Origin of the sequence: Nocardioides massiliensis (assembly GCF_030811215.1) — a bacterium.
Taxonomy (GTDB): Bacteria; Actinomycetota; Actinomycetes; order Propionibacteriales; family Nocardioidaceae; genus Nocardioides_A; species Nocardioides_A massiliensis.
The window spans coordinates 2,550,293-2,605,137 of the sequence record NZ_JAUSQM010000001.1 but is presented as its reverse complement, the minus strand read 5'-3'; the positions used below and the strand labels follow the sequence as shown (position 1 = coordinate 2,605,137).

The window sequence follows — 54,845 nt, the reverse complement described above, 5'->3', positions numbered from 1 at the left end:
GCGGACGGGATGCGCTCCGGCTTCATCGATACCCAGAGGCGTGCGCTCGGCACGTGTACGACCATCTCGGCGATGGTCCGACGAGACCTGCATGTGCAGGTCAGCGCCTGCTGCACTCGCCAGTGCTCGTCATCATTGGCGTACTCGATGACTGCCCTGGCGTACACGTCGACGCTCTCATGTCGACCGCTGTGGGCAGACAAATGCGCATATGGCCACGGATCGGCTAGCTCGTAGGTCGTCACCTCCTGGCCAGGGGTGGCCGGTTCGTCGGGGTCGACACCAGATCGCATGACTATGAAGGTCATTCGCCTGACCCCGCCATCTCCGACAGCCGGCGCGCGATCTCTTTGTCGCGCTCGGCGGCTGCGTGCTGGTATCGCAACGCCGCGGCCGGCGTCGAATGTCCGAGCCGGCCCATGAGTTCGGCCAAGGTGGCGCCGGTCTGAGCGGCGAGGACGGCCCCGGTGTGGCGGAGGTCGTGGAATCGGAGGTCATCGCGCCCAGCGACCCGGCGAGCCTCGTACCAGCCGCGACCGGAAACCTTGACCGACCCGTCCTTCGCCACCTTGGCTGGTCGGCCGTAGAAGGTGCTGGGCGCCAGGTGCCCGCCGGTTGCACTCGGGAACAGAAGGCCGTCGCGCCCCGCTTGTGCGTGCTCGAGCAGATGGGCACGGAGCATCGGCATCACGTGCGGCGGGACATACACGTCACGGATGCCCGCGTCGCTCTTCGGCTTCTTCGTGATGACGCCGGCGGACTTGGACCGCACCACTCCCCTGCGCACGTGCAGGATCCCGTTCTTCGTGTCGACGTCGTTGCGGCGCAGCTCGGCCAGTTCCCCGAATCGCAGGGCGCACCATGCGGCTAGCAGCGGCATCAACCTGTAGCGCTCGGGCATCGCCAGCACGATCGTCTCGAGCTCCTCGAGGCTGGCGGGCTTCACCTTCTTGACCCGCTCGGCCGACCCGCCACCGCGGACCTTGGCCGGGTTCGCCGTCTTGATGACACCGCGGTCGACTGCGGTCCCCAGGATGGTGCGCAGCAGCGAGTACGCGTGCGCCTGCGTCGTCGGGCGCCCCACGGCACACAGCTCGTACCAGTGGTCCACCATCTCCGGCGTGATCGAGGCGAGCGGGACGTCCTCGAAGGTCGGCAGAATGTGATCGTCGAGCAGCGCTTCGTAGTGGTCACGCGTGCGCGCAGCCAGAGGCCGACCCTTCACCTTCCTCCCCTCGAGCCAGGCCTTCGAGTACTTGCCGAAGGTGGCGCGGTTCTGGGCCTTCGCCAGACGCGCCTTGGGTGGCTCCCAGGTCTCAGGCGACTCGGCCAGGATCCGCTCGTTGCGCAGCCACACGACGGCGGCGTCCTTGTCCTCAAAGGTCGAGGGCGCGGTGTGCAGAGCTCCGTCCGGCCCCGTGTATCGGGCCTGGTAGCGGCCGCTCCGCATCTTGGTGATCTGACCGAACGCACGTCGATTCTTGGCCTGCGCCACGCCTGCCGCCTCTCCGATGCATCGGATTTGCATCGGTTCAGAGTCTAGCCGTGTCCTCTTGTGTCCACCACCGAGACACGCTAATGTCGCTCAACAGCGCAGGCCAGAGGCACAAACCGCAGGTAGATCCCAGTATCCGCCAGCGACTGGAGTACTGGTTCAAACCCAGTATCGCCCACCAGTAGCACTGCGGACCACGAGCCGGTTCCCGTCCTGGGAGCCGGCTTTGTGCTTGGCGCAAGATCTGCGCAAGTCACGGACGGGTCGCCGGGCGTGGTTGACGATCAAGTCATGACTCTCCGCACCCGCGCACCCCGTATGGCGACAGCGCTCGCCGGCATCGGCCTGGTGGTGTCCAGCCTGACGCTCGCCTCCCCCGCCGCGGCCAACCAGTACTACTCGAGCTGCGCGAACCTCACCAAGGACTTCCGCCACGGCGTCGCCAAGAACAAGAAGGCGGCGAACTACCAGGTGGCGCAGGGCAACCGGCGCCCGGCGTACGGCAAGAAGGCGCGCAAGGCCTACAGCATCAACGCCTCGCGTCTCGACCGCGACAAGGACGGCACCGCCTGCGAGCAGAGCTGACGCGAGGTCGGCCCTGCTACAGACGGTGCCGTCTGGTCGGGGTCAGCGGGCGAGTGCCTCCGCGCGGTCGTCGTACGCCGCGTTGGCGACGGCGTCCTCCTCGTCCATCGCGTCGCGCTTGTTGGCGCCGCGGTAGGTGGCGTGCAGCATCAGGATCGTGACGCCCGACAGGGCGAGGACCACGCCATACAGCTGGTAGAGCTCACCGGGCGTGAAGCCCTGTCCCTGCAAGAAGGTGGCGACGTTGGGCGCGAAGAACGCCACAGCGCGACCGAGGCCCATCATCAAGCCAACGGCGGCGGCTCGGATCGCCAGCGGGTAGATGGATGGGCTGATGGCGTAGTAGGCCGCAACCCCGCCGTTGACAGCCAATCCGATGAGGACGGCGAGGACCAGCACCATCGTCTCGTGGTTGAAGAACGCCGCGAAGGCCGCGAAGACGCCAAAGCCGACGAAGCCGATCCACGCCGTGACCACGCGCGGGTGGAACCGCCGGGCGGCGATCGAGAACAGCAGCGCACCGATCACGCCGCCGGCGGCGACGAGCGCCTGGGCCTTGATGCCGAAGTCGGCGCGCCCGGTGGTCTCGGTGACCAGCTTGGCGGTCAGGCCGTTGGCAAAGTAGAACGCGCCGATGACCAGGCCGTAGGAGACCCACAGCAGGATCGTGCGGCGCAGCATGATCCCGCGCAGCGCGCCCGCGCGCAGCGAACCCTTCGTGGCCGCGGGCCGGACCGGCACGGGCAGGACGTCGGCACGGGCGGCGCCGATCTTGGCCGCGATCTTGTTGTAGGCCTCGAGCGCCCCCGCGGGACGCTTCTGCACGAGGTAGTCGACCGACTCGGGCAGGGCGACGTACGCGACCACGAGCAGCACCGTGGTGATGATGGCGGAGAAGAAGTACGGGCCGCGCCAAGTGAACGCCTCGATCAGGCTGACCGACAGGAAGCCACCGAGCGCCGCGCCGAGCGGGAGGCCGATGCCGTAGATGCCCATGACCGCGCCGCGCCGCTTCTGGTTGGCGTACTCCGCGACGAGCACGTTGATGCTCGGCAGGATCGAGCCGAGGAACAGTCCGCCGAAGAACCGCGCCGCGAGGAAGGTCTCGAACGAGTTCGCGAGCCCGGCCAGCGTCATGCCGACCACGATCAGCACCAGCGAGATCAGGATGTGCTTGCGGCGCCCGATCCGGTCGGCGAAGGGGCTCAAGAAGACCGCACCGACGCCCATGCCCAGCGTGCCGAGCGAGGCGACGAGTCCCTGCTGACCCGTGCTGAGCCCGAAGTACTCCGTCATCGCCGGGAGGGTGAAGGCGGTCACGAGGATCTCGTAGCCGTCGACCATCGTCAGCAGGATGCAGATCGCGACGATGACCCACTGGAAGCGGGTCATCGGGTTGCGCCGGATGGCGTCGGTGAGTTCCACAGGCTCTTCCTGTCTGTGTGTGTAATTACCGCACGGCTATGTGTAGATACCGACGAGAGTGACCGCGCCCACAGACCCGTGTCAAGCCTTCCGCGCAAAAAACTTTGCGTGGTCTAGTCTCTGCGCGATGAGCGAGTCACGTCCCGCCCCCGGCGCCCAGACCCTGGCGCGGGGACTGCGTGCGCTCGAGCTGGTCGCGCACGCGCCGGACGGCGCCGCGATCCAGGAGATCGCCGCAGAGCTCGACGTCCACCGCTCCATCGCCTCGCGGATCCTCTCGACCCTCGCCGAGGCCCGCCTGGTCGTCCGCGGCGGCGACGGGCGCTACCGGACGGGCGCCGGGCTGGCGGCTCTCGGCGCGGGCATCCACTCCACCCTGCGCGCCGCCGCCGAGCCCGCGATGCGCGACCTCGCCGTTGAGCTCAACGCGACCGTCTCGCTCCTCGTGACCGAGGGACCCGAGGCCGTGGCCCTCGCCGTCATCGAGCCGCCCTCGTCGGGCTACGTCTTGTCCTTCCGCACCGGCAGCCGGCACCCCCTCGAGCGCGGCTCGGCCGGACTCGCCCTCCTGGCGGCCGGACCCGCCCGTGCCGGTGAGCCCGAGGCCGTGACCGCCGTACGCGAGCAGGGCTACGCCTCCACGTTCGGCGAGGTCGAGCCCGGGGCGTACGGCGTCGCGGTCCCCCTCGAGCCGAGCGACGGGATCCCGACCGCCTGCCTGAACCTGATCACCTACCGGCCCGAGATCGCCGAGTCGGCGCCGCCGCTGCTGGTGGACGCCGCCAAACGCGTCGCCGCCGCTCTGGCCTGAGCGCCTGTCCCCCCGCTTCATCCGGCCCCGGTGGGGCGCCATCTCACGCGGCAACCCTTGACACCCGGTCGCGCCGGGTGTTTCCATAACTGCCCTCACAGGTGTAACTATCGCCTGTCTCCGTGTATCTATCGCACATAGGAGCCGCGCACATGAGCCTCACTCGGAAATCGACCGCACGGGACGTCACCCTCCCCTCCGGGACGCACATCCGCTACTACGAAGCGGGCGATCCCGGCGCGACGCCGGTCGTCCTGCTGCACGGCTCCGGCCCCGGTGCGACCGGGTGGTCGAACTTCTCCGGCAACATCGGCCCGATCGCCGACGCCGGCTTCCGCGTGATCGCGCCCGACATGCCGGGCTGGGGCGACTCCGACCCGATCTCCTTCGCCGACACCGACCCCGACATCGACCTCGTCGCGCTCCTGGACGCTCTCGGCATCGAGCGTGCCGCATTGGTGGGCAACTCGATGGGCGCCCACACCGCGATCCGGTTCGCCACGCTGCACCCTGAGCGGGTCACCCACCTCGTCACGATGGGCGCTTCGCTGGGCCGCGGCACCGCCAGCCTGTTCGGCCCCGGCGACGGCCCGAGCGAGGGCCTCAAGGTGCTCGTCAAGGCCTACCGCGACCCGAGCCCGGAGAACATGAAAGCGCTCGTCGAGATCATGACCTTCGACAAGGAGCGGTTCGCCACCCCCGAGCTCGTGCAGGCGCGCTCCGAAGCGGCCTCGGCGCGTCCCGACCATCTGCGCAACTACGTCGAGGGCCTCGCCCACGGCGCTCCCATCCCCGTCAAGGTCGACCGCGAGAAGATCCCGGGCATCCAGGTCCCCACCCTGTTGATCCACGGCAAGGACGACCGGGTCCTGCACTTCGAGGTCACACTGTGGCTGCTGGCCAATATCCCGAACTCGCGTGCCGTCCTGCTCAACCGCTGCGGTCACTGGGCGATGATCGAGCACGCCGAGGAGTTCAACCGCCTCGTCGTCGACTTCCTCGCCCACGCCTGAGGAGGCCACGATGACGACCCCGCACCTCAGCTCCCAGCCCACCCAGTCCCGCCAGCGTCCCACCGAGCTCGACACCGACGTCGTGATCATCGGCGCCGGCCCGGTCGGACTCACCCTGGCCAACCTGCTCGGCGTCCGCGGGCAGCGCGCGATCGTGCTGGAGGCCCGCCACGAGCTCATCGACTACCCGCGTGGCGTCGGCCTCGACGACGAGGCGATCCGCACGCTGCGCACCGCCGGGCTGTGGGACCAGATCGAGCAGTTCACGGTCCCCCACCACGTCGCCCGGCTGGTGAACGGCAAGGGCCAGGTGCTGGCGACCAACGACCCCCACACCGAGGAGTTCGGGTTCGCCCGCAAGCACGGCTTCAACCAGCCGGTCGTCGACCGTGAGCTGGCCGCCGGGCTCGGTCGCTTCGCCGGCACCGAGCTGCGCTTCGGCCACCGGGTCGTCGGCCTGCAGGACCACGGCGACCACGTCGTCGTCACGGCCGAGCAGCTCGACGAGGCCGGCCAGGTCGTCGACATCGTCGAGGTCACCGGCCGGTTCGCGGTCGGTTGTGAGGGCGGCCGATCGTTCACCCGCGAGTGGATGGGTGTCGCCTTCGAGGGCAAGTCGCCCTCGACGCGCTGGATGGTCGTCGACATCGAGAACGACCCGATCGGCGCGCCCAACGTCTACCTCGGCGCCGACCCGCAGCGCCCGTACGTCTCCATCGGCCTGCCCCAGGGGATCCGGCGCTGGGAGTTCATGCTCCACGACCACGAGCCGACCGAGCTCGCCGAGAACCGCGACTTCCTCAACGGCCTGCTGAGCCGCTTCGTGCCCGACCCGGCCAGCCTGACGATCATCAACCAGCGCACGTTCACCCACCACGGCCGGATCGCCTCGTCGTTCCGCCAGGGCAACGTCTTCCTCGCCGGCGACGCCGCGCACCTCATGCCGGTCTGGCTGGGCCAGGGCTGGAACTCCGGCGTACGCGACGCCACCAACCTCGCCTGGAAGCTGACCGCGGTCCTGCGCGGGGACGCCGACGCCACGCTGCTGGACACCTACACCACCGAGCGCCACAAGCACGTCGCGGACATGATCGAGGTCAACATGGCGGCTGGCTCGATCATGAAGATGAAGCCGTTCGGCGGCTGGGTGCGTGACCGCGCCGCCTCCGCGCTCAACCTCGTCCCGAAGTGGAAGTCGTACTTCACGGAGCTGCGCTTCAAGCCGATGCCGCGGTACGCCGAGGGCGTCGTCGTCGACCAGGTGAGCCTCACCCCCGGCTCCGCCCGCGCCAGCTTCAAGGACGGCCGGCTCGTGCCGTTCGTCGACTCCGCCGGTGACGGCTCCCCCGTCGGCCTGCAGTTCATCCAGCCGCGGGTCAACACCGCCGAGGCCACCGGGGTGCTGCTCGACGACGTGACCGGCGACTGGTGGTCGCTGGCCACCTGGGGCACCGACCCGACGACCTTCCTCTCCGCCGAGGATCTCGCACTCGTGCAGCGCCACGGCATCCGGCTGCTGTCGTTCATGCCCGAGACCCAGCGCGTGTGGGCGCAGGAGCGGTACGCCGACTCCCCCGCCCCGGTCACCGTCGTGGGCGACACCTCAGGTGCGTTGAAGCGCTGGTTCGACGTCCGGGCCTGCGGCCTGGTCGTGCTGCGCCCCGACCGCTTCGTCGCCGCCGCCGGCTTCAACCAGCAGGCATCGCAGGTGCTGGCGGCCATCGCCCGCGCCGCGTCGCTCCACACGGCCCCCGACGGGCGCCATCGTGGAGCCGATGTCGCGCAGCTCTCCCAGCCCACCACCGCAACGCTGGAGGTCCCGGCATGAGCCTCGCCCTGGTCTGCATGTCCCACAGCCCGCTGCTGGAGTTCAACGACCCGCCCGCCGACGTCAAGGCCGAGGTCGAGGACGCCTTCGCGACCGCGCGGTCGTTCGTCCACGACTACGACCCCACGCTGGTGGTGTCCTTCGCGCCCGACCATTACAACGGCTTCTTCTACGACCTGATGCCGCCGTTCTGCATCGGCTATGAGGCCCTCGGGGTCGGTGACTACGGCACCACCGCGGGTCCCCTCGACGTACCCACCCCGATCGCCGAGCAGCTCGCCGCGTGGGTCGCCGACCACGACCTCGACGTCGCGATCTCACGCAAGATGGAGATCGACCACGGAGCGATCCAGCCGCTGGAGATCCTGTTCGGCGGCATCGACGAGGTCCCGACGATCCCGGTCTTCGTCAACGGCGTCGCCAAGCCGTTCGTCAAGATGTCTCGCGTACGCCGCCTGGGCGAGGCGATCGGTTCGTTCCTGGCCACACTGCACGGCGAGCGGGTGCTGGTGGTCGGGTCCGGTGGGCTCTCCCACGACCCGCCGGTCCCCCAGTGGGCCACGGCCGACGACGCGCAGCGCGCGCTGCTGCTCGACGGCCGGCACCCCACCGCGGCCGCTCGCGACGCCCGCCAGCAGCGGGTCATCGACACCGGCAAGGCCTTCGCCGCAGGCACCGCGACGATCCAGGACCTCAACCCCGTCTGGGACCGCGCCCTCATGCGCACCCTCGCCACCGGCGACCTCTCGCCCATCGATGCGATGACCCCGGAGCAGATGGCTCTCGACGCGGGCAACTCCGCGCACGAGGTCCGCACGTGGGTCGCCGCGTTCGCCGCGCTCGGACAGGCGGGTCCCTACGACGTCCTGTCGTCGTGCTACCGGCCCATCCGTGAATACATCGCCGGCTTCGGCGTGATGACGGCACGCACGTCCTGATCCTGCCCGTCGGCACGTGACCCGACGCAACGCTCGGCCCGGTTGCGTCTGGACCCGGGGCTGCCTGGGTACGAGCGGCGCATGGACACCACAGCATCCGAGACAGTCGTGCTCCGCGACGGCACGCACGACGGCGAGACGATGACGCTCGAGGCGGCCCCGGAGACGATCAGCCTCGACCGCGAGGGCAGCAGCATCGCCGAGGAGTACGTCCGCTCGGTCGAGTTCGAGGTCATCGACGACCGCGAGCTGCAGGTCTACCGCCTCCGCGCCCAGTAGCCGCGAAAAGGTGGTCAATCACCGCCACTGTGCTAGCGTCAAGAGTGTTGAAGGGTTCTCGCCCCCAGGGTGAGGCCACCTCCGGTTCCATCGGGACCGGCACATCTTGTTGATTCTTGGTCTTCGGTTCTGCTGGACATCAGGCGCAGTGCAGATGTCTTCAGCACCTCGCGATCGGCACAGTGTCGTCGCATCATCACCAGCAAGGAATCAGCATGACTGAAGGTACCGTGAAGTGGTTCAACGCCGAGAAGGGCTTCGGCTTCATCGAGCGCGCGGAGGGTGAGGACGTCTTCGTCCACTACTCCGCGATCCAGACTCAGGGCTACAAGAGCCTCGATGAGAACCAGAAGGTCGAGTTCGACGTCACGCAGGGCCCCAAGGGCCCGCAGGCGGAGAACGTTCGCGCCATCTGACGCACTCTTGCACGCCGCCCCCGCCGATCACCAAGCGTCGATCGCCGGGGGCGGTTCTGCGTCTCGGCACAGTACGGAATCGCCGGCACGCATGGCCGGGGCGGGCCTGGGCACCCTCACGGGTTGAACCCGACCGCCCCTGCCCGGAAGGATCCCCCATGACGAGCTCCCAGGCCGACGTCGTCGACCTCCTCGTGCAGCAGCACGGCCACATCCGTGGACTCTTCAACGCCGTCGACAGCGCCGACGATGTCGTCGCGCGCCAGCAGGCGTTCGAACAGCTGCGGCGCTACCTCGCGGTGCACGAGACCGCCGAGGAACTGATCACCCACCCCCGCGCCCGGATGGCCGACGGCGGCAACCCCGTCGTCGACGCCCGGCTCCACGAGGAGACCGAGGCGAAGAAGATGCTCGCCGACCTCGACGGGATGAAGGTCGACGACCCGGACTTCCCGGTGAAGTTCGAAGCGCTGCGCGACGCCGTCGTCGCCCACGCGGAGGCCGAGGAGCGCGAGGAGTTCCCGCTGCTGCGCGCCGACAACGACGCGAAGATGCTCGAGCGCATGGCCGCGGCCGTCCTGGCGGTGGAGAAGATCGCTCCGACGCACCCGCACCCCAGCGTCGGCAGCTCGGCGACCACGAACCTCATGGCCGGTCCGCTGGCCAGCGTGCTCGACCGGACCCGCGACGCCGTACGCGCGGCACTGGGCTGACACGACACCAGCTGACACGACGCGACACGACGCGAAGCGGCCGGTCCGGGAACTCCCGGACCGGCCGCTTCACTGTCTCTCCTGCTTCACGAGGTGCGTGGCGGAGCCTCGCCCCGCCCGCCCCGCTCAGCCGGGACCGTCGGCGCCGATGCTCTTGCGCTCGCGGCTGAGTGCCAGGCCGAGGCCGATCATCGCGACGGACAGGCCGAGGTGGAGCCAGTTGTCGGCGTCGTTGAGCGGCACGAAGTTCGCGTCGTGGTCGTGGCCGACGGCCATGCCGTAGATCCACAGGACGAAGTAGATCGCACCACCGCCGAGGAGGTAGATGCGCGCCGAGTCCCACCGGCCGGCCAGCGCCAGTCCGGCGACGCCGAAGAGCAGGTGGACGATGTTGTGGAGGATCGAGACCTGGAAGATGCCGAGCAGCATCGCTTCCGACTCGTGCCCGGCGAACTGGATGGTGTCGAAGTCGGTGGTGATCCCGGGGATGAAGCCGGCGATCCCGACGAGCAGGAACATCGCGCCGACGACGGTCGCGGTGGTCTGCATCTTGGTGGCGGTCATCGAGGAAGTAGCCACGTCTAACTCCTTCAGAGGTGGGAGGAGGGTCGCAAGCGACGTACCCGCGCACCGGCCGCCCAAGCGGGAACCGCACGGACGAGACCGACGAACTGCGCGGCGAAGAAGTTTCGCGCTCGCAGGTGTAATCCGGCGCACATCGGGAACCACCCCGTCAACAACCGGGCGCGCACGTCACTTACGCCGGGACGGCGCGCCCGGCGGCTTGTCCGGACGTCCTCACCGACACCGACCCATCCCTACTGGCGCAGCGAGATCGCGGCCGCCTCGATCCACTCCTGGCGCAGCACCGGTCCGCCGCCCTCGGGGTGGCCGGTCGCGGCGAAGACCACCCAGCCCTCCCAGCGCGAGGCACCGGAGCGGGTGCGGCCGGGACGCCACATCAGCAGCAGCCCGGGCAGCTGCTCCTCACCGTTGTAGCCGGGACGGCGCACCCAGACGTGCAGGGCCCTGCGCCCGTCGTCGGGCGTGGCCGGATTGGTGTGCCCGCCGTACGGAGGCTGCCTGCCCATGACCGGCAGGATAGAACATGTGTTCGAACGCCGACGTGTCGCCGTCTGTCCCGAGCGGGAGCCTCAGGCAGCGCTCACGACCGCGCCGTACTGCTCACGACGGCGCGCCTCGGCGATCATCGACGGGGTGGCGTCGCCGGGGACCAGCAACGCGGTGTCGGTGCGGAAGACCCGACCGTGCAGCCACGCGCGGACAGCCGCAGCGTAGGTGCGGGAGTCGACTCCCGCGCTCGCACAGGCCTTGACCTCGACCCGCTCCTCGTGCATCCGTTCACCCTCCACGACCACGTCCACATTCTCCCTCATCGGTCCAACGATCAACTACTTGAGGGAGAACGCGGCGTGGCGAGGGCGAGAACGCCTGCTGTCAGTCCTCGTCGTCGGCGGACGCCTCGTGGTGGGTGCCGGGGCGCGGCGCCCAGGGCAGCTCCTTGGAGGGGCGTACGACGATGAGCCGGTCCCCGCGGGCCAGCTGCGTCACGACCGGGTCGAAGTAGCGGTGCACGGTCTCGTCGCGGACCACGGCGATCACCTGGTCGGGCAGGGTCTGTGGCTGCTTGCCGACCTCGGAGACGAGCAGGTCGCGCTCGGCGACCTCGAGCCCCTCGCCGTAGGTCAGGAGGTCCTGCATCACCGACCCGAGCGTCGGGCTGAGTGACGACAGCCCCAGCAACCGACCGACCGCGTCGGACGACGTCACGACCGAGTCCGCGCCGCTCTGGCGGACCAGCGGCACGTTGCTCTGCTCACGCACCGAGGCGACGACGTGCGCAGTCGGGTTGAGCTGGCGCACCGTGAGCGTGGCGAGCACCGTGGAGTCGTCGCGATCGGCGGTGATCACCACCTGATCGGCGCGCTCCACCCCGGCTCGGCGCAGGACCTCGCGCCGGGTCGCGTCGCCGGTGACGATCGCGAGCCCGTCCTCGTGGGCGTCGCTGACCGCGGCCGACTTCGGGTCGACGATGACGATCGACTCCTTGGCGATCCCGTTGCTCAGCAGGGTGTCGACGGCGCTGCGGCCCTTGGTGCCGTACCCGATCACCACGACATGGTTGTCCACGCGCTTCCTCCATCGTGCGACTCGGAACATCTCCCGCCCCTGCGTGGCGAGGACCTCCAGGGTGGTGCCGATCAGCAGGACCAGGAACGCGATCCGGGCGGGCGTGATGACGAACGCGTTCACCATCCGCGCCGTGTCGCTGACCGGCGTGATGTCGCCGTACCCGGTCGTGCTCAGGGTGACGGTCGTGTAGTAGATCGCGTCGAGCAGCGAGATGACGCCGTCATGGTTGTCGGTGTAGCCACGCCGGTCGACATAGACCAGCAGCACGGTGCCGACGAGGATCACGAGCGCTGCGACCAGCCGGCGACCCAGCGCCCACCATGGGGAGCGCTGGTGCTCGGGGAGGCGGACCTTCGCGCTGGCGGACTCGCCGCTCTCGGGACTCATGACCGGGTGTCGCTCGTCAGTCCACGACGGAGCCGTAGATCACCACACCGGGTCCGACGGGTTCACCGCCCCCGCCAGCGTTGTCGACCTCGATCGAGACGAACCGGAACGCGTCGCCCTCGCTGGGCGCGCGCGACCCCGCCGTACGCCGCCAGGTGCCGCACAGCAGGTCGTCCTGGGCACCCTCGGCGTCATTGACGCTCTCCCCGCGCAGGCACAGCTCCGAGGTGCTGGCGGAGAAGCTCTCGACCTCTGCGGTCGTGCGCGCCGGGGTGTCGGGTCCGGCGACGACGCCGATCAGGTAGCCGCCGAGCAGGCACAGCGCGCCGCTGGCGACGAAGACCGGAGTAGGGAGATTGACGTTGCCCACGCCGCACAGGATGACACGCGGACTTCCACGGCGACGGGCGACTCCCCGGCGTCCGCCGAGAGGACGTCCTTCGCCCCTGCTGGCTCCTCAGCAGGCGCGCACGGCCTGGCGGGGACCGCCACCACCGCCGCGGCGCTCGACCGGCTCCATGGTCAGGAGGCCGCCCGGCCAGGTCCGCAGCAGCACGAGCTGACCGGGACGCACGCGCGCAGCGGGGTCGCGCGCGATCCGGGCGAGGTACGCGGCGCCGTACGTCGCCCGCACGAGACCGTCTCGCGTCCGCACCTCGGCGACGCCCTCGCTGATCCGGACGACGCGTCCGACCGCGCAGTCGCGCGGCAGCTCACCGTCGGGCGGCAGCGGACTGATCCGGGGCGTCATCCGAGCACTGTAGGCAGGCCGGTCTGCTCGTCGCACGGGAGTTTCCGCGCGGACGGGGCAGCGTTCCGGCGGGACGCCTACCGTAGAGCCATGGCATCGCTGACTCCGGAGACCGAGCACGAGACTCCTGCGCTGGACCTGACCGCCCTGCGGGAGTCCACGAACCAGGCGCCGCCGCTGGTGGGCCACAACGTGGTGACCGGCGACGCCGTACTCATGGCGGCGCTGGAGACCCACGGCTCCGCCGGGCTGGCCGACGACCTTGCGGCGCTCGGCGCCGAGGCCGGGTCGGCCGAGGCGCGCGAGCACGGGATGCTGGCCAACGAGTTCCACCCCGCGCTGGTCAACTACGACCGCTACGGCAACCGCGTGGACGACGTGCGGTTCCACCCCTCGTGGCACTGGCTGCTCGAGCGCGCCGTCGGCTACGGCCTGCAGGCCTCGCCCTGGACCTCCGATGCCCCCGATGCCCACCTGCGGCGCGCGGCCGGGTTCTATGCCTGGTCACAGGCCGAGCCGGGCCACATGTGCCCGATCTCCATGACGTACGCCGCCATCCCCGCGCTGCGGGTGGACGACGCGGTCGCGAAGGAATGGACGCCGCGGCTGGCCTCGACGACGTACGACCCCCGCACCCTGCCCGCCGGCGAGAAGCTCGGGGCGCTCGCCGGCATGGGGATGACGGAGAAGCAGGGCGGCTCGGACGTGCGCGCCAACGTCACCACGGCCACACCGACGTCGGTGGACGGCGAGTACGTCCTGCACGGGCACAAGTGGTTCACCTCCGCGCCGACCAACGACGTCTTCCTCGTCCTGGCCCAGACCGATGCCGGCGTGGGCTGCTTCCTCGTGCCGCGCGTGCTGCCTGACGGGCGCCGCAACGACCTCGACGTCGTACGCCTCAAGGACAAGCTGGGCAACCGCTCGAACGCCTCCTCGGAGCTGGAGTTCCGCGGCACGTGGGCCCAGCGGCTCGGCGACGAGGGGCGCGGAGTGCGCACCATCATCGAGATGGTCGCCGCCACCCGCCTGGACTGCGTGCTCGGGTCGTCGGCGCTGATGCGCCGCTCGCTGGCCGAGGCCGCCTGGCACGTCGAGCACCGCTCGGCGTTCGGCAGCCGGCTGGCCGACAAGCCGCTCATGCAGAACGTCGTGGCCGACCTCGCCGTCGAGTCCGCCGCCGCCACGACGCTGGCGATGCGGCTGGCCGCGGCCGTCGACCGCGCCGACGACCCGCACGAGGCCGCGCTGCGGCGCATCGGCCTGCCGCTGGCGAAGTTCTGGATCTGCAAGCGCACCCCGATGATGGTGGCCGAGGCGCTGGAGTGCCTCGGCGGCAACGGCTACGTCGAGGAGTCCGGCATGCCGCTGCTGTTCCGCGAGTCGCCGCTGAACTCCATCTGGGAGGGCTCGGGCAACGTCAACGCCCTCGACGTCCTGCGTGCCCTCGGCCGCGAGCCCGAGGTGCTCGAGGCCTGGATCACCGAGGTCGGCCACGCCCGCGGCGAGGACCCGCACCTCGACCGCGCCATCGAGGGCGTCCTCGAGCTCCTGGCCGACACCAGCGCCGCCGAGATGAACGCGCGCCGCTTGGCCGGGCGGATGGCCGCCTGCCTGCAGGGATCGCTGTTGGTGAGGTACGGGGACCCCGACATCGCCGACGCCTTCTGTGCCACCCGGCTGGGTCCGGCGTACGGCGGGACGCTGGGGACGCTGCCGCCCAGCGGTGCGGTCGCCCTCATCGCCGCCGGCGCCACGCCCCAGGTCGGCTGAGCTCTGCCGCGCGTGCGGCGGCTGTACGAGGTCCCAGGAGTCGCACCTCGTACACGTTCTTGCGCGACACGCCGACTGGAACGTCTACACGGTGGTGAGTTCGCTACACGTGTAGCGAATTTGCGCCCCTCAGAGCACCAGGCCGGGGTACAGCGGGTGCTTGTCGAGCATCTCGGCGGAGGCGGCCTTGGTGCGGTCGGCGATGCCGTCGGCGAGGGTGTACGACGCCTTGGAGGGGCCGCCGGCCTTGGTGGTGCCGGGCTGGGTGTTGCGCAGCACGTCGACGACCAGCTCGGCGACCTTGTCGAACTCGTCGCGCCCGAAACCGCGGCTGGTGAGGGCGGGGGTGCCGAAGCGGATGCCGGAGGTGTACCACGCGCCGTTCGGGTCGGCGGGGATCGAGTTGCGGTTGGTGACGACCCCGGCGTCGAGCAGCGCCGACTCGGCCTGGCGGCCGGTGAGGCCGAAGCCGGAGACGTCGAGCAGCACGATGTGGTTGTCGGTGCCGCCGGTGACCAGGCGCGCGCCGCGGGAGTTGAAGCCCTCGGCCAGGGCCTGGGCGTTGTCGGCCACCTGCTGGGCGTACGTCGCGAAGGCCGGCTGGCGAGCCTCGGCGAGCGCGACGGCCTTGGCCGCCATCACGTGGGAGAGCGGGCCGCCGAGCACCATCGGGCAGCCACGGTCGACCGAGGGGGCGTACTCCTCCGTGGCGAGCACCAGACCACCACGCGGGCCGCGCAGCGACTTGTGGGTGGTGGTGGTGACGACGTGGGCGTAGGGGACGGGGTCCTCCTCCCCGGTGAAGACCTTGCCCGCGACCAGACCGGCGAAGTGCGCCATGTCGACCATCAAGGTGGCGCCGACCTCGTCGGCGATCTCGCGCATCTTCGCGAAGTTCACCCGCCGGGGGTACGCCGAGTAGCCCGCCACCAGGATGAGCGGCTTGAACTCCTTGGCCTTCGCCCGCACCGCGTCGTAGTCGAGCAGCCCGGTCTCGGGGTCGGTGCCGTACTGCTGCTGGTGGAACATCTTGCCGCTGATGTTGGGACGGAAGCCGTGGGTGAGGTGGCCCCCGGCGTCGAGGCTCATGCCGAGCAGGCGCTGGTTGCCCAGCTCGCGGCGCAGCTCCTCCCAGTCGGCGTCGGTGAGCTCGGCGACGTTCTTCGACCCGGCCTTCTCCAGCCACGGGCCCTCCACCCGGTGGGCGAGGATCGACCAGAACGCGACGAGGTTGGCGTCGATGCCCGAGTGCGGCTGGGCGTAGGCGTACTCCGCGCCGAACAGCTCACGCGCGTGCTCGGCCGCGAGCGACTCGACGGTGTCGACGTTCTGGCAGCCGGCATAGAAGCGGTGCCCGACCGTGCCCTCGGCGTACTTGTCGCTGAACCAGCTGCCCATGGTGAGCAGCACGGCCGGCGAGGCGTAGTTCTCCGAGGCGATCAGCTTCAGCGATGCGCGCTGGTCGGCGAGCTCCGCGCGTGTGGCGTCGGCCACACGCGGCTCGACCGCCTCGATCACCGCGAGCGCCTCCCGGTACGCCGTACTGGCGCGCGCCGCGAGGGCGGCGGCAGCACCGGAATCCCCGGTCTCACGCGGGGAGGCGGAGGTGGACGGCACGTCGGCGGAGGTCATGGGGCCAGCGTAGTGACCCCGACTTCCGTGCCCGGCAGCGGAACCACCGTGTCCATATTTCGGACACACTGTCCACATCATGAGATTCCGGTTTGTGGAACCCCTGTCCACACGTCGAGACTCCTCGCCATGACCGCTGCAACGACGACCTGGCTCGTGGCTCGCCGCCACGTGGACCTCGGTCGTACCCGCAGCATGATGTGTCCGCCGGCCTGACCCCGCCCCTAGTCCCAGCAGCCTGGGCGCGCGTGGTCGCCGGCAACACGGCAGCCGCCTCCGACAACGTCGTCGGGCCCCGTTCAGCCGCGACTCGTGCGTCTTCTCCCGCGAAGGAACGCATTCGATGAGCACCCCGGTGCAGCCTCAGAGCCCCCGCCCCGCCCGCCCCCGCCCCAAGCGCGGTGAGGGCCAGTGGGCGCTGGGCTACCGCGAGCCGCTGAACAAGAACGAGCAGGCCAAGAAGGACGACAACCCGCTCAACGTGCGGGACCGCATCCTCAACATCTACTCCAAGCGCGGGTTCGACTCGATCGACCCCTCCGACCTGCGCGGCCGCTTCCGCTGGATGGGCCTCTACACCCAGCGCGCGCCCGGCTTCGACGGCGGCAAGACCGCGCTGCTCGAGGAGGAGGAGCTCGACGACCGCTACTTCATGATGCGGGTCCGCTCCGACGGCAAGCTGCTGCCGTCGGCGACCGTCCGCGCGCTCGGCGAGGTCGGGCGTGACTACGCCCGCGACACCGCCGACGTCACCGACCGGGCCAACATCCAGTACCACTGGATCCGCGTCGAGGACGTCCCCGCCATCTGGGACCGGCTCGAGGCCGGCGGCCTGTCGACGATCGAGGCCTGCGGCGACTCCCCCCGCCCGTTCCTGGGATCGCCCGTCGCGGGCGTCGCCACCGACGAGATCATCGACGGCTCCAGCGCGCTGGAGGAGATCGCCCGGCGCTACATCGGCGACCCGGCCTTCTCGAACCTTCCGCGCAAGTTCAAGACGGCGTTGACCGGACACCCGAGCCACGACGTCTCCCCCGAGACCAACGACGTGTCCTTCGTGGGCACCGTCCACCCCGAGCACGGCCCCGGCTTCGACCTGTGGGTCGGTGGCGGACTGTCCACCAACCCGATGCTCGCCCAGAAGCTCGGCGTGTGGATCCCGCTCGACGAGGTCGCCGACGCCTGGGCCGGCGTCGCCTCGGTCTTCCGCGACTACGGCTACCGCCGGCTGCGCTCGCGCGCCCGGCTGAAGTTCCTGGTCGCCGACTGGGGCGTGGAGAAGTTCCGCCAGGTGCTCGAGGACGAGTACCTCCACAAGAAGCTCGTCGACTGCCCCTCCCCCGCCTCGCCGGTCGGGCACCGCGACCACATCGGCGTCCACGACCAGAAGGACGGCAAGAAGTACGTCGGCCTCGCCCCGGTCGCCGGCCGGGTCTCGGGCACCATGCTCGTCCAGCTCGCCGACCTCATGGACACCTACGGCGTCGCCGGCGCCCGCCTCACGCCGTACCAGAAGATCGTGCTGATCGGCGTCGAGCCGACGGTTGTCGAGCAGCTGATCGACGAGCTCGACCTGATCGGGCTCGAGGCGCGGCCGTCGAACTGGCGCCGGCACACGATGGCCTGCACCGGCATCGAGTTCTGCAAGCTCGCGATCGTCGACACCAAGGAGCGCGCCCGCTCTCTCGTCGCCGAGCTCGAGCGCCGCTTCCCCGGCCTCGACACCCCGATCACCGTCAACGTCAACGGCTGCCCCAACGCCTGCGCCCGCACCCAGGTCGCCGACATCGGCCTCAAGGGCCAGCTGGTGACCGTCGACGGCAAGCAGGTCGAGGGCTTCCAGGTCCACCTCGGTGGTGCCACCGGTCTGCAGGCCAACTTCGGTCGCAAGCTGCGCGCCCACAAGGTGACCAGCGCCGACCTCGACGACTACGTCACCAACGTCGTCACGGCCTACCTGGAGGACCGCACCGAGGGCGAGAACTTCGCGTCCTGGGCCGCGCGCGCCGACGAGGAGCTGCTGCGCGGCGAACGCGTCCCCGCGGGGGCACCCGCGTGAGCCGCGCCGCGGCGGTCTTCGCCTGCCCCTACTGCAGCGACGACAACCTCTTCCCGCACGAGACCGAGACCCCCGGGGCCAAGACCCCAGGAGTCGGGGCCGCGTGGGAGTGCCGCTCGTGCATGCGCGCCTTCGCCGTGACCTTCCTCGGCCAGCTGCGCCGCTCCGATGACGCAACGACCCCGGCGGGCGGTGAGGACGCGTGACGGCGCTCAGCACCCAGAACGCGCACGGTCGCCGCGGCACCGAGACCACCGGCCGCACCGAGGAGGAGCTGCGCGACCTGGTCTCCCACGCCGGCGCCGAGCTCGAGCTCGCCCCGGCCGAGGTGATCATCGAGTGGGCCGTCGCGACGTTCGGTGAGCGGTTCTGCATCACCTCCTCGATGGGCGACGCGGTGCTCGCACACCTCGCCTCCACCGTCGCCCCCGGCATCGACGTCGTCTTCCTCGACACCGGCTATCACTTCGTCGAGACCATCGGCACGCGCGACGCGGTCGAGGCGACGCTCGACGTCAACCTGATCACCATCGGCGCGCAACAGAGCGTCGCCGAGCAGGACGCGACGTACGGCAAGGACCTCTTCGCCCGCGACCCCGACCTGTGCTGCGCGCTGCGCAAGGTCGCACCCCTCAACGACGCGCTCAAGGGGTACGACGCCTGGGCCACCGGCCTGCGTCGTTCGGAGACCCGCAACCGCGTCATCGCCCCGGTGATCGGCTGGGACGAGAAGAAGCGCAAGGTCAAGGTCTCGCCGTTGGCCCGCTGGAACGACGAGCAGGTCGAGCGCTACATCGCCGACAACGGCGTCCTGGTCAACCCGCTCGTGTACGACGGCTACCCCTCCATCGGGTGCTGGCCGTGCACCGCCCGGGTCGCCCCGGGCGAGGACCCGCGCAGCGGCCGCTGGGCGGGTCAGAACAAGACCGAGTGCGGGATCCACCAGTGACCGCGCACCTCTCCCACCACCAGATCCGCCCCACCCTCCGCACCACCACTCACCGCCTCGAAGGGAGGCTCCGCCGATGACCGCCCCCGCACTCATCGCCCTCGCCCACGGCAGCCGTGATCCCCGCTCCGCCGCGACGATCACGGCCCTGGTCGACGAGGTCCGGGCGATGCGCCCCGACCTCCGCATCGAGCCGGCGTTCCTGGAGCTCTCCAAGCCGTCCTTCGACAAGGTCGTCGACAAGCTGGTCAAGGCCGGGTACGACGAGATCGTCGTCGTACCCCTGCTGCTCAACAACGCCTACCACGCCCAGGTCGACGTCCCGGCCGCCGTCGAGGCCGCCGGTGCGCGCCACCCGGGTCTGCAGGTGCGCGCCACCAAGATCCTCGGCCTGGAGAACGTCTTCCTCGAGGTGCTCGACGAGCGCCTGCGGGCGGCGCTGAAGGAGCAGCGCGTGCGCGAGCTCGACGCGCTCGTGCTCGCCGCGGCCGGGTCCTCGGACTCGGTCGCCAACCAGGCAGTCGCGCGGCTTGCCCGGGTCTGGGGTGCCCACCACAAGCTGCCCGTCGTCGCGGCGTTCGCCTCGAGCGCTCCCCCGGCGGCCGGCGAGGCCGTGCGGCAGTTCCGCACCGAGGGTCGTCGCCACATCGCGGTCGGCTCGCTCTTCCTCGCCCCGGGCTTCCTCCCCGACCGGGCCGCCGAGCTCGCACTGGAGGCCGGCGCGGTCGCCGTCTCGGCCCCGCTGGGCGCCCACCCCGAGGTCGCGCGCACCATCTTGGCGCGCTACGCCGTGGGTGCCGTCGAGCTCGTCCCGGTCTGAGCCGGCACCCGGGTCCCAGCCTCCGAGTCGTGTGCCCCACGAAGCGCCTGAGCGCGTCGTGGGGCACACGACTCTGCTGTCGGGCGAGTGGGTAGGTTGGTCCTTGTGAGCGAGCAGAGCAACCACTTCGACGTCGTTGTCCTCGGTGCCGGCCCCGGTGGGTACGTCGCCGCCATCCGCGCCTCCCAGCTGGGGAAGAAGGTCGCGGTCGTGGAGGAGAAGTACTGGGGCGGTGTCTGCCTCAACGTCGGCTGCATCCCCTCCAAGGCCCTGCTGCGCAACGCCGAGCTCGCGCACGTGCTGCAGCACGAGAAGGACAAGTTCGGCATCACCGGTGACGCCACCATGGAGTTCGGCCCGACCCACGCGCGCAGCCGCACGGTCTCGGACTCCATCGTCAAGGGCGTCCACTTCCTCATGAAGAAGAACAAGATCACCGAGGTCCACGGCTGGGGCACCATCACCAGCCCCACCTCGATCGAGGTCAAGGACTCCGACGGCGGCACCTCGACGGTCACCTGCGACACGATGATCATCGCCGCCGGCGCCACCACCCGGCTGATCCCCGGCACCGAGCTCTCCGAGCGGGTCGTGACCTACGAGGAGCAAATCCTCACCGACGAGCTGCCCGGCTCCATCGTGATCGCCGGCTCCGGTGCGATCGGCGTCGAGTTCGCCTACGTCATGAAGAACTTCGGCGTCGACGTGACGATCGTGGAGTTCCTCGACCGGATGGTCCCGACCGAGGACGCCGAGGTCTCCAAGGAGCTGCTCAAGCACTACAAGAAGCTCGGCATCGACGTCCGGCTCTCCACGAAGGTCGAGTCGATCGACGACTCCGGCGACAAGGTCAAGGTGACCGTCTCCAAGGACGGCAACTCCGAGGTCATCGAGACCGACAAGGTCCTGCAGGCCATCGGCTTCGCCCCGCGCGTCGAGGGCTACGGTCTGGAGAACCTCGGCGTCGAGATGACCGACCGCGGCGCCATCGCCGTCGACGAGCGCGGCCGCACCAGCGTCGACGGCGTCTACGCGATCGGCGACTGCACCGGCAAGCTGATGCTCGCCCACACCGCCGAGGCCATGGCGGTCGTCGCGGCCGAGACCATCGCCGGCGCGGAGACGATGGAGATCGACTTCGACATGATCCCGCGGGCGACGTACTGCCAGCCGCAGATCGCGTCCTTCGGCTACTCCGAGGAGCAGGCGAAGGAAAAGGGGTACGACGTCAAGGTCGCGAAGTTCCCCTTCATGGCCAACGGGAAGGCCAAGGGCCTCGGCGACGAGACCGGCTTCGTCAAGGTCGTCGCCGACGCGAAATACAACGAGATCATCGGCGCCCACATGATCGGCCCCGACGTCACCGAGCTGCTGCCGGTGCTCACCCTCGCCCAGCGCTGGGACCTCACCGCCGACGAGGTCGCGCGCAACATCTTCGCCCACCCGACGCTGTCGGAGTCGGTGAAGGAGGCCGTCGAGGGCATCGCCGGCCACATGATCAACCTTTGATCGTCCGCGACCGAGCTCGCGAGGTCGCGAAGCGACGATCAGGTTGAGGAGAGTTGCTCAGATCCGAGCTTCGCGAGGAGCTGAGCAACTCGTCTCGAAACCTCAGGCCGCGTCCGCGATCACGTCGAGCACGCCGCGCTGCGAAACCTCAGCCCGCGTCCGCGATCACGTCGAGCGTGCTCACCTGACCAGCCGGTCGAGCAGGTGCTCCAGCTCGCGGCCGGGGTCGGTGGTCAACCCCCCGTGCACCGGCCCGGGCTGGACGATGGTGCTGCGCGGCGCCTTGACGAACCCGAACCGCGTGCCGAGGTCCGCGCGAGCCGCGTCACCGGCACTCGCGACCCCACGGCACACGTCGCGCACCGCGGCCAGCGACCGCTCGAGCCGGTCGGCGTCGATCCCCGGACCGAACGCCGCGAGCCGGGCACGGTCCACATGGGCGGCGGCATCGAGGAAGTCGGCGGACTGGCAGTAGAGCGCGACCCCGACGTTGAGGAACTCCTCGCGGTCGACGCGCGGCACGCAGCGCAGGACGACGTACTGGTAGGGCAGGGCGTCCGCGACGTCACGGCTCAGCCCGGTCACGAGGCACCCCCCGGCACCCACTGGTGGGTGGTGAGGCGGGCCTGCAGGAAGGCGGAGTACGCCGCCCGCTCGGCCTCCGGGTCGGCGCCCAACCAGACGTCGGGCACGTGCGCGACCACCTCGTCGAGCACGTCGGCGCTCAGCACCTCGCGGCACGCGGCGTCGACGCCCGCGACCCGATCGGCGTACGCCTCCAGGACGTGGTCGCTCGCGTCGTAGGGCTGGGCGGCGAACCGATCGGCACCACCGGTGGCCGGCGGACCACCGGACCAGCCGTGGTGGAAGTAGAGGCACGCTCCGTGGTCGATCGCCCACAGGTCGCCGTGCCAGACGAGCAGGTTGGGGTTGCGCCACGACCGGTCGACGTTGGCGACCAGCCCGTCGAGCCACAGGACCCGCGCGGCGACCTCGGGATCCGGCGTGCACGACGCGTCGTAGCCGAACGACCCGGGCAGGAAGTCGACGCCGAGGTTCATCCCGACACTGGCCCGCAGCAGGTCCTGGACCTCCTCGTCGGCCTCGTAGCGCGCGATCGCCTCCTCGAGGCGGACCTGCACCAGCTCCGGCGTCGGGATGCCGAGGTGGCGGGCGAGCTCGGAGACGATGATCTCCGCGACCAGCACCCGCGGCCCCTGACCGGCGCCGCGGAACTTGCACACGTAGGTGCCGAGGTCGTCGCCCTCGACGATGCCGGGCAGCGATCCCCCCTCGCGCAACGGGGTGACGTAGCGGGTGGCGACCACCTCGCGCAGGGCTGGCATGGCGCCAATGTAGTCGGCGTGCTCCCCCACCCGGTCGGGCCGGGCGCGTCATAGTGGGTCCATGCAGCTGCCCGTCATGCCCCCGGTCCAGCCGATGCTCGCCAAGTCGACGAAGTCGATCCCGGACCCGGCGAAGTTCGACGGCGGGCTGAGCTTCGAGCCGAAGTGGGACGGCTTCCGCTGCTTGGTCTTCCGCGACGGTGACGAGGTGGAGCTGGCCAGCCGCAACACCAAGCCGTTGACGCGCTACTTCCCGGAGATGGTCGCCGCCTTCAAGGAGCAGCTGCCCGAGCGGTGCGTGCTCGACGGTGAGCTGTTCGTGGCGATCGGCGAGCGGTTGCAGTTCGAGGTGCTCCAGGAGCGCATCCACCCGGCGGCGTCCCGGATCACCAAGCTGGCCGAGGAGACCCCGGCCGGCTTCGTCGCCTTCGACCTGCTTGCCCTGGGTGATGAGGACCTGACCCGCTTGCCGTTCGCCGAGCGCCGCGCCCGCCTCGAGGCGGCGCTCGGCCACCTCGTCGGCGGCAGCGGACCGACGTACCTCACGCGGACCACGACCGATGCCGCGCTCGCGCAGGAGTGGCTCGACCAGTTCGAGGGCGCGGGGCTCGACGGCGTGATCGCCAAGCCGATGAGCGCGGCGTACCAGCCGAACGCCCGCGCCATGCTGAAGATCAAGCACGAGCGCACCGCCGACGTGGTCGTCGCCGGCTATCGCCTGCACAAGACCTCGACCCCCGAGAAACCCCTGCTCGGCTCGCTGCTGCTGGGGTTGTACGACGGCGATCGGCTACACCACGTCGGTGTCGCCGCGTCGTTCACCGCCAAGCGTCGCGAGGAGCTGCTCGAGGAGCTGCGCGAGCTGGAGACCGACGTGGACGACCACCCGTGGGCGGAGTGGGCCGGGCAGATGATCGCCAACCCCTCGCGCATCCCGGGCACGCAGTCGCGCTGGAGCGCCGGCAAGGACCTGTCGTTCGTGCCGCTGCGTCCCGAGCGGGTGCTCGAGGTGGGCTACGACCACATGGAGGGCACGCGCTTCCGCCACACCGCGCAGTTCAAGCGGTGGCGCCCCGACCGCGACCCCGAGTCCTGCGGCTACGACCAGCTCGAGGAGCCGGTGAACTACGACCTGGCCGAGGTGCTGGGCGCCGCCCCCGCTCAGCGGTAGCCTCGGGGGTCCCGGCTCGGAGGTGTCCCATGACCCACACCGTCGTCCTACTCGTCGAGAAGCCGCTGGCCCCCGTCGACGCGGCCCAGGTCCGGGCGTTGCACGCCGAGCTCGACGAGCCGTTGCGCTATCACGTGCTCATGCCGGTCGAGGACGCCGCGACCCGGATCGAGGCGTCGCTGGGCTCGCTGGCCGCCGGTGAGGTCGTCACCGTACCCGGGCTGGTGCTGCCCGACGACGACCTCGAGCGCCTGCAGGCCGAGCTGCTCGCCGAGAGTCGCGCCTCGCTCGCAACCACCCTCGACCGCCTGCGCACCGCGGGCGACGACCACACCGGCAGCTTCGAGGTCGACGGTGAGCTGGTGAGCGTCGACCCGGTCGACGCGCTGGCCACGACCGTGCAGCGCCTCGACGCCCGCGAGGCGATCGTGCTCACGCGCCCGCACCTGGTCGCGGAGTTCTTCCACCTCGACTGGACCTCACGCGCCAAGCGCAAGATCGGCGTCCCGCTGCTCCACCTGCTCGAGCACAGGGACCAGGACTAACCAGCTGCAGCGAACCCACAGTCGAGGACCAGCGCACGGAACTCCGCGAACCGGTCGGCGGGTGCGACGAGCAGCAGGTCTGCTCCGGAGGCGCCGCGCAGCACCTCCCAGGCCGCGCCCGCCTCCTCGGCGATGAGCCCGGCCGCGGCGTGGTCCCAGTCGTGGACGCCCTCCTCGACGTAGGCGTCGGACTCGCCCGCGGCGATCGCACACAGGTCGAGCGCGCAGGAGCCGATGCGCCGGATGTCGCGCACCTGCGGGAGCATCCGGGTGACGGCGACGGCCTGGACCGCGCGGAGGTCGGCGGCGTACCCGAACCCGGTGCGTACCAGCCAGTGGCCGAGCGGACCGCTGTCGCGGATCCGCAACGGACGCTCACCGCGGAAGGACCCCTGACCGCGCACGGCCGACCAGACCTCACCGGTGGCGATGTCGACGACCACCCCGGCCTGCACGCGGCCGTCGACCTCGGCGGCGATGCTGACGGCGTACGCCGGGATGCCGTAGAGGAAGTTCACCGTGCCGTCGATCGGATCGACGATCCAGGTGACGCCGGAGCCGCGCTCCCCCGGGCCGCCGCTCTCCTCTCCGAGGAACCCGTCGTCGGGACGGGCCGCGCGCAGCCGCTCGCGGATCAGGTCCTCGACGGCCCGGTCGGCCTCGGTCACGACGTCGGTGGCCGAGCTCTTCGTCGCGGCCACCTCGATGCCGTCGCGCCGCATGCGCGCCGCCAGCGCAGCCGCCTCGAGGCCGATCTCGCGCGCGAGGTCCCGCAGCGCACCCGCGTTCAGCGCACCCGCGTTCAGCGCGCCGGGGTCCGGCGCGCCGGACTCAGTCACGCCCGCACAACGCCGGTCGTGGACCGCGCAGGTTGGCGCAGCAGCCGGGCGGGCAGACGTCCCACGACGGCGGCAGGTCGCCGACCGCGGGCCGGACCGGCGACTCCCCGCGCTCGGCCGCGGCCCGCTCCAGCAGCAGTTCGCGCGCGACCTGGACGAACGCCGGGTGCGTGCCGGCGGTGGCAGCGCGGACGAACGGCAGGCCGAGACCCTCCGCGGTCGCGGCCGCCTCGGTGTCGAGGTCGTAGATGACCTCCATGTGGTCGGAGACGAACCCGATCGGGATCAGCACGACCGCGGGCACGCCCTCACCGGCCAGCGCGGTCAGGTGGTCGTTGACGTCGGGCTCGAGCCACGGCACCTGCGGCGGGCCGGACCGCGAGCAGAAGACGAGGTCGTGGTCGTGGGTCGTGCCGGTGCGCTCGGCGATGCCGGCCACGATCGTCGCGGCCAGGTCGCGGTGCTGGCGCGTGTAGGCGCCGCCGGGGAGGCCCTCGGCCGCCGACGCACCGCTCGCGTCCTCCATGGCGTCGGGGATGGAGTGGGTGACGAAGACCAGGCGTGCCGCGGATGCCTTCTCGGCTCCGACCTCGTCCTCCAGCGTGCGCAGCGCGTCGGCGGTCGCGTCGAGGTTGGCGGCGACGAAGCCGGGATGGTTGAAGTAGTGGCGCAGCCGGTCCAGCTGCGGCGCCTGGACACCCTCCGCGGCGAGCTCGGCGACCGCGTCGGCGAAGTTCTCGCGGTACTGCCGGCAGCCGGAGTACGACGAGTAGGCGCTCGTCACCCAGCACGCGACGCGCGTGACGCCGTCGGCGGCCATCTGCCGCAGGGTGTCGGTCAGGTAGGGGTCCCAGTTGCGGTTGCCCCAGTAGACGGGCAGGTCGACCCCGTTGGCGGCGAGGTCCTGCTCGAGCGCGGCGATGAGCGCGCGGTTCTGGTCGTTGATGGGGCTCTTGCCACCGAAGCCGTAGTAGTGCTCGCCGACCTCCTCGAGGCGCTCCACCGGGATGTTCTTGCCGGCGGTGACGTTCTGCAGGAACGGCACCACGTCCTCCGGCTTCTCGGGGCCGCCGAAGGACACCAGCAGCAGCGCGTCGTACGGCGCCCAGGGAGTGGCAGTCATGGCGCCATCGTAGGGAGCCCGGACCAGCGCTCAGACGGCGCTCTTAGGGCGCTGGGTGGCGCCGTCGCGCCGTACGATGTGCGGCGATGCTCGCCTCCTACCGCGCCGTGCTGAGTCGCCCGGGCGCACTCCCGTTCTCCCTCGCAGGTCTGATCGGTCGACTCCCGATCTCGATGATCGGCCTCGGCCTGGTGCTCCTCGTCGAGGACGCGACGGGCTCCTATGGCTCGGCGGGTGTCGTGTCGGCGGCGTACGTCCTCGGCAACGCGGCGCTGGCGATCCTCAGCGGGCGCCTCATCGACCGCTTCGGTCAGGGTCGGGTCCTGCCGGTGATGATCACGATCTCCGCGCTCAGCCTCGGCGGCACGGTCTGGGCCGTGCAGGACGGCCTCGGCGCACCCGTGCCCCACCTGCTGGCAGCGCTGTCGGGCGCGACGATGCCGCAGATCGGATCGTGCGTGCGCGCGCGATGGGTGCACCTGCTCGGCTCCGACCCCAAGCTGCACACGGCCTTCTCCTACGAGGCGGTCATGGACGAGACCGTCTTCATCACCGGCCCCATCCTCGTCACGGTGCTGGCGACCAGCGTGCACCCGGTCGCCGGCATCGCGACCGCCGCGGCGTGCGGCCTGCTCGGCGGTTGGGCGCTCGCGGCACAGCGCCGCACCGAGCCCCCGACCCGGGCGTCGCACCGCACCGGCGGACCGCGCACCCCCATGCCCTGGCGGCTGCTCGCGGTGCTGGTCGGGTGCTCGGCCATGCTCGGCGGGGTCTTCGGCGGCGCCGAGGTCGCCACCGTCGCCTTCGCCGACGAGCAGGGCCGTGCCGTCTGGGCTGGCCCCCTCCTGGGCCTGTGGGCCGCGGGCTCCTTGCTCGCCGGGATCGCGTACGGCGCGATCACCTGGCGCTCCGGGAGCCTCACCCGCTTCCGGGTCGCTGCCGCCGCCCTCGCCCTCTCGCTGCTCGTGCTCCCGTTCATCGGCTCGTTGGCCGTCCTCGCCCCGGTGCTGCTGCTGGCCGGCTTCGCGATCTCGCCGACGCTGATCAGCCTGACGGCACTGGTGGCCGAGCAGGTGCCCGCCTCGCGCCTGACCGAAGGCCTGGCCGTCGTGCACGCCGGGATGGCGGCCGGGATCGCGCCCGGTGCCGCCCTCGTCGGCACGGTCATCGACAACCACGGCGCGTCAACAAGCTATCTCGTGGTCTGCGCCGCCGGCGTCGTGGGAGCCTTGCTCACCTGGGTGGTGCCGGCAGGCCCGGCCGCGCCGCCGCCCTCACCCGCCCCCGTCCGTGAACCGGAGGTCTCCGCGTGAAGCTCGGCACCGTGCGCCGCTGGCGCAGCTGGTCGGGACTGGTCGATGTCGTCCCCACCACGGTCCACTCACCGACGAGCGCCACCGAGGTCGCCCAGATCGTCGCCGACGCCGCAGCGAGCGGCCGTCGGGTCAAGATGGTCGGCACCGGCCACAGCTTCACCGACATCGCCGTCGCCGACGACGTGATGCTGGACCCCGCACGGTTGAGCGGGATCGTGGGTGTCGACCGAGAGGCGATGACAGTCACCGCGCTGGCCGGCACCCGGCTGCGGGACCTCAACGCAGGCCTCGCCGCCCGTGGCCTCTCGCTGCACAACATGGGCGACATCGACGCCCAGACCATCGCCGGTGCGATCTCGACCGGCACCCATGGCACGGGCGGCGTGTGGTCGTCGCTGTCCGCGCAGGTGGTCGGCCTCGAGCTCGTCACCGGGACCGGCGAGGTCTGGCGGTGCACCGACCAGGAGCACGCCGACGTGCTCGCCTGCGCGCGCCTGGGACTCGGCGCCCTCGGGATCCTCACGACCGTCACCCTTCGCGTCGAGCCGCTGTTCGTGCTCGAGGCGCACGAGGAGGTCATCGGGTGGGACGCCGCGCTCGAGTCCCTCGAGTCACTGGCCCACGACAACCACCACGTCGACGGCTACTGGTTCCCCGGCACCGACCGGGTGCAGGTCAAGCGCAACAACCGGCTCGCGGTCGGTGTCGAGGAGCGCGAGCCGCTCCCCCGCTGGCGCGCCGTCGTCGAGGACGAGGTGATGGCCAACGGCGCGTTCGGCGTGCTCACCCGCCTCGGTGCGCGGGTGCCGGCGCTGGTGCCGGGGCTGAACCGGTTCGCCGCCTCGCAGCTGTCGGCGCGCACCTACTCCGACATCCCGCACCGCGTCTTCACCGCCCCGCGCCGCGTCGTGTTCCGGGAGATGGAGTACGCCGTCCCGCGCGAGGCCGGCACGACGGTGCTGCGCGAGGTGCGCTCGCTGATCGAGCGGCGCGGCTGGCGCATCGGCTTCCCCGTCGAGATCCGGATGACGCCGGCGGACGACGTGCCGCTGTCCGCGTCGTACGGACGCGACTCCACCTATCTGGCCTTCCACACCCCCCGCGCGGCGGACCACACGTCGTACTTCGCCGGCGTCGAAGAGGTCCTGCGCGCGCACGACGGTCGTCCCCACTGGGGCAAGCTGCACGCGCGCACCGCCGCCGACCTGGCACCGGCGTACCCGCGCTGGGACGACTTCGCCGCCGTGCGCGACCGGGTCGACCCGCAGCGGGTCTTCACCAACGCCTACCTGCGGCGCGTGCTGGGCTCCTGAGGTCGCCCAGTCGACCCGGCCGGCTCGGCCGAGTCAGTCGGTGCTGTCGCGCCGCGCGTCGGCGGCGACCTTGAGGGCAGCGGCGAACGCCGGCACCTCGGTGCACAGCCGGTCGATGTTGTCGCGGGTGAAGTGGATGACGGTCAGCGGCGTGGTCGACACGACCGAGGCGGTGCGCAGCTTCTGCTCGACGATGCCCATCTCACCGATCACGTCGCCGGCGCCCAGCCGGGCGATCTCGGTGCCGTTGCGCCGCACCGACAGCTCTCCCTCGAGGACGATGTAGGCCTTGTCGGCAGGGGTCTTCTCCGACATCAGCGACCAGTTGGCCGGGACGGTCGTCTGCGTGCCGCCGGCGGCGATCCTCTTGACGTCGGCGTCGCTGAGGCCTTCGAAGATCGAGACTGCCTTCAGCTGCGCGATGTCCTGGCTCATGCACCACTCCTCGTGTCGTGCTCCCCGGGCGCGATCCTCGCGGTCCGGGCGGCGGGTGTAAAGCCTCACACGCTGGAGCTGCTGCCTCCGGGACGCGGGGCCGACCAGCCGCGCCGCATCGCCAGCAGGCGCCAGCCCAGGCAGACGGTCATCGCCACCCCCGCGACGGCGGGGTTGGGCAGGTCCCAGCCCAGGTCGCGCAGCTCATAGGCCCCCACGACGATCATCGCGCCGACGAAGGCGGGGATGGCGTACAGGTCCTTCTGCAGCACGACCGGCACGCGCCCGGCGAGCAGGTCGCGCACGATGCCGCCACCGACCGCGGTCACCATGCCGAGCATCGCGGCCGGCAGGGGACCCAGCCCATAGGCGAGCGCCTTCACGGTGCCGGTCACGCAGAACAACGCCAACCCGAAGGCGTCGAGCACCCCGATCACCCGCTCCATGCGGGTGAAGACCGGGTGCCACAGCGCGACGGCGAGCCCGGTCACGACCGGCACCAGCAGGTAGCGCCAGTCGGCCAGCGCGGCCGGCGGGGTCGCCCCGATCAGGACGTCGCGCACGAAACCACCGCCGAGTCCGGTCGCCCCAGCGAGCACCAGCAGGCCGAAGACGTCGAGGTCCTTGCGCAACGCCACCAGCGCGCCGGTGAGCGCGAAGGCGAAGATCCCCAGGAGATCCAGCGTGATGAGCAGCACCTGGTCACCGTAGTGCGCCGAGCCTCCCCCCAACCGGAGCCCGGGTCGGAGAGGATGCCTCCCGTGGCCAGACACTCCGGACGGCGCGCCCGGCGCACCTCACCGCGACGCGTCCTCGGCTACCTGCTCGGCACCGTCGCCACCATCGGTGCCTGGCTCTACCTCATCAGCGCCGCGATCACCTTCGGCGTGCTCGCCCGCAGCGGCACCTCGATCGCCTGGCTGTTCACCACGCTGGCGGGCCTCGGCGCCACCGCGTGCCTGCTCATCGCGCTCATCCTGCTGACCCGGGTGCTCCGCGAGCTCGGCGTGCTGTCCCCCGCGCCCGGTGCCCGCGGTGGTCGGCGCGCGGCGCGCTGACACTAGCCTTCCGCCATGCCCGAGCCCGCCGTCCCGCCCGCACCCGTCCCTGCACGCACCCGCTGGCGCCGACCCGCCCTGCGGGCGGCGTACGTCGCCCTCGCCGCGACCGACACCGCGTTGGCCGCCTCGACGGACCCCCGCGCCCACCGGCTGCGCCGCTACACCAAGCCGGCGCTCCTGCCGCTGCTGGTGGCCGGCAACCCGGCCGGCGACCAGCGGCTGTTGGTGACCGCCCAGCTCGCCTCGACCGCCGGCGACGTCGCGCTGCTGCGCTCCGGCGACGGGGCCCTGCGCGCCGGCATGACGGCCTTCGCCGTCGCGCAGGGGTCCTACCTCACGCGGTTCGTGCTGACCCGACGGACGCGCACGGCACCCGCGGCCACCGCCACCCGCACCGTAGCTACGCCCGGCCTCCCCCGGCTGCGGGCGGCATTCGGGGTCCTGGCCGGCACCAACGCCGTCGTCGCCGGCGTCGCCGCACGCCGCCGCGACCCGGCGCTACAGGCGCCCACGACGGCGTACGGCCTGCTGCTCAGCGCGATGGCACTCGGCGCGTTCAGCGCCCGCGGCACGCGCGCGGCGCGGATCCTGGTGTCGGCGGGGGCTGCGTCGTTCGTGTTCTCCGACAGCGTGCTCGCCGTGCGCGAGCACGTCTGGCCCGAGGCGCCGGCCGTGCTCGAGGGCGCGGTCATGGCCAGCTACACCAGCGCGCAGCTGCTCCTGGCCGAGGGGATCAGCGCGCTGCCCCGGTGACGCTCGTCGCACAGAGGGAGGACATGCAACGAGGGGCGGGCCCACCCCGGGCCCGCCCCTCGTCTTCCCCTCTCGTCGGACCCCGGGTCGAGGGAGGCCCGACGAGAAATCAGGTGCGCGCCCCGCGTGGTCGCGAGGGACGCCAATGCGGCTCGATCAGCCGAGCGGGATGGCCAGCTCCTGGCCGACCTGCAGGCCGGCACCCTCGAGCGCGTTGAGCTTCTCGATGCGGTGGACCATCGCGCGGACCTCGCCGGGGGCGGCGACGTCGGAGGCGATCTCCCACAGCGTGTCGCCGGCGCCGACGACCACGGTGCGGGTGGGCACCGGGGTGCCTGCGTCGCGGGTGGCGACCGACTGGCCCCCGACCACGATCGAGACCGTCAGCGCCGCCAACAGGCAGACCGCCAGGACGACGAGCCGACCGCGGCGGGTCAGGCGGATCGGCGCCGGACGGCGGACGGGGGTGAAGCTGGGGCTGAGGGTCAAGGTGCTCATGGATGCCTCCGGGGAAGAGAGCGGGTGGTGGATCGGTCGGAACGAGGTCTAGTGGTCGGCACCGACAGTCATGAGCCGGCGAGAAGCCGGACCGACGGCGTGGGCCTGCATTCGAGAGCCTGTTCGTTCGAACACACGTACGACGCTAGAGCACCTGTTCGAACAACGCAAGGACCGAACCGAAGAAATGTTCGAACGCCTCGGCGGCCACCGGGACGACACGCCGTTCGAACAGATGTTTGATCTGCACCAGCCCGGAGGTCTAGGTTCGCCTCATGGCAGCCCCGAAGCGTCCCCGCGCCAGCGTCAGCGAGCTCCCCGACGGACCCCCCGACGCCACGGGCCTGACGCCGCGCCAGCAGCGCGTGCTGACGGTCATCGTGGAGTCGGTCGAGCAGCGCGGCTACCCGCCGAGCATGCGCGAGATCGGCGAGGCCGTCGGGCTGGCGAGCTCGTCCTCCGTGGCCCACCAGCTGCGCACGCTGGAGGAGAAGGGCTTCATCAAGCGCGACCCCAACCGTCCGCGCGCCCTCGAGGTGCTGCTACCCGATGCCATGGCCGGGCGCCGCTCGGTCGGGCCGGCGAGCGAGGCATCGGTCGACGAGACCGGCATCGGGGACCACCGCCCCAGCGCCGCCTACGTCCCCGTGGTGGGACGTATCGCCGCCGGCGGGCCGATCCTCGCCGAGGAGCGCGTCGAAGACGTCTTCCCGCTGCCCAAGACGCTCGTCGGTGACGGCACGCTGTTCCTGCTCGAGGTCAGCGGCGACTCGATGATCGACGCCGCGATCTGCAGCGGTGACTACGTCGTCATCCGCCAGCAGCCGACCGCCGAGAACGGCGAGATCGTGGCGGCGATGATCGACGGCGAGGCGACGGTGAAGACCTTCCGCCGCGTCGACGGTCAGGTCTGGTTGCTGCCCCACAACGACGCCTTCGAGCCGATCGACGGCACCCACGCCACGATCCTCGGCAAGGTCACCGCGGTCCTGCGCCGGGTCTAGCCGGTCCCGCCCGGTGGTGCGGTGCTGCTGCGCACCACCAGGGTCGTGGGGAACGTCCGACGGGTCGCGCTGCCCTGGTTCGTCGGACTCCCCGCCGGGCTGCCCGCCGGGCTCTCTGCTGCGAGCTCGCCCCGCAGCGCGGCCAGCAGCATCGCGGTGATCGCCTCGCCCTGCTCGTAGACCGGTTGCGCGACCGTGGTGAGGTCGAGGAACGACGCCATCTCGTGGTCGTCGACGCCCATCACCGACACGTCCTGGGGCGTACGCCGCCCCGCGCGCCGCAGCGCCCGCAGGACACCGATCGCCATCTCGTCGGAGGCTGCATAGATCGCCGTCGGTGGGTCGGCGAGCTCCATCAGCCGCTCCCCCGCCCGCTCGCCGCCCGCCATCGTGAAGTCGCCGACCTCGTCGTAGCCCGGCACCAGCGGCAGTCCGTGGCGAGCCATCGCTGCTCGCCAGCCCTCGGCCCGCAGCCGCGGAGCGCGGTGGTCGAGGGTGTCCTCGAGGCCGCCGCCGACGTAGGCGATGCGTTCATGCCCCAGCTCGACGAGGTGGTCGACCGCCTGGGCCGAGACCCCGACGTCGTCGATGTCGACGCAGCAGAAGCCGGGGGCCTCCGCCCCCACCAGTCCGACGGGCAGGTCCCAGGAGCGGAGGTTCTCCTGCTCCTCCGGCGTCGGGGTGAGCGCCAGGACGAGCAGGGCGTCCACCCGCTTGGCGAGGTAGCGCGTGGCGAGCAGCCGCTCGCGCGCGCTCTCCTTGCCGCCGAGGTTGTAGAGCAGCAGGTCGTAGCCCTCGCCGCGCAGGCGGTCCTGGGCGCCCTGGACGATCCAGGAGAAGTACCACCGCGTCACGAACGGCACCACGACGCCGATCGTGCGGGTCGTGCCGCTGGCGAGCCCGGCCGCCTGAGGGGAGGCGACGTAGCCCAGCCGACGCGCGGCCTCGAGGACCCGGTGCCGGGTCGCCGGCGACACCCCCGGCAGGCCACGCAGGGCACGCGAGACGCTCGCGGTGGACATGCCGACCTCGCGCGCGACGTCGCGGATCCCGGTCACGACTCCTCGGAGCTCCTCGCGTCACGCCGCTGGCGCAGGTACTCGGCGTACCAGTGGAAGGAGGCCTTGCGGGTGCGGGCACGCGTGGACCGGTCGACGTGCACGATGCCGAAGGTCTGGGTGTAGCCCTCGGCCCACTCGAAGTTGTCGAGCAGGGTCCAGGCGACATAGCCACGGACGTCGGCACCGGCAGCGCGCGCTTTCTCCACCGCGGCCACGTGGTCACGCAGGTAGTCGACCCGAGCGGCGTCGTCGACGCGACCCTCGGCGAGCGTGTCGTGGTAGGCAGCGCCGTTCTCGCACACCAGCACCGGCAGGCCCGTGCGCTCGTGGGTGTCGACGAGCACCTGGGTCATGCCCTGGGCGTCGACCTCCCAGCCGATGTCGGTCAGCGGCCCCCGCGGACGCAGGACGAGCCGCTCGACGCCGGGATAGACGGGTACGCCGTCGGTCGGGTCGCCTTCGCGAGCGAGGTCGGGACGCTCGGGGTTGTAGTAGTTGATGCCGATCCACTCCGCGCTGCCGGCGATCGCGGCCAGGTCCCCGTCCTGCACGAGTGCGGGGTCGGTGAGCTCGGGAGCGATCGCGAGCAGCCCGTCGTCGTACGCACCGTCGGTGAGCGGGCCCAGCCACACCCGGTTGCGGATCGCGTCGACCCCGTCGGCCACGGCGTCGGCCTCGGGCCGCTCCGACCAGATGGGGGCGAGGTTCAGCACGATGCCGACGTCGTCGGCACCGGCGTCGCGCAGCGCCTGCGCGGCCCAGGCGTGCCCGAGCAGCAGGTGGTGGGCCGCGGCGTGCGCGCCGGTGCCGAGACGGCGACCCGGCGCGTGGATCCCAGCGGCGTAGCCGAGGTAGGCCGAGCAGTAGGGCTCGTTGAGGGTGGCCCACATGCCGACCCGGTCACCGAGCCGGGCGTGGACGACCTCGGCGAGCTCGGCGAGGTGGCGACCTGTGTCCCGGGCCAGCCAGCCACCGGCGTCCTCGAGGACCTGCGGCAGGTCCCAGTGGTAGAGCGTCGGCATCGGCGCGACGCCCCGCTCGAGCAGGCCGTCGACCAGGCGGTCGTAGTAGTCCAGACCGCGCTCCTCGACGCCGGCGGCGCGGGTGCCGCCGGGCAGGATCCGGGGCCAGGCCAGCGAGAACCGGTAGTGGTCGACACCGAGGTCGGCGACGAGCGCGAGGTCCTCGTCGAGGCGGTGGTAGGAGTCGCAGGCGACCGAGCCGTCGGAGCCGTCGCGGATCGCCCCGGGTCGCTGGGTGAAGGTGTCCCAGATGGACGGGGTGCGGCCGTCGGCACCGATGGCGCCCTCCACCTGGTAGGACGCCGTGGCGACGCCATAGGTGAAGTGGCCGGGCGCGGGCAGCCCGGCTGGTCGGGAGTTCGGCACGGGTCAGCCCTTGACGCTTCCTGCGAGGAGTCCGCGGACGAAGTAGCGCTGGAGTGCGAGGAACACGATCAGCGGGATGATCAGCGACACGAACGCGCCGGCCGACAGCAGGTGCCAGGCCTGGTCGCGGGTGCCGGACAGCTCGGCGAGCCGCACGGTCATCGGCGAGATGTTGAGGCTGCCGCCACCGAAGACGAGGGCGACGAGCAGGTCGTTCCAGACCCACAGGAACTGGAAGATGCCGAACGCCGCGATCGCGGGGACCATCAGCGGCAGCATGATGCGCGTGAAGATCTGGGCGTGGCCGGCGCCGTCGACGCGCGCCGACTCCACCAGCTCCCCGGGGATCTCGCGCATGAAGTTGTGCAGCAGGAAGATCGCCAGCGGCAGTGCGAACATCGCGTGCGAGAGCCAGATCGTGTAGAAGCCGCCGCCGGGAGCGTCGGCCCCGGCCAGCTGCGGCAGCCCGAACGGCGGGTTCACGTAGAGGCTCAGCAGCGGGATCATCGTGACCTGGATCGGCACGATCTGCAGGGCGAAGACCGCGACGAAGAGCACGTTGCGACCCGGGAACCTCATCCACGCGAAGGCGTACGCCGCCATGGTCGCGAGCGCGATCGGGATGATCACCGCCGGCAGCGTGATGACGATGGAGTTGACGAGGTAGGTGCTCAGCCCGACGTCGTCGCCGGTGAACACCGCGCGGTAGTTGTCGAGCGTGACGTTGGGGTCGGTGAAGAAGCTCCACCACCCGCTGGAGTTGATGTCGCCGACCGGGCGGAACGAGGTGATCAGGAGCCCGGCCGTCGGGACGGTCCACAGGACCGCGATCACCAGCGCCGCGAGCGAGGCCCACGGGGAGGTCAGGCGGCGCTTGGCCTCGGCCGTGACGGACCGCTCCGGCGGGGGCGCCGGCGCCAGCCCTTCGGCGTCGGCGGGCACGACGGGGGACGCGGCGCTCATCGGGCCTCCACCTTCCGCATCTGGCGGACGTTGTACGCGACGATCGGGATGACCAGGACGAACAGCAGCACGGCGAGCGCCGCACCGAGTCCGTTGTTGAACGCGCGGAAGCCCTGGGAGTAGAACTCATAGGCCAGCACGCTCGTGCCGAAGTTGCCGCCGGTCATGGTGCGGACGATGTCGAACACCTTCAGCGTGGCGATCGTGATCGTCGTCAGCACGACGATCAGCGACGGGCGGATGCTGGGCACGGTGATGTAGCGGAACATCCGCCACCCGCTGACGCCGTCGAGGCGCGCGGCCTCGACGATGTCGTCCGGCACGGCCTTGATGGCCGCCGACAGGATCGTCATCGCGAAGCCGGCCTGGACCCAGATCATCACCACGATCAAGAACAGCGTGTTCCACGGCTCGGTGCTGATGAAGCGGTAGGTGTCGAAGCCCAGGCCCTTGAGGATCTGGTTGCCCACGCCGATCTGGGCGGCGCCGGTCTCGCGGTAGGCGTAGACGAACTTCCAGATCAGCGAGGCACCCACCAGCGAGATCGCCATCGGCATGAACATCAGCGCCTTGGCGAACCTCTCGAAGCGTGCCCGGTCGACCAGCACGGCGTAGACCAGGCCGATCACGGTGGCGAGCACCGGGGTGACGAGAACCCACACGGCCGTGTTGCGCAGGACCTGCAGCAACGCGTCGTCGGTGAAGATCGTCCGGTAGTTCTCCAGCCCGACCCACTCGCGCGAGGCGCGGTCGCGGAAGGACTCGATGATCGTGCGGATGGCGGGGTAGAGCAGCCCCAGGGCCAGGAGGGCGACCGCGGGCAGCAGGAACGCGGCCGTCTGCAGCACCTCGCCGATCCGCGAGCGGACCCGAGAGGTCAGGACCAGCACCACTGCCATCACGGCCACGAACAGGCCGATGACGATCAGGAGCTGGACGAACTTCTCACCGGTGGACACAGGTCCTCCTCCTCGATGCGAGGCGCGCCAGGACAGCGCGACAGGACAGGGGGTACGCCGTGGGGTCCGGCACCCGCAGGTGCCGGACCCCACGCACGCATCACGGCCAGGAGGACTCGACGTCCGCGAGGGCGTCCTCGGAGCTCTTGCCGCCGACCCAGGCGACCATCTCGCGCCAGAACGAACCGGCACCGACAGCTCCGGGCATCAGGTCGGAACCGTCGAAACGGAAGACCGCCTCGGGGTCCTGCAGGATCTCCGCGGAGAGCTGGTCGACCGGGCTGACCAGGTTGGCCACGTCGAGACCGGTGTTGGCGCTCACCCAGCCGCCGTCGGGAGTCGCCTTGGCCTTCTCGTTGGCCCACAGGTCGCTGGCCAGGTAGGTCTGGAAGGCCTGGACCTCAGGACGGTCGGAGAACGCGGCCGCGAACTCGCCACCGCCCAGGACCGGCGAGCCGTTCTCGTCGTTGGTCGGCGGGAGGTAGAACGCGAACACGTCGCCGTCCTCGGCGATCTTCACGTCCGGCTTGGCCTCGCCCCAGTTGGCGGCGTAGAAGCTGGCCTGGCGGTGAAGGGCGCACTCACCCTCGAGGATCGGCAGACCGCCCTCCTGGAAGGTGGTCTCCACGATCGACTGCACGTCGCCGTACCCGCCGTTGACCATGTCGGGGTTCTTGAGGATGCTGCCGACACGGTCGAGCGCCTCGACCACCGCCGGGTCGTCGAACGGGATCTCGTGGTCGACCCACTGGTCGTAGACCTCGGCGCCGCCGTCGCGCAGCAGCACGTCCTCGAGCCAGTCGGTGGCCGGCCAGCCGGTGGCCTCGCCCGAGCCGATGCCGACGCACCACGGCTTGATGCCGGTGCCGGCGATCTCCTCGGACAGCGTCATCATGTCGTCCCAGGTCTCCGGGATCTCCCAGCCGTTCTCGTTGAACATCTGCGGGGAGTACCAGACGAACGACTTCACGTTGGCGCCCAGCGGGGCGGCATAGAAGGTGCCGTCGACGCTGCCGTAGGCCTTCCAGTCCTCACCGAAGAACTCGTCGACGTTGTCGGCGACGCTCTGGGGCGCCTCGACCACGGCACCGGTGTCGTTGACCAGGCTGGTCAGCAGACCGGGCTGCGGGATGTAGGCGATGTCCGGCGGGTTGCCGCTGCGCGCCCGCACGACGAGCTGTGCCTCGAACTCCTTCGAGCCCTCGTAGTTGACCTGGGCCCCGGTGCACTCCTCGAAGAGCTTGTAGGAGTCGATGTGGGGCTGGTCCTCCGGGGCAACGATGGAGGTGTAGACCGAGACGGTCTTGCCGGAGAGGTCGCCGAACTCGGTCAGCGCCTCGCACTCGGCCTTGCCCTCGCCGGGCGAGGTGCCACCGGCGGTGTTGGTCTCGCCGCCGTCGCCGTCGTCGCCGCCGCACGCCGCGAGACCGGCTGCGAGCACGAGGACGGCGCCCGTCGCGAGCGCCCGCCTGAACTGGATGGATCGCATGTATCTGACTCCCTTGACTTGAGGTCGACGGGCGACCACCGAAGGAGCGGTCGAGACGTCCGTCACACACGCATGACCCTCTGATGTAAACGTTTACGTTGCCGAAACGCAATGACCGGCACGGTAACGATGCGATAACGCGTCCCGCGGCCGAGGCCGGGGTACGGTCGCCTCCGTGAGCACCTCCACCCCCACGGGCCCCGCCTCCGGCCCCGCCGTCCGACCGCACCCGCTCTCCGCAGCCGCCGCCGAACGCCGTACCCGCGCGGTCGACCAGGTCCCCCACGGTTTGCTCGTCGGCGGCGCGTGGCGCGAGACCGTCGAGACCTTCGTGGTGAGCGACCCGGCGACCGGGGAGACGCTCGCGCAGGTCGCCGACGGCACTCCCGACGACGCCGTCGCCGCCCTCGACGCCGCCGCGGCCGCCCAGGACGACTGGGCCGCCACCGACCCGCGCGAACGCGCCGAGATCCTGCGCCGCGCCTTCGACCTGCTCCAGGAGCGCAGCGAGAGCGTCGCCACGGTCATGACCGCGGAGATGGGCAAGCCGTACGCCGAGGCGCAGGCCGAGGTCAGCTACGGCGGCGAGTTCCTGCGCTGGTTCTCCGAGGAGGCCGTGCGTATCGCCGGCCGCTGGTCCACCGCGCCCACGGGTGGCACCCGACTGCTGACGATGAAGCAGCCGGTGGGACCGACCTACGCCATCACGCCGTGGAACTTCCCGCTCGCCATGGGTACCCGCAAGATCGCGCCCGCGCTGGCCGCCGGCTGCACGATCGTGCTCAAGCCCGCCGGGGCGACGCCGCTGACGTCCCTGCTGCTCGGGCAGATCCTCCTCGACGCCGGGCTCCCCCCCGGTGTCCTCGGCATCATCACCAGCTCGAGCAGCTCGGCGGTCACGGCTCCGCTGCTGGCGGACCCGCGGCTGCGCAAGCTCACCTTCACCGGCTCCACCGAGGTCGGCCGCGCCCTGCTCGAGCAGTCGGCAGCGCAGGTCCTGCGGACGTCGATGGAGCTCGGCGGCAACGCGCCGTTCGTCGTGTGTGCCGACGCCGACCTGGAGGCGGCCGTCGACGGCGCCATGACGGCGAAGATGCGCAACGTCGGTGAGGCCTGCACCGCCGCCAACCGCTTCCTCGTCCATGCCGACCTCGCCGAGGACTTCTCCCGCGCCCTCGCGGAGCGCATGAGCGCCCTGGTGCCCGGCCACGGGCTCGACGAGCACACCACGCTCGGCCCGCTCATCGACGACGACGCGGTGGCGAAGGCCCACGAGCTCATCGAGGACGCCACCCGTGCCGGCGCCCGGATCGCCGCCGGCGGCAGGGCGCTCGACGGCGACGGGTCGTTCCTCGGCGCCACCGTCCTCACCGACGTGCCGGCCTCCGCGCGGATCCTGACGGAGGAGGTCTTCGCGCCGGTCGCGCCGATCACCACCTTCACCGACGACGACGCAGCGATCGCGGCGGCCAACGACACCGAGTACGGCCTCGTCTCCTACGTCTTCACCACGAACCTGTCCCGGGCGATCCGCTATGCCGAGCGCCTCGACGCCGGGATGGTCGGCGTCAACCAGGGCGTGGTCTCCAACCCCGCCGCGCCCTTCGGTGGCGTCAAGCAGTCGGGGCTGGGGCGCGAGGGCGGCCTGGAGGGCATCGAGGAGTACCTCGAGACGAAGTACGTCGGTCTCAAGCTCTGACGCGTCAGTCGAGCGGCACGACGAGGAGCGGCCCGTCGTCGTAGCGCCCGCCGTCGATGGCCAGCACCTGGTCCTCGGCATAGAGCAGTGGTCCGGAGATCGCCGACGAGCGCTCGTGCAGCAGCGAGCCGACGATGGTGTGGCCGTGCACGAGGCACCGGCCGCCGAAGGTCTGCAAGAACGCCCGGGCCTGTGCGGCACCGTCGGCGCGCGTGAACCGCAGCCGGCCGCACAGCTTCGACCACACCGCCCAGGTCCGCTCCTCGTCGTCCGCCGCCAGTTCCGCCCGCACGCGCGCGTTGACCTCGGGCGCGCTCGCGCCCCAGTCGGCGTACGCCGTGGTGTCGGAGTGCACGAGCAGGAAGTCGCCGGCGCGCCCCATCGCCGGCAGTCCGGCGAGCCAGGCGAGACGCTCCTCGTCGAGGGCTGCCTGGTCGTCGACGCGGCCGCCGTTGATGCTCCACGACCGACCGAACCGGCCCGTGGGCCAGCGCGCGGCGCCGATGGCCAGCACCTCGTGGTTGCCGAGGAGGACGTGGACCCGGTCGGGCGCCTGCTCCTGCAGCCCGCGCAGCAGGTCGATCACGCCGACGCCGTCGGGGCCGCGGTCCAGCAGGTCACCGAGCACCCACAGCTCGGCGTCCGGGTCACACCAGCGATCCGCGCTGTCGAGGAGACCGCGGCGACGCAGCGCCGAGCGGAGGTCGGCGAGATGTCCGTGTACGTCGCTGACCACGAACCGCCGTACCCGCACCCCACCATCCTGCCGCACCGGGAAAGGACCGAGCTTCTTACGCCCGCCGGGGACCTGAAACGTCTTCGACGACAACGGGACCGGCGAGGAGGAGGAGGGCGCGGTGAGCGAAAAGAATGGAGCTTGCTCGGCTTCGACGCCGCCGCAAGCGCCGGTGAAACGGTCGGTACTGGTCGGTCGTCGTCGGTCACCACCGGATGACGGCGCCCCCCACGCTCGGCGTTTGCGCACGCCCCGGAACGCCAACGACCCGTCATCGCTGCGACGCGAAACGCGTCTCCCGTCACGGCAACGGATCGCAACCACGACCCGCCCACCGCGCCTCGCGGGACGGAGGGCACGGCGGGGCGCGATCGTCTCGTGCGTTGGCGGACTACGGGAGCTTGGACGCGAGCACGTCGGCCGCCAGGATCTCGGGTGCTGCGCCGAGGAGGTGCTGGTTGGCCATCAGGGCTGCGACGATGGCGCCGTTGGCGTGGGCGTCGCGAGCGGCCTCGTCGGGGAATGCATCGAAGATCCAGAAGGTGTCGGCGTCGGTCCTCGCCGCGAACCAGACAATCGTTCCTACTTCTTCGTTGGCGAGTGCGACAGCGCCGGCGAGCAGATCGGCGAGCGCCTCGTGCTGTCCATCGGCCGCGACGATCTTGGCGACGAAGGCATACGGAAGTGATGCGGGTGTGGGCATGAGGGGTTCTCCTTGAAGTCGGGGTTCTTCGTGGGACGAGTTCAGCGTATGACGAGCGAGGGCCGGTGGGGAGTGGCGTATACGACAGTATTGCTATTGTTCGCGCCATGCGTATCGGACTGATCGCGATCGACGGCTGCTTCGGTTCGGCGGTCGCGTCGGTCATCGACATCGTGCGGGTGGCCGACGGAGCCCGCGGCGATGTCGACCCGCGGCTCGACCCGATCGAACTCGCCATCCTCGGACCGAAGCGGCGAGTCACCACGACGGCATCGATGACCCTGTCGGTGGACCACCCGCTGTCGGAGTCCGGAGAGTTCGACGTGGTCGTCGTTCCTGCGCTTGGAACGCTCACGGCCGTCGCGACCCACGACGCCCTCCAGAGCCGAGATGCTCGTTCGGTCATCGCCTCGCTCGGGCGCCTCGACGAGGCGACCACCCGGATCGCCGCGGCGTGCACCGGCGTGTTCGCTGTCGCCGAGACCGGACGGATGCATCATCGGCGGGCGACGACCAGCTGGTTCCTGGGGCCGGAGTTCCTGAAGCGCTATCCGACCGTCGCCCTCGATCTCGACACCATGGTCGTGGTCGACGGGAACCTCGTCACCGCTGGCGCCGCGTTCGCCCACATCGACCTCGCGCTCTCACTCGTGCGATCGATCAGCCCCGACCTGGCCCAACATGTCGCCAAGCTCCTCATCATCGACGAGCGTCCGTCGCAGGCGGCCTTCGTCGCCTACGAACATCTCCGGCACGAGGACCCGATCGTCGTCGAGTTCGAACGCTTCGTGCGCGCCCGCCTGGACGAACCGTTCAACGTCGCCTTCGTCGCGCAGTCCCTCGGCACCAGCCGGCGCACCCTCGAACGACGAGTCCGTGCGGCGCTCAACCTCACTCCGCTCGGCTTCGTCCAACGGCTTCGCATCGAACGAGCTCGGCACCTCTCAGCAACCACGGACCTCACCTCCGCCGAGATCGCGCTACGGGTCGGCTACGCGAACGCCGAGACTCTGCGCTCCCTCCTGCGCAGGGAGCGACGCCGTTCCTGACCTATCGCCATGCCTGGAGCCGGTGTCCTAGCGCTCGGTTGGAACCCACCTCTCAGCACGTCGCGTCGACGCCCCTGGACGACCCACTCGACACGCCCGCAGCACAGGCCAGGTGACGTGCCCGGCTTCCCGGACGGTCGGGGTTGGGCCTACACCCTCATCTGGGAAGAGCCGGGAAACGGCGGTGGTCGCTGCCCGCGGCCTGTCGCGAGGTGGCGGTCGGTGAGGAGGACCGATCCGGCGCGGCGGCGGACGGGTTCGCCGTGGCGGGTGGTGAACCGGTAGGTGCGCCCGGGTGTCACGTGGGGGCGGTCGTGGTCGCGGCGCGATGGCCGGGGTAGCTGAACGGGCTGCGGGTGCAGGCGGCGCAGGAACTCCTGCAGGCGCTGCTCGAGGCGGGACTCCGGGCTCGCTGCGCTCGGTGCCGCCTCGGGGGCGGCCGGCTCGGGAGTGGGGACGGTGATGACGAGCGTGCCGGCGTGGACCAGCCGGTGGCACGGCCCGCACAGGCCGATGAGGTTGTCGAGGTCCGTCGCCCCGCCGGCCGACCACCAGGTGAGGTGGTGGATCTCCTCCACCGGCAGCGCACACGCCGGCGTGGCGCACCGGTGGGCCTGATGGGCCTCGACCGCTGTGCGCTGCCGCAACGTCGCGACCCGCCGGGTGCGCCCGACGTTGAGCACCCCGGAGTCGGATGCGACACCGGCGGTGGTCACGACCGTGACCTGCCCCAGACACGCCAGGTAGCCCACGAGCGCGGGGCCGATCGGACCGAATCCCTCCAGGCGGGCGACCGGCGCGAACAGGTCGCCCGGGCCCCCGTCCGGTGCGGGCTGGCTCGGTGCGGGCTGGCTCGGTGCGGGCTGGCTCGGTGCGGGCTGGCTCGGTGCGGGCTGGCTCGGTGCGGGCTGGCCCTGCGACTTCCCGTGCTGGGCTGCGGCTGCGGCGGCACCGAACACGTCCGCGGGCACGGTGACCGTCAGATGCGGCCGGACGCCTTTGTCGGCGGGCAGGACACCGGCGTCGAGGATCCCGGTCAACAGCGCCGACAGTCCGGCACAGCGACGCTCGGAAGCGCTGCGCTGGTCGTCGGCAGCGCGGGGTGTGGCGAGCGAGTCGAGGACGGCTTTGAGCTGGGCGCCGGTGGTGGCGCCGAGGAACCCGGTGACGTTGAACCCCTCCCCGCAGCGCACGAGCTTGAGGTCTTCTTTGTCCATGCCCTCGAGCCAGGCCTGGTCGAGCTCGTCGGGATGCAGCCGGGCGCGCATCTCCCGCACCACGCTCATCAACGCACCCGGCTCGTGCGTGATCGCGTAATCGACCAGCGTCTCCTCAGCAGCGAGCATCTCCTCGACACCGATGTGCTTGAGGCCGAACGCGAACACGTTCAGATGCTCGCTGCGCAACCGACCCGCAGCCGCCGCAGCCCCGACCTTGGTGAGGACCCCGGTGACCCGGCTGGTGCGCCGCAACCGCGCGGTCTCAGTGGCGTCGAGGCGCAGCTCGCGCCGCGCCCACGTCGTCACCGTCGAAGCGCCCTCATCCTCGAAGCCCTGGGTCTCCACCAGCTCCGCGATCCCCGCGACCCGCAGCACGTCGAGCACGTCCCGCCCGGTCTGCACCGCCCGCAACATGTCGGTGGTCGGGGCTAGCGTGTCGAGCAGGTCAGCGACCTCCCGCAACACCCCCGCCACGACCCCACGATCCACCACAGCGCGGTCGACCACGACAGGGCCGACCACGCCGGCGGTGTCGGGGATGGAGGAGGGGTCCATGACCCGACGATACTCGAACATATGTTCGAGGGCAACCCTTTCGCCTCATCTGTCCCCCGGGTGAACCGTAGGTGACAGATGAGTGCCGGACGTCACGTCCGCGGTGGTGTGTCGTTGAGGCGGGTGTGACCCTGCCACGTGCCGCCTCCGGCTCCCCCGTCCCACCCGTCTGCGCCGCCTCACCGGTCTCCTCCGCTCCCGTCCCCGAGTCGGACGCCGGCCTCCCACGGCGCTCCGTGCTGCGCGGCGCGGCCGCGGCGGGGGCGGTCGGCACCGTCGCGGTCGCGACCGGACCGGGCTCCAGCGCCGCGGCCGCGTCGGCGTACTTCCGTCACGGCGTCGCCTCCGGCGACCCGCGTCCGCGGCGGGTGATTCTCTGGACGCGCGTGACCCCGACCCCTGCCGCGACGCCGGGGTCGGGCAAGGGTCCGCGCGCCGAGGTCCGCTGGCAGGTCGCCACCGACCGCCGGTTCCGCACGGTCGTGGCCCAAGGCACCGTGCGCACCGGCCCGGCGCGCGACCACACCGTCAAGCTCGACGCGCGCGGGCTGCGCCCGGACACGGCGTACTTCTACCGCTTCTCCTACCGCGGACGCTTCAGCCCGGTGGGGCGGACCCGCACGGCTCCGGCCCACGGCGCGCTGCCGAAGCGCGTGCGGTTCGGGGTGGTGTCGTGCGCGAACCTCGAGGCCGGCTACTTCCACGCCTACCGCCACCTGGCGAAGCGCGGAGACCTCGACGCGATCCTGCACCTGGGCGACTACCTCTACGAGTACGGCGTCGGGGAGTACGCCATGGGCCAGCGCAACGTCGTCGTCCGGCCCCACAGCCCGCGCCACGAGATGGTGCGCCTGCGCGACTACCGGCAGCGGCACGCGCAGTACAAGCAGGACCCCGACCTGCAGGCGCTGCACGCCCGGCATCCGTTCATCGTGACCTGGGACGACCACGAGGTGACCAACGACACCTGGGCCAACGGCGCCGAGAACCACAACCCGGGCGAGGGCGGGTTCACGAAGCGCCGGCTCGCGGCCTATCGGGCCTACGACGAGTGGATGCCGGTGCGCATGGGGCCCAAGACCAAGGTCGGCGACGGGTATCGCCTCTACCGACGGTTGCGCTACGGCCGCCTCCTCGACATCGCGATGCTCGACCTGCGCACCTACCGCTCGAAGCAGTCGACGCTGGTGCCGACACCGATCCCCAACCCCGATCCCTCCCACAGCGACAAGAGCCGCACGATCACCGGAGCGGCCCAGATGCGCTGGCTCAAGCGCGTCCTGCGCCGCAGTCGCGCGCAGTGGAAGGTCGTCGGCAACCCGGTGATGATCGCGCCGATCCTCTTCCCCCCGCTGCCCCACGAGATCACCGGGCCGGTGACCGACCTGATCGGACTGCTGCCGGCTGACGGGCTGCCCTACAACGCCGACCAGTGGGACGGCTACACCGCGGACCGCAGGGAGCTGCTGCAGCACCTGGCCGACCACGGGATCACCGACACCGTCTTCGTCACCGGCGACATCCACTCCGCCTGGGTCAGCGACCTGCCCGTCGACGCCGGCACCTACCCGCTGCGCAGCCGCAGCGTGGCCACCGAGCTGGTCTGCACGAGCGTCACCAGCAACAACCTCAAGGACATCATCGGCGCTCCGCCGCGCTCGGCCAGCCTGGTCGTGGAGGCGGCGATCCAGACGCTCAACCGGCACGTGCGCTACCTCGACTTCGACTCCCACGGGTACGGCGTCCTCGACGTCACGCCAGAGCGGACGCAGATGGACTACTTCGTCACCGGCGCCCGCAACGACCGCAAGGCGGGCAGCCGGTGGAACGTCAGCTGGCAGACGCTGGCCGGCACCCACCGCGTGCGGGCCGCCTCGGCTCCCGTGCCGACCCGACGGGGGGACCGCTGATGTGCACGCCCACCCAGCCGACCGACGAGCGCACGCAGCGCGTGCTGCCCGACCTCGACCGGCGCCACGTCCTGCGACTCGGCGCCGCGGGCGGTGCCGGCATCGTCCTGTCGTCCGCGCTCGGCAGCCCTGCGCTGGCCGCCGAGGGCCCCAAGCGCGCCTACGTGTTCGTGCTGGACGGGATGATCCCCGGGGAGATCGACTCCGGTCTGCTGCCCCAGATCAAGGCGCTGCGCGACGGCGGCACGGTGTTCCCGAACGCCCGGTCGCTGCCGATCATGGAGACCATCCCCAACCACGTCATGATGATGACGGGGGTCCGGCCCGACCGGAACGGCGTACCCGCCAACGCGATCTACGACCGCAAGGCGAAGCTGCACCGTGACCTCGACCGGCCCAAGGACCTGCGGTTCCCCACCGTCATCGAGCGGTTGCGCAAGCAGGGGTTCAGCACCGGCACCGTGCTGAGCAAGGAGTACCTCTACGGGATCTTCGGGGCGCGCGCCAACCACCGCTGGGAGCCGTTCCCGATCATCCCGATCAGCGGCCACGCTCCGGACGTGTTCACCATGCAGGCACTGCACGCGATGGTGCGCGCCCACGACCCCAACCTGGTCTTCATCAACCTCGGCGACTGCGACCGGTGGGGCCACACCGACATCACCGGGACGACACTCCGGGCGCTGCGCACGGCCGCGCTCATCCAGCTCGACCTCCAGGTCGGCCAGTTCGTCGCGATGCTCAAGCGCACCGGGCGTTGGCGCAACTCGCTGGTGGTCTTCCTCGCCGACCACTCGATGGACTGGTCGCGACCCGACCGGGTGATCACCCTGGCGCCCCGGCTAGCGGGCGACCCGCTGCTGGCCGGGCGGGTCGAGGTCAGCCAGAACGGCGGGGCGGACCTGCTCTACTGGCTCGGCCCGCGCAAGCGCCGCGACGAGGCCGTGCGCCGGATGCGCCGCATCGCCCTGGCCACACCCGGGGTGCTGTCGGCACACGACCCGGCGCGGCTGCGGCTCGGTCCGCGCGCCGGCGACCTCGTCGTCTACTGCCGCGCCGGCTGGCGGTTCAGCGACCCGGGTCCGCTGTCGAACCCGATCCCGGGCAACCACGGCCACCCCGCCACCGCGCCGATCCCGTTCTTCCTCTCCGGCGGACACCCGGCGGTGCGCCGACGCACCTCGTCCGCGCGGGCGCAGACGGTCGATGTCGCGCCCACGGTCGGGGAGTTCTTCGGGCTCCGGCCGCCGCGGGGCGGGTACGACGGGACCAGCCGGCTCGGCTGACGTACGACCGTAGGGGGCGACAACCGGCGGCATCAGGGGTGATGATGTGGCCCATGCGTCACCCTGTCCGGCCGCGCGCGGTCCGCTCGCGCACGGCTGCCGTCGCCGCCCTCCTGCTGGGTTGCGGCGCGCTCACGGTGCTGGGCCCGTCGCCCTCCGCGGCCGGTGACGCAGCGGCCTCGGACCGGGTGGCCGAGATCGCCGAGGTCCACGACCGATCCGCCGCGGAGGTCGAGCAGCTCCTCGACGACCCCGCGGTCCGCGTCGGCGAGGGCGGCCGGCTCTACTACGCCGACCCGGCACGCCCGGTCGCTCCGAGCGCCCGCGAGACACCGCGAGCACGGGCGCTGCGGACAGCTCCGCTCACGCTCGACGACGACACGTTCCGCCTCCACAGCCGACCTGGCGCGGCGCGGGTCATCTTCCTCGACTTCGACGGCCACGACGTGCGGCGTACGGCGTGGAACTCCGAGGGCTGGCCGAGCGGGTTCTGGCCCGGGTTCTCCCTCGACCGCGACCGGGACGAGTTCAGCGCCCAGGAGCGGGCGGTCGTGCGCGAGGTCTGGCAGCGGGTCGCCGAGGACTACGCGCCCTTCGACGTCGACGTCACCACCGAGGACCCCGGAGAAGCCGCCCTGACGCGCAGCAGCCGTCGCGACCAGCACTTCGGCATGCGGGTCGTCGTCACCGACACCACCGCTAGCCCGGTGCTACGGCGGGCGGCGCGCACGGTGTGCGGCGGCTGCGCCGGCCTGGCCTGGATGGACGTGTTCGACGAGCCCGACAACGCGAGATATCAACCCGCGCTCATCTTCGCCGACCAGCTGCGCCAGGACCCCTGGCAGATCGCCGAGACCATCAGCCACGAGGTCGGGCACACCTTCGGCCTGGTCCACGACGGTGACCACCGCGGGTCCTACCACCTCGGCACGCCGCCGTGGAGCCCCATCATGGGGGCCGGCGCCGCCGGGCTGAGCCAGTGGAGCCGTGGCGAGTACGCCGGAGCCCGCAACGTGGACGCCAAGCGCCGCCGGATCCCACTGCAGGACGACCTCGCGGTGATCGCCGCGATGACCGGATGGGTCCGCGACGACCACGGCGACTCCTCGCAAAGCGCGACCGCCCTGGGTGGTGGCGCGACCCAGACGGTGAGCGGGACGATCGGGCGAACGGGCGACGTGGACGTCTTCGCGCTCACCCGCACCTGCGACGCGCCGGCGACGATCCGTGCCACCCCCGCGGCGGTCGGGGCGAACCTCGACGTCTGGCTGCGCGTGCGCGACGCGCGGGGACGCGTGCTGGCCGACGCGAACCCCACCGCTACGGGCGAGCGCTGGAGCCCGGTCGTGCACGGGCTCGACGCCGCGGTCGAGCTGGCGTCGGTGCGCGGCACGTCGTACGTCGAGGTCCGCGGCGGCAGCCAGGGTTCGCCGGCGACCGGGTGGAGCAGCTACGGCAGCCTCGGCGCCTACACCCTCACCGTCACGACCTGCGCCGAGACGGCCCGCCCCGGTCCGCCGCCGCCGGTGACGCAGCCCGACCCCGGGCCGCCGCCCAAGCTCGACCCGCAGTCCCCGCCCCCGCCGGCCGCTCGGGCACCACTCGCTCCCGCCGCCGTGAAGGTCATGCGCGGTCGCCGCGGCGGCAAGCGCAGCATCGTCGTGCGGTGGACGGCCGCGCGACCTCGGGGCAGCGACGTCACGGCGTACGTCCTGCGGGCCCGCAAGCACCAGGGCGGACGGATCGTCGCCCGCAAGCAGGGGCGCGTGCAGCCCGGCAAGCGCCGCGTCGAGTGGCGCGTCGGGGCCGGGGTCTGGAGCGTCCGCGTGGTCGCGCGCAGCCGGGCGGGGGCCAGTGCGACGCCCTGGACCGCCCGGGTCCGCGCCCGCTGACGTCATACGTCGCCGGAGCAATAGGTCGTCGGACGGATGACGCTGCCGGGCGACGTCATACGTCTGCGGCGCTATAGGTCTCCGGACGTACGACGTTGCAGGGGCGGGCGTCAGGCGGGGGTCGTGGGCTGCCCGGAGAGGCGGCGCAGCGCGGCCTTGACCACCGCGGCGTCGGAGGTGGGCCACAGCAGGGGCAGCGAGGAGCGCAGGAATCCGCCGTAGCGCGCGGTGGCGAGCCGGGAGTCGAGTACGGCGACGACCCCACGGTCGTCCATGCTGCGGATCAGCCGGCCGGCTCCCTGGGCGAGCAGGAGTGCGGCGTGGGTCGCGGCGACGGACATGAAGCCGTTGCGCCCCGCCTTGTCGGCGGCGCGCTGGCGGGCCGACATGAGCGGGTCGTCGGGGCGCGGGAACGGGATCCGGTCGATGATCACGAGCTGACAGGTCTCGCCGGGGACGTCGATGCCCTGCCAGAGGCTCAGCGTGCCGAAGAGGTTGGCGTGCGGGTCCTCGGCGAAGATCCGGGAGAGCTCCGGCAGCTGCGCCTCCCCCTGGACCATCGTGGTGAGGTGCGGCAGGTGCTCGCGCACGGCCTCGCCGGCCGCCTCGGCAGCCCGGCGGGAGGAGAACAATCCGAGGGTGCGCCCGTCGGCGGCGTCGACCAGGTCGACGATCTCCGCCAGGTGGGCGGCTGCGAGACCGTCGCGTCCGGGGGCCGGCAGGTGGCGGGCGACATACAAGATGCCTTGCTTGGCGTAGTCGAACGGCGAGCCGACGTCGAGGCCGGTCCACGGCAGCTCGTCGTCCTCGGGCTTGAGGCCGAGCGAGGTCGCGACAGCGCCGAAGTCACCGCCGAGCTTGAGCGTGGCGGAGGTGAACACGGCCGTCTTCTCACTCAGCAGTCGGTCGCGCAGCGTGCCCCACACCTGCAGCGGGGCGACGCACAGCTGGGGACCGCCGCGTCCCTGCTCGCGGACGTTGATCCAGAGCACGTCGTGCTCGCTGTTGGCGACCATCCGCTCGGCGTGGGCGAAGATCTCCTGAGCCCAGCCGCGGGCCTGCGTGAGACCGGCGTCGACCTCGCCGTCCGAGCCGCGCTGCTTGGCACTGTCCCCCAGCGCGGAGATCAGCGCGCGCGCGGCGTCGCGCACCTCGGCGAGGACGTCCTTGAGCTCCTCGTCGAGCTCGTCGATGCGCCCCGGCTGCCGGTTGGCGAGTACGTCGCGCAGCGCCTCGCCGGCGTCGGCCAGGGCGTCAGCGGGATTGGTCACCGCACCGTCACCGACGTGGCGGGCCGCCCGCCGCGACGCGCGCTCCACCTCGGGCGCCGATAGCTCGTCCGTGGCGGCCTGGGTCACCCGCGCGACCAGCTCGTGGGCCTCGTCGATGACGACCGCGTCGTAGTCGGGCAGCATCGGCACGCCCTCGATCGCGTCGATGGCCAGCAGCGAGTGGTTGGTGATCACCAGCTGGGCGCGGTGCGCACGCTCCTTGGCCTGCTCGGCGAAGCACTCCTGGCCGAAGGGGCACCTGCTGGCGCCGAGGCACTCCCGATGGGACACCGACACCTGCCGCCAGGCGCGCTCGGTGTGCCGCGGGGCGTGGTCGCGCTCTCCGGTGCCGCCCTCGGATGCCTGCTCCTCGACCCACTCGCGCAGCTCGAGCACCTCGGCGCCCGCGTTGCTGACCTCCTCGATGTCGACCAGCGCGCCCTGGTCGCTCGGGACGCCCTCGCGGATGCGGTGCAGGCAGGCGTAGTTGCCGCGGCCCTTGAGCACGGCGTACGACGACGGGCTGAAGCGATCGCCGAGCGCGCCGATCAGCGCCGGGAGGTCGCGCTCGACCAGCTGGTGCTGCAGCGCGAGGGTCGCGGTGGCGACCACGACCCGCTTGCCGTGCAGCAGCGACGGGACGAGGTAACCCAACGACTTGCCCGTGCCGGTGCCGGCCTGGACGAGCAGGTGCTCACCCTCGCCGAGCGCGTGGGCGACGGCCTCGGCCATCGCCACCTGACCCGCCCGCTCCTGGCCACCCAGACCCTCGACGGCGGTGGCCAGGAGCTCGCGGACCTCAGACGACGGCACCGGTGTCGCTCGGGTCGCGCTCCGTGCGCTTGACCTTCTCGGTGCGGGCCATCGGCCACTTCTTGCTGAACTGGATCGCCAGCGGGGCGGCCGTGAAGATCGAGGAGTACAGACCCACCGTCAGACCGATGAGCAGCGCGATGGAGAAGTCCTGCAACGAGTCGCCACCGAGTACGGCGAGCGCCGCCAGGATGAACATCGCGCCCAGACCGGTGTTGATCGTGCGCGGCGCGGTGTCGAGGCACGCCGTGTTGCACACGTCGGCGAACTTCGTGCCGTGGCTGGCGCGCCACTGCTCGCGGATGCGGTCGAAGACGACGATGGTGTCGTTGACCGACAGACCGATGACGCTGAGGATCGCTGCCAGGAAGACGCCGTCGATCGGCTTGCCCAGCCAGGCGAAGATGCCGACCACGATGATCACGTCGTGGACCATGCCGATCATCGCCGAGGTGGCGAACGTCCACTTGAACCGGACCGCGAGATAGAGCATCTGCGCGGCGATCGCGATGAGGAACGCGATCAGCGCCTTGGTGCGCAGCTCGTTGCCGAGGCTTGCCCCGATGGACTGGTCGTCGACGATCTCGGCCTCGCCACCACCGATGTCGGCGATGGCGTCACGGATGCGGTTCTCCTCCTCGTTGGAGATCCGCTCGGTCCGGATGAGGATGTCGGCCTCGCCGGCGGACTGGACGACTGCGTTGGGGTAGCCGAGCTCGGCCACAGCCTCGCGCGCCTCGTCGACGTCGACGGTCTCGGCGGTGGAATACTCCACCTGGCGACCGCCGGTGAACTCGATGCCGTAGTTGAGCCCCTGGAAGGCGATGCCGGCGAGGGAGAACACCATGAGCGCGCCGGAGATACCGAGCCACAGCTTGCTCTTGCCCATGAGGTCGGGGTTCCTGCGCCGGAGGTACTTGCGGAAGCGGCTGATGTCGCCGATGCCGGTGATCTGCGGGCGCTTCTCGAGCCACTTCGAGCGCAGCACGATCTCGGTGAGCACCCGGGCCACGACCAGCGCGGAGAACATCGAGGCGATGACACCGATCGACAGCGTGACACCGAAGCCGCGCACCGGACCCGCCGCGAGGAAGAACAGCAGCGCGGCCGCGAGCAGCGTGGTGATGTTGGAGTCGAGGATGGCCGACCAGGCCTTGTTGTAGCCGATCGCCATCGACCGTCCGAGCCCGCGCTCGGGCCGCTCGGCGTACTCCTCACGCGCGCGCTCGAAGACCAGCACGTTGGCGTCGATCGCCATGCCGATCGCCAGCACGAAGCCGGCCAGACCCGGCAGGGTCAGGGTCGCTCCGAGCATCAGCAGCAGGGCGAAGGAGATGACGGCATAGGTCCCGAGCGCGATGGTCGCGAGCAGACCGGAGAGCCGGTAGACGATCGCGATGAACAGACCCGTGAGGATCAGACCGATGACACCCGCCTCGATCGAGGCGTCGATGGCCGCCTCGCCGAGCGTCGGGCCGACCTGGCGCTGGTCGATGACGTCGACCGGCACGGGCAGCGAGCCGCCCTCGATGAGCACGGCCAGGTTCTTGGCCGACTCGAGGTCGAAGTTGCCGGTGATGGTGGTGCTGCCGCCGGGGATGCCGACGTTGCAGTTGACCGACTCGGCGACCTGAGGCGAGGAGATGATCTCGTCGTCGAGCTTGATCGCGACCCGGCGTTGCGGGTCGCCGACCGGGTTGCAGGCCGCGTCGGCGGTCAGGTCACGCCACTTCGACCCGCCCTGACCCTGGAAGTCGATGTTGACGAACCACCCGGTGCCCTGCGAGGGGTCGTTGGCCTCGTTGGCACCCGAGACCTCGTTGCCGCTGATCACGGTCGGGCCGATCTCGATCGGCAGACCGTCCTCGTCGAGGACCACCTGGTTGGCCTCGTCGCTGGACTCGGGCGGCTCACCGTCTTCTCCCGACTGCGCCACCCCGACAACCCTGTGCATAGTCAGCTGGGCCGTCTTACCTACTACTTGACGAGCTTCCTCGGGGTCGTCGTAGCCGGGCAGCTCGACGATGATCCGGTTCTCCCCCGAGCGCGCCAGCGTCGGCTCGGCGACACCGAGGGCATCAACGCGGTTCCGGAGGACAGCCAAGGTCCGCTCTGTCGCCTCGGCGTCGGCGACGGTGCCGTCCGGGGAGTCCTTGGTCTCGAGCGTGATCGAGACGCCGCCCTCGAGGTCCAGGCCCAGGCGGGGCTCCTGGGTCAGCGTGAGGGCCACCGAGCCGCCGAGCACGAGCACGACGAGCACGAGGCGCAGCCAGATGGCTCGAGTCATGATCCTCATCTTCCCTTGGGCCGCGGACGCAGCCGTCGAACATCCCCAGCGCGTCGCGGCGGAGGGCCAAACCCGCAGAACTGTACGCGGGCCTCACAGGCTCGCAACGGACGGGCGCGCCCGGAGGTTCCGCGACCACGTCGCGGAACCGGGCCGGGCGGCTGCGTCAGAACGAGACGGTCGGGGGCGCGACGTTGCCCTCGGGCGCCTCGTAGAACTCCCGCTCCTTCACCCCGGCCATCCCGGTCATCAGCATCCACGGGATGGTGCGCACCAGGCCGTTGAGCTTCGCGACGGCGTCGTTGTAGTACTGCCGGGCGAAGGAGAGCTGGTTCTCGGTGTCGGCGAGCTGGGTCTGCAGCGACTCGAAGTTGGCCGACGCCTTGAGCTCGGGGTAGTTCTCGGCCACGGCCATCACGCGGACCAGCGCCTGGTCGAGCTGCTGCTCGGCGGCGGCTTTCGCGGCGACGTCGTTGCCGCGCGCCGCACCCGCGGCGGCCGCGCGGGCCTGGGTGACCTCGTCGAAGACCCCGCGCTCGTGGGCGGCGTACCCCTTGACGGTCTCGACCAGGTTCGGGATCAGGTCGGCGCGGCGGGTCAGCTGGATGTCGATGCCGCCGAGC

The 54,845-nt window shown here is 71.2% G+C and carries 54 protein-coding genes (2 of these 54 running past the window's edge); 26 read left to right on the top strand and 28 right to left on the bottom strand.

Annotation, left to right across the window (positions count from 1 at the left end):
• Positions 1–308 carry the 5' portion of a hypothetical protein gene (locus J2S59_RS12875; RefSeq protein ID WP_068121588.1) on the bottom strand. 196 nt of this gene lie to the left of the window's left edge, so 308 of the gene's 504 nt are visible here — the first part of the coding sequence; the start codon lies at positions 306–308; its stop codon lies beyond the left edge, outside the window.
• On the bottom strand, positions 305–1,528 hold the full coding sequence (locus J2S59_RS12870; RefSeq protein ID WP_068121591.1) for a tyrosine-type recombinase/integrase: 1,224 nt from the start codon (positions 1,526–1,528) through the stop codon (positions 305–307). The genes J2S59_RS12875 and J2S59_RS12870 overlap by 4 nt, the downstream gene beginning before the upstream one ends.
• A 258-nt stretch (positions 1,529–1,786) precedes the next feature.
• Between J2S59_RS12870 and J2S59_RS12865 the strand changes: the two genes are divergently transcribed.
• Positions 1,787–2,080, top strand: coding sequence for an excalibur calcium-binding domain-containing protein (locus J2S59_RS12865; RefSeq protein WP_181642051.1), 294 nt, complete (start codon positions 1,787–1,789; stop codon positions 2,078–2,080).
• Positions 2,081–2,122: 42 nt separating this feature from the next.
• Here the strand turns inward: J2S59_RS12865 and J2S59_RS12860 are convergent, their stop codons facing one another.
• Positions 2,123–3,505, bottom strand: coding sequence for an MFS transporter (locus J2S59_RS12860; RefSeq protein ID WP_306825188.1), 1,383 nt, complete (start codon positions 3,503–3,505; stop codon positions 2,123–2,125).
• A gap of 127 nt (positions 3,506–3,632) precedes the next feature.
• On the opposite strand from J2S59_RS12860, the gene J2S59_RS12855 reads away from it, so the two are divergent.
• From J2S59_RS12855 to J2S59_RS12825, 7 genes are all read left to right on the top strand, one after another.
• Positions 3,633–4,316: an IclR family transcriptional regulator gene (locus J2S59_RS12855; RefSeq protein ID WP_068123127.1), complete on the top strand. Its 684-nt coding sequence runs from the start codon at positions 3,633–3,635 to the stop codon at positions 4,314–4,316.
• A gap of 152 nt (positions 4,317–4,468) precedes the next feature.
• Positions 4,469–5,329 carry an alpha/beta fold hydrolase gene (locus J2S59_RS12850; protein WP_068123125.1) on the top strand — a complete coding sequence of 287 codons (861 nt, stop codon included), beginning with the start codon at positions 4,469–4,471 and terminating at the stop codon, positions 5,327–5,329.
• Positions 5,330–5,339: 10 nt separating this feature from the next.
• Complete coding sequence (gene mhpA, locus J2S59_RS12845; protein ID WP_181642407.1) at positions 5,340–7,157, top strand: bifunctional 3-(3-hydroxy-phenyl)propionate/3-hydroxycinnamic acid hydroxylase MhpA; 1,818 nt, start codon at positions 5,340–5,342, stop codon at positions 7,155–7,157.
• Positions 7,154–8,095, top strand: a complete 942-nt coding sequence (locus J2S59_RS12840; protein ID WP_068123121.1) for a 3-carboxyethylcatechol 2,3-dioxygenase — start codon at positions 7,154–7,156, stop codon at positions 8,093–8,095. The genes mhpA and J2S59_RS12840 overlap by 4 nt, the downstream gene beginning before the upstream one ends.
• Positions 8,096–8,176: 81 nt before the next feature.
• The gene (locus tag J2S59_RS12835) at positions 8,177–8,374 is read left to right on the top strand and encodes a hypothetical protein (protein WP_068123118.1); all 198 of its coding nucleotides are present in this window, start codon (positions 8,177–8,179) and stop codon (positions 8,372–8,374) included.
• Between the two features lie 215 nt (positions 8,375–8,589).
• The gene (locus tag J2S59_RS12830) at positions 8,590–8,790 is read left to right on the top strand and encodes a cold-shock protein (protein ID WP_306825187.1); all 201 of its coding nucleotides are present in this window, start codon (positions 8,590–8,592) and stop codon (positions 8,788–8,790) included.
• A 158-nt stretch (positions 8,791–8,948) separates the two neighbouring features.
• Positions 8,949–9,503 (top strand): hemerythrin domain-containing protein, encoded by a 555-nt coding sequence (locus J2S59_RS12825; RefSeq protein ID WP_068117095.1) that lies wholly within the window; start codon positions 8,949–8,951, stop codon positions 9,501–9,503.
• 126 nt (positions 9,504–9,629) lie between these two features.
• Here the strand turns inward: J2S59_RS12825 and J2S59_RS12820 are convergent, their stop codons facing one another.
• The 6 genes from J2S59_RS12820 to J2S59_RS12795 all read right to left on the bottom strand — a co-directional run bounded on the left by J2S59_RS12820 (position 9,630) and on the right by J2S59_RS12795 (position 12,795).
• On the bottom strand, positions 9,630–10,082 hold the full coding sequence (locus J2S59_RS12820) for a DUF4383 domain-containing protein (protein ID WP_246360088.1): 453 nt from the start codon (positions 10,080–10,082) through the stop codon (positions 9,630–9,632).
• 239 nt (positions 10,083–10,321) lie between these two features.
• Positions 10,322–10,594: a hypothetical protein gene (locus J2S59_RS12815; RefSeq protein ID WP_068117090.1), complete on the bottom strand. Its 273-nt coding sequence runs from the start codon at positions 10,592–10,594 to the stop codon at positions 10,322–10,324.
• A 63-nt stretch (positions 10,595–10,657) separates the two neighbouring features.
• The gene (locus J2S59_RS12810; protein ID WP_181641514.1) at positions 10,658–10,900 is read right to left on the bottom strand and encodes a hypothetical protein; all 243 of its coding nucleotides are present in this window, start codon (positions 10,898–10,900) and stop codon (positions 10,658–10,660) included.
• Between the two features lie 61 nt (positions 10,901–10,961).
• Entirely contained in the window at positions 10,962–12,044 is a 1,083-nt protein-coding gene (locus tag J2S59_RS12805) for a potassium channel family protein (RefSeq protein WP_068117085.1), read from the bottom strand.
• Between the two features lie 16 nt (positions 12,045–12,060).
• Positions 12,061–12,414, bottom strand: a complete 354-nt coding sequence (locus J2S59_RS12800; RefSeq protein WP_306825186.1) for a hypothetical protein — start codon at positions 12,412–12,414, stop codon at positions 12,061–12,063.
• 87 nt (positions 12,415–12,501) lie between these two features.
• Positions 12,502–12,795, bottom strand: a complete 294-nt coding sequence (locus tag J2S59_RS12795) for a hypothetical protein (protein ID WP_068121469.1) — start codon at positions 12,793–12,795, stop codon at positions 12,502–12,504.
• 90 nt (positions 12,796–12,885) lie between these two features.
• Here J2S59_RS12795 and J2S59_RS12790 point away from each other — a divergent pair, with 90 nt between their 5' ends.
• Positions 12,886–14,568 (top strand): acyl-CoA dehydrogenase family protein, encoded by a 1,683-nt coding sequence (locus tag J2S59_RS12790; protein ID WP_068121472.1) that lies wholly within the window; start codon positions 12,886–12,888, stop codon positions 14,566–14,568.
• 129 nt (positions 14,569–14,697) lie between these two features.
• Here the strand turns inward: J2S59_RS12790 and J2S59_RS12785 are convergent, their stop codons facing one another.
• Positions 14,698–16,200, bottom strand: coding sequence for a glycine hydroxymethyltransferase (locus J2S59_RS12785; RefSeq protein WP_068121474.1), 1,503 nt, complete (start codon positions 16,198–16,200; stop codon positions 14,698–14,700).
• A 343-nt stretch (positions 16,201–16,543) separates the two neighbouring features.
• Here J2S59_RS12785 and J2S59_RS12780 point away from each other — a divergent pair, with 343 nt between their 5' ends.
• From J2S59_RS12780 to lpdA, 5 genes are all read left to right on the top strand, one after another.
• Positions 16,544–18,259: a nitrite/sulfite reductase gene (locus tag J2S59_RS12780; protein ID WP_306825185.1), complete on the top strand. Its 1,716-nt coding sequence runs from the start codon at positions 16,544–16,546 to the stop codon at positions 18,257–18,259.
• A complete protein-coding gene (locus tag J2S59_RS12775; RefSeq protein WP_068118044.1) occupies positions 18,256–18,465 on the top strand; it encodes a hypothetical protein in 210 nt (69 codons plus the stop codon). The genes J2S59_RS12780 and J2S59_RS12775 overlap by 4 nt, the downstream gene beginning before the upstream one ends.
• Positions 18,462–19,208 (top strand): phosphoadenylyl-sulfate reductase, encoded by a 747-nt coding sequence (locus tag J2S59_RS12770; protein ID WP_181641601.1) that lies wholly within the window; start codon positions 18,462–18,464, stop codon positions 19,206–19,208. The genes J2S59_RS12775 and J2S59_RS12770 overlap by 4 nt, the downstream gene beginning before the upstream one ends.
• Before the next feature lie 76 nt (positions 19,209–19,284).
• Positions 19,285–20,028: a sirohydrochlorin chelatase gene (locus J2S59_RS12765; RefSeq protein ID WP_068118042.1), complete on the top strand. Its 744-nt coding sequence runs from the start codon at positions 19,285–19,287 to the stop codon at positions 20,026–20,028.
• A 105-nt stretch (positions 20,029–20,133) separates the two neighbouring features.
• Positions 20,134–21,537 (top strand): dihydrolipoyl dehydrogenase, encoded by a 1,404-nt coding sequence (gene lpdA, locus J2S59_RS12760; RefSeq protein WP_068118040.1) that lies wholly within the window; start codon positions 20,134–20,136, stop codon positions 21,535–21,537.
• Between the two features lie 180 nt (positions 21,538–21,717).
• Here lpdA and J2S59_RS12755 read toward each other — a convergent pair whose 3' ends face one another.
• Together J2S59_RS12755 and J2S59_RS12750 are read right to left on the bottom strand one after the other, a co-directional pair.
• Positions 21,718–22,122 (bottom strand): DUF3037 domain-containing protein, encoded by a 405-nt coding sequence (locus J2S59_RS12755; protein WP_068118036.1) that lies wholly within the window; start codon positions 22,120–22,122, stop codon positions 21,718–21,720.
• Positions 22,119–22,883: a HipA family kinase gene (locus J2S59_RS12750; RefSeq protein WP_068118052.1), complete on the bottom strand. Its 765-nt coding sequence runs from the start codon at positions 22,881–22,883 to the stop codon at positions 22,119–22,121. The genes J2S59_RS12755 and J2S59_RS12750 overlap by 4 nt, the downstream gene beginning before the upstream one ends.
• A 61-nt stretch (positions 22,884–22,944) precedes the next feature.
• Here J2S59_RS12750 and J2S59_RS12745 point away from each other — a divergent pair, with 61 nt between their 5' ends.
• Together J2S59_RS12745 and J2S59_RS12740 are read left to right on the top strand one after the other, a co-directional pair.
• The gene (locus J2S59_RS12745) at positions 22,945–24,054 is read left to right on the top strand and encodes an ATP-dependent DNA ligase (RefSeq protein ID WP_068118033.1); all 1,110 of its coding nucleotides are present in this window, start codon (positions 22,945–22,947) and stop codon (positions 24,052–24,054) included.
• Between the two features lie 29 nt (positions 24,055–24,083).
• The gene (locus J2S59_RS12740) at positions 24,084–24,599 is read left to right on the top strand and encodes a hypothetical protein (RefSeq protein WP_068118030.1); all 516 of its coding nucleotides are present in this window, start codon (positions 24,084–24,086) and stop codon (positions 24,597–24,599) included.
• Here J2S59_RS12740 and J2S59_RS12735 read toward each other — a convergent pair.
• Positions 24,596–25,438, bottom strand: a complete 843-nt coding sequence (locus tag J2S59_RS12735) for an inositol monophosphatase family protein (RefSeq protein WP_246360153.1) — start codon at positions 25,436–25,438, stop codon at positions 24,596–24,598. The two genes, J2S59_RS12740 and J2S59_RS12735, sit on opposite strands and share 4 nt — an antisense overlap.
• A complete protein-coding gene (locus tag J2S59_RS12730) occupies positions 25,431–26,561 on the bottom strand; it encodes a ferrochelatase (RefSeq protein ID WP_068118029.1) in 1,131 nt (376 codons plus the stop codon). The genes J2S59_RS12735 and J2S59_RS12730 overlap by 8 nt, the downstream gene beginning before the upstream one ends.
• A gap of 86 nt (positions 26,562–26,647) precedes the next feature.
• Between J2S59_RS12730 and J2S59_RS12725 the strand changes: the two genes are divergently transcribed.
• Positions 26,648–27,874 carry an MFS transporter gene (locus tag J2S59_RS12725; protein ID WP_068118026.1) on the top strand — a complete coding sequence of 409 codons (1,227 nt, stop codon included), beginning with the start codon at positions 26,648–26,650 and terminating at the stop codon, positions 27,872–27,874.
• Positions 27,871–29,190 (top strand): D-arabinono-1,4-lactone oxidase, encoded by a 1,320-nt coding sequence (locus tag J2S59_RS12720; RefSeq protein WP_068118023.1) that lies wholly within the window; start codon positions 27,871–27,873, stop codon positions 29,188–29,190. The genes J2S59_RS12725 and J2S59_RS12720 overlap by 4 nt, the downstream gene beginning before the upstream one ends.
• Before the next feature lie 33 nt (positions 29,191–29,223).
• Here the strand turns inward: J2S59_RS12720 and J2S59_RS12715 are convergent, their stop codons facing one another.
• Together J2S59_RS12715 and J2S59_RS12710 are read right to left on the bottom strand one after the other, a co-directional pair.
• Positions 29,224–29,625 (bottom strand): Crp/Fnr family transcriptional regulator, encoded by a 402-nt coding sequence (locus J2S59_RS12715; RefSeq protein WP_068118020.1) that lies wholly within the window; start codon positions 29,623–29,625, stop codon positions 29,224–29,226.
• A gap of 65 nt (positions 29,626–29,690) precedes the next feature.
• Positions 29,691–30,323: a trimeric intracellular cation channel family protein gene (locus tag J2S59_RS12710; protein WP_068118018.1), complete on the bottom strand. Its 633-nt coding sequence runs from the start codon at positions 30,321–30,323 to the stop codon at positions 29,691–29,693.
• 63 nt (positions 30,324–30,386) lie between these two features.
• Here J2S59_RS12710 and J2S59_RS12705 point away from each other — a divergent pair, with 63 nt between their 5' ends.
• Together J2S59_RS12705 and J2S59_RS12700 are read left to right on the top strand one after the other, a co-directional pair.
• Complete coding sequence (locus tag J2S59_RS12705; protein ID WP_068118016.1) at positions 30,387–30,683, top strand: hypothetical protein; 297 nt, start codon at positions 30,387–30,389, stop codon at positions 30,681–30,683.
• Positions 30,684–30,698: 15 nt separating this feature from the next.
• Positions 30,699–31,439: a lysoplasmalogenase family protein gene (locus tag J2S59_RS12700; RefSeq protein WP_068118013.1), complete on the top strand. Its 741-nt coding sequence runs from the start codon at positions 30,699–30,701 to the stop codon at positions 31,437–31,439.
• 156 nt (positions 31,440–31,595) lie between these two features.
• Here J2S59_RS12700 and J2S59_RS12695 read toward each other — a convergent pair whose 3' ends face one another.
• Positions 31,596–31,937 (bottom strand): LysM peptidoglycan-binding domain-containing protein, encoded by a 342-nt coding sequence (locus tag J2S59_RS12695; RefSeq protein ID WP_068118010.1) that lies wholly within the window; start codon positions 31,935–31,937, stop codon positions 31,596–31,598.
• A gap of 275 nt (positions 31,938–32,212) precedes the next feature.
• Between J2S59_RS12695 and lexA the strand changes: the two genes are divergently transcribed.
• On the top strand, positions 32,213–32,941 hold the full coding sequence (gene lexA / locus J2S59_RS12690) for a transcriptional repressor LexA (protein ID WP_068118007.1): 729 nt from the start codon (positions 32,213–32,215) through the stop codon (positions 32,939–32,941).
• Here the strand turns inward: lexA and J2S59_RS12685 are convergent.
• The 5 genes from J2S59_RS12685 to J2S59_RS12665 form a co-directional block, all read right to left on the bottom strand.
• Positions 32,938–33,999, bottom strand: a complete 1,062-nt coding sequence (locus J2S59_RS12685; protein ID WP_068118004.1) for a LacI family DNA-binding transcriptional regulator — start codon at positions 33,997–33,999, stop codon at positions 32,938–32,940. The two genes, lexA and J2S59_RS12685, sit on opposite strands and share 4 nt — an antisense overlap.
• Entirely contained in the window at positions 33,996–35,390 is a 1,395-nt protein-coding gene (locus J2S59_RS12680) for a GH1 family beta-glucosidase (protein ID WP_246360149.1), read from the bottom strand. Before J2S59_RS12680 ends, J2S59_RS12685 begins: the two co-directional genes overlap by 4 nt.
• Positions 35,391–35,393: 3 nt before the next feature.
• Entirely contained in the window at positions 35,394–36,353 is a 960-nt protein-coding gene (locus J2S59_RS12675; RefSeq protein WP_068118001.1) for a carbohydrate ABC transporter permease, read from the bottom strand.
• Positions 36,350–37,312, bottom strand: coding sequence for a carbohydrate ABC transporter permease (locus J2S59_RS12670; RefSeq protein WP_068117998.1), 963 nt, complete (start codon positions 37,310–37,312; stop codon positions 36,350–36,352). Before J2S59_RS12670 ends, J2S59_RS12675 begins: the two co-directional genes overlap by 4 nt.
• Positions 37,313–37,412: 100 nt before the next feature.
• On the bottom strand, positions 37,413–38,801 hold the full coding sequence (locus J2S59_RS12665; RefSeq protein WP_306825184.1) for an ABC transporter substrate-binding protein: 1,389 nt from the start codon (positions 38,799–38,801) through the stop codon (positions 37,413–37,415).
• Positions 38,802–39,090: 289 nt separating this feature from the next.
• On the opposite strand from J2S59_RS12665, the gene J2S59_RS12660 reads away from it, so the two are divergent.
• On the top strand, positions 39,091–40,500 hold the full coding sequence (locus J2S59_RS12660) for an NAD-dependent succinate-semialdehyde dehydrogenase (protein WP_068124122.1): 1,410 nt from the start codon (positions 39,091–39,093) through the stop codon (positions 40,498–40,500).
• A 4-nt stretch (positions 40,501–40,504) separates the two neighbouring features.
• Here J2S59_RS12660 and J2S59_RS12655 read toward each other — a convergent pair whose 3' ends face one another.
• Together J2S59_RS12655 and J2S59_RS12650 are read right to left on the bottom strand one after the other, a co-directional pair.
• Positions 40,505–41,254, bottom strand: a complete 750-nt coding sequence (locus tag J2S59_RS12655; RefSeq protein ID WP_068124115.1) for a metallophosphoesterase — start codon at positions 41,252–41,254, stop codon at positions 40,505–40,507.
• Between the two features lie 373 nt (positions 41,255–41,627).
• Positions 41,628–41,939, bottom strand: coding sequence for a putative quinol monooxygenase (locus J2S59_RS12650; RefSeq protein ID WP_068124118.1), 312 nt, complete (start codon positions 41,937–41,939; stop codon positions 41,628–41,630).
• 107 nt (positions 41,940–42,046) lie between these two features.
• On the opposite strand from J2S59_RS12650, the gene J2S59_RS12645 reads away from it, so the two are divergent.
• A complete protein-coding gene (locus J2S59_RS12645; protein WP_068124121.1) occupies positions 42,047–42,988 on the top strand; it encodes a GlxA family transcriptional regulator in 942 nt (313 codons plus the stop codon).
• Positions 42,989–43,137: 149 nt separating this feature from the next.
• Here J2S59_RS12645 and J2S59_RS12640 read toward each other — a convergent pair whose 3' ends face one another.
• The gene (locus J2S59_RS12640; RefSeq protein ID WP_306825183.1) at positions 43,138–44,763 is read right to left on the bottom strand and encodes a DUF222 domain-containing protein; all 1,626 of its coding nucleotides are present in this window, start codon (positions 44,761–44,763) and stop codon (positions 43,138–43,140) included.
• 125 nt (positions 44,764–44,888) lie between these two features.
• On the opposite strand from J2S59_RS12640, the gene J2S59_RS12635 reads away from it, so the two are divergent.
• Genes J2S59_RS12635 through J2S59_RS12625 form a run of 3 tightly spaced genes read left to right on the top strand, consistent with a single transcriptional unit; the run spans position 44,889 to position 49,851 of the window.
• Complete coding sequence (locus J2S59_RS12635; RefSeq protein ID WP_246360274.1) at positions 44,889–46,673, top strand: alkaline phosphatase D family protein; 1,785 nt, start codon at positions 44,889–44,891, stop codon at positions 46,671–46,673.
• A complete protein-coding gene (locus J2S59_RS12630; protein ID WP_068120241.1) occupies positions 46,673–47,959 on the top strand; it encodes an alkaline phosphatase family protein in 1,287 nt (428 codons plus the stop codon). The genes J2S59_RS12635 and J2S59_RS12630 overlap by 1 nt, the downstream gene beginning before the upstream one ends.
• Positions 47,960–48,012: 53 nt before the next feature.
• Positions 48,013–49,851, top strand: coding sequence for a zinc-dependent metalloprotease family protein (locus J2S59_RS12625; RefSeq protein WP_068120235.1), 1,839 nt, complete (start codon positions 48,013–48,015; stop codon positions 49,849–49,851).
• Positions 49,852–49,961: 110 nt separating this feature from the next.
• On the opposite strand, the gene J2S59_RS12620 is transcribed toward J2S59_RS12625, so the two are convergent.
• From J2S59_RS12620 to J2S59_RS12610, 3 genes are all read right to left on the bottom strand, one after another.
• A complete protein-coding gene (locus J2S59_RS12620) occupies positions 49,962–51,935 on the bottom strand; it encodes an ATP-dependent DNA helicase (protein ID WP_068120237.1) in 1,974 nt (657 codons plus the stop codon).
• Positions 51,922–54,222 carry a protein translocase subunit SecD gene (gene secD / locus J2S59_RS12615; RefSeq protein WP_306825182.1) on the bottom strand — a complete coding sequence of 767 codons (2,301 nt, stop codon included), beginning with the start codon at positions 54,220–54,222 and terminating at the stop codon, positions 51,922–51,924. Before secD ends, J2S59_RS12620 begins: the two co-directional genes overlap by 14 nt.
• Positions 54,223–54,388: 166 nt before the next feature.
• A protein-coding gene (locus J2S59_RS12610; protein ID WP_068119083.1) for a LemA family protein crosses the window boundary here: on the bottom strand, positions 54,389–54,845 show its 3' portion. The gene runs 104 nt beyond the window's last position; only the last 457 of its 561 coding nucleotides appear in the window; its start codon lies off the right edge, out of view; the stop codon is at positions 54,389–54,391.

What these genes read in the sequence shown, in the direction of transcription:
- J2S59_RS12865 (WP_181642051.1), top strand. Translation starts at nt 1,787, where the DNA reads ATGACTCTCCGCACCCGCGCACCCCGTATGGCGACAGCGCTCGCCGGC.
- J2S59_RS12765 (WP_068118042.1), top strand. Translation starts at nt 19,285, where the DNA reads ATGACCGCCCCCGCACTCATCGCCCTCGCCCACGGCAGCCGTGATCCC.
- J2S59_RS12640 (WP_306825183.1), bottom strand. Translation starts at nt 44,763, where the DNA reads ATGGACCCCTCCTCCATCCCCGACACCGCCGGCGTGGTCGGCCCTGTC.
- J2S59_RS12745 (WP_068118033.1), top strand. Translation starts at nt 22,945, where the DNA reads ATGCAGCTGCCCGTCATGCCCCCGGTCCAGCCGATGCTCGCCAAGTCG.
- J2S59_RS12830 (WP_306825187.1), top strand. Translation starts at nt 8,590, where the DNA reads ATGACTGAAGGTACCGTGAAGTGGTTCAACGCCGAGAAGGGCTTCGGC.
- mhpA (WP_181642407.1), top strand. Translation starts at nt 5,340, where the DNA reads ATGACGACCCCGCACCTCAGCTCCCAGCCCACCCAGTCCCGCCAGCGT.
- J2S59_RS12795 (WP_068121469.1), bottom strand. Translation starts at nt 12,795, where the DNA reads ATGACGCCCCGGATCAGTCCGCTGCCGCCCGACGGTGAGCTGCCGCGC.
- J2S59_RS12850 (WP_068123125.1), top strand. Translation starts at nt 4,469, where the DNA reads ATGAGCCTCACTCGGAAATCGACCGCACGGGACGTCACCCTCCCCTCC.
- J2S59_RS12650 (WP_068124118.1), bottom strand. Translation starts at nt 41,939, where the DNA reads ATGCCCACACCCGCATCACTTCCGTATGCCTTCGTCGCCAAGATCGTC.
- J2S59_RS12825 (WP_068117095.1), top strand. Translation starts at nt 8,949, where the DNA reads ATGACGAGCTCCCAGGCCGACGTCGTCGACCTCCTCGTGCAGCAGCAC.
- J2S59_RS12785 (WP_068121474.1), bottom strand. Translation starts at nt 16,200, where the DNA reads ATGACCTCCGCCGACGTGCCGTCCACCTCCGCCTCCCCGCGTGAGACC.
- J2S59_RS12675 (WP_068118001.1), bottom strand. Translation starts at nt 36,353, where the DNA reads ATGAGCGCCGCGTCCCCCGTCGTGCCCGCCGACGCCGAAGGGCTGGCG.
- J2S59_RS12815 (WP_068117090.1), bottom strand. Translation starts at nt 10,594, where the DNA reads ATGGGCAGGCAGCCTCCGTACGGCGGGCACACCAATCCGGCCACGCCC.
- J2S59_RS12665 (WP_306825184.1), bottom strand. Translation starts at nt 38,801, where the DNA reads ATGCGATCCATCCAGTTCAGGCGGGCGCTCGCGACGGGCGCCGTCCTC.
- J2S59_RS12730 (WP_068118029.1), bottom strand. Translation starts at nt 26,561, where the DNA reads ATGACTGCCACTCCCTGGGCGCCGTACGACGCGCTGCTGCTGGTGTCC.
- J2S59_RS12695 (WP_068118010.1), bottom strand. Translation starts at nt 31,937, where the DNA reads ATGAGCACCTTGACCCTCAGCCCCAGCTTCACCCCCGTCCGCCGTCCG.
- J2S59_RS12855 (WP_068123127.1), top strand. Translation starts at nt 3,633, where the DNA reads ATGAGCGAGTCACGTCCCGCCCCCGGCGCCCAGACCCTGGCGCGGGGA.
- J2S59_RS12725 (WP_068118026.1), top strand. Translation starts at nt 26,648, where the DNA reads ATGCTCGCCTCCTACCGCGCCGTGCTGAGTCGCCCGGGCGCACTCCCG.
- secD (WP_306825182.1), bottom strand. Translation starts at nt 54,222, where the DNA reads ATGACTCGAGCCATCTGGCTGCGCCTCGTGCTCGTCGTGCTCGTGCTC.
- J2S59_RS12625 (WP_068120235.1), top strand. Translation starts at nt 48,013, where the DNA reads ATGCGTCACCCTGTCCGGCCGCGCGCGGTCCGCTCGCGCACGGCTGCC.
- J2S59_RS12715 (WP_068118020.1), bottom strand. Translation starts at nt 29,625, where the DNA reads ATGAGCCAGGACATCGCGCAGCTGAAGGCAGTCTCGATCTTCGAAGGC.
- J2S59_RS12645 (WP_068124121.1), top strand. Translation starts at nt 42,047, where the DNA reads ATGCGTATCGGACTGATCGCGATCGACGGCTGCTTCGGTTCGGCGGTC.
- J2S59_RS12750 (WP_068118052.1), bottom strand. Translation starts at nt 22,883, where the DNA reads ATGCCAGCCCTGCGCGAGGTGGTCGCCACCCGCTACGTCACCCCGTTG.
- J2S59_RS12835 (WP_068123118.1), top strand. Translation starts at nt 8,177, where the DNA reads ATGGACACCACAGCATCCGAGACAGTCGTGCTCCGCGACGGCACGCAC.
- J2S59_RS12630 (WP_068120241.1), top strand. Translation starts at nt 46,673, where the DNA reads ATGTGCACGCCCACCCAGCCGACCGACGAGCGCACGCAGCGCGTGCTG.
- J2S59_RS12810 (WP_181641514.1), bottom strand. Translation starts at nt 10,900, where the DNA reads ATGAGGGAGAATGTGGACGTGGTCGTGGAGGGTGAACGGATGCACGAG.
- J2S59_RS12700 (WP_068118013.1), top strand. Translation starts at nt 30,699, where the DNA reads ATGCCCGAGCCCGCCGTCCCGCCCGCACCCGTCCCTGCACGCACCCGC.
- J2S59_RS12840 (WP_068123121.1), top strand. Translation starts at nt 7,154, where the DNA reads ATGAGCCTCGCCCTGGTCTGCATGTCCCACAGCCCGCTGCTGGAGTTC.
- J2S59_RS12780 (WP_306825185.1), top strand. Translation starts at nt 16,544, where the DNA reads ATGAGCACCCCGGTGCAGCCTCAGAGCCCCCGCCCCGCCCGCCCCCGC.
- J2S59_RS12805 (WP_068117085.1), bottom strand. Translation starts at nt 12,044, where the DNA reads ATGAGTCCCGAGAGCGGCGAGTCCGCCAGCGCGAAGGTCCGCCTCCCC.
- lexA (WP_068118007.1), top strand. Translation starts at nt 32,213, where the DNA reads ATGGCAGCCCCGAAGCGTCCCCGCGCCAGCGTCAGCGAGCTCCCCGAC.
- J2S59_RS12740 (WP_068118030.1), top strand. Translation starts at nt 24,084, where the DNA reads ATGACCCACACCGTCGTCCTACTCGTCGAGAAGCCGCTGGCCCCCGTC.
- J2S59_RS12790 (WP_068121472.1), top strand. Translation starts at nt 12,886, where the DNA reads ATGGCATCGCTGACTCCGGAGACCGAGCACGAGACTCCTGCGCTGGAC.
- J2S59_RS12870 (WP_068121591.1), bottom strand. Translation starts at nt 1,528, where the DNA reads ATGCAAATCCGATGCATCGGAGAGGCGGCAGGCGTGGCGCAGGCCAAG.